The organism is Methylobacterium segetis, assembly GCF_004348265.1.
In the GTDB taxonomy this organism is placed as follows: domain Bacteria; phylum Pseudomonadota; class Alphaproteobacteria; order Rhizobiales; family Beijerinckiaceae; genus Methylobacterium; species Methylobacterium segetis.
In genome coordinates, this window is the sequence record NZ_SMNT01000033.1 from 1 (window position 1) to 50469 (window position 50469).

The following is a 50469-nucleotide window of genomic DNA, read 5'->3' on the forward strand; positions in this document are numbered from 1 at the left end:
GCCGGTCGGGAGCGATCGGCGGACGGTCACGATCGAGCCAGGCGAGATCGGTCGCGCGTCGCAGGCGGGCAAGGACGCACAGGCCAGGCGCGACGGCTGACGAAGCCGGCACCTGCGCTCGAACTCGGTTGGCCCGAACCGCGTACCGGCCCCGTATCGGAGGCACGCATGGCTCCCGCCCCCGCCCGGCAGGATTCCGACCCGCTCCTCATCGACCTTGCGCTGCAGGGCGGGGGCGCGCACGGCGCCTTCACCTGGGGCGTTCTCGATCGCTTGCTCGACGAGCGCCGGTTGGAGATCGAAGCGATCTCCGGCACCTCGGCCGGAGCCATGAACGCCGCGGTCCTGGCTCATGGCTACGGGAAGGACGGGCCGGCCGGAGCGAAGGCCGCGCTTGAAAACTTCTGGCGACAGGTCTCCGATGCCGCGAGGTTCAGCCCGTTCCGCCGCGGCCCGTTGGACGTCCTGCTGGGGCGCTGGAGCCTCGACCATTCGCCGCTCTTCGCCGCCATGGACATGATGGCGCGCGTCGTCTCGCCGTACGATCTCAATCCGGCCGGCGCCAATCCGCTTCGCGCGATCCTCGCGGACACGATCGATTTCGAAGGCCTGACCCGCAGCCCGATCAAGCTGTTCGTCACCGCGACGAACGTCCAGAGCGGCCGAGGACGCGTGTTCCGCAACGCCGACCTCACTCCCGACGTGCTGCTGGCCTCCGCCTGCCTGCCGACGCTGTTCCAAGCGGTCGTGATCGACGGCGACGCCTACTGGGACGGAGGTTATGCCGGCAACCCCACGATGACGCCGCTCATCCGCGATTGCGACTCCCAGGACACGATCCTGGTTCAGATCAATCCGATCGATCGGCCGGGACCGCCAACCTCGGCCCGGGAGATTACCAACCGCCTCAACGAGGTGTCGTTCAACGCCGTCCTGATGAAGGAACTCAGGATGATGGCGCTGCTCAAGCACGTGGCCAGCCCGAGCGACGACGAAGGCGCGCGATGGGCGCGGATGCGCATCCACCGGATCTCCAGCGCGATGATGCTGGAGCTCGGCTCCTCATCCAAGCTCAATGCCGAATGGCCGTTTCTCGTCCTGCTTCGCGACGAGGGGCGACGGGCAGCCGCCGATTTCCTGGGCCGTCATCACGTCGACCTCGGCCGGCGCTCGTCTCTCGACCTCGATGGCTTTCTCCACGGGATCTGATCGATGGGGCTGCTCGGCATCCTGGTCGGTCTCGGGCTGCTGGTGGGCCTGGCGTATCGCGGATGGAGCATCCTGCTCCTCGCGCCGGCGGCCTCGCTCGTCGCGGCGCTCTTCGCGGGAGAGCCGCTGCTCGCGCACTGGACGCAGACCTTCATGGGCGCGGCCGCCCGCTTCGTCGGGCAATACGTCCCGCTCTTCCTTCTCGGCGCCCTGTTCGGGAAGCTGATGGAGGATAGCGGCTCGGTGACGGCCGTAGCGAACGCGATCACCGCTGGGTTGGGGCCGAGTCGCACGATGCTCGCCGTGATCCTGGCTGGAGCGCTCGTCACCTATGGCGGGGTCAGCCTCTTCGTCGCGTTTTTCGTGCTGGCGCCGATGGCGCAGACGATGTTCCAGGCGTCCGGCATTCCACGGCGCCTGATGCCGGCAGCGATCGTCCTCGGCACGTCGACCTTCACGATGTCGGCGATGCCCGGGACGCCGTCGATCCAGAACGCGATCCCGATGCCGTTCTTCGGCACGACGCCCTTTGCCGCTCCCGGCCTGGGGCTGATCGCCTCGGCCGTCATGCTGGTCTTCGGACTCTGGTGGCTGATGCGAGAAGAGAGCGTGGCCCGCCGAGCCGGTGAAGCCTTCGGCGCGGGTACGCTCGCCTCCGCACGGGAGCTTGCCGCCGACGACACGTTGCGCGAGCGGGCCATCGTCGCCCGTGAGTTCGACCCGGCCGAGATCGGCCATGGCCGGCCTGCTTCCGAGCCTCACGTCCTCATCGCAGCGTTGCCCCTTGCCCTGGTGATCCTGGTCAACCTCACGCTGTCCCTGATCGTGCTGCCGCGCATGGATTTCTCCTATCTCGGCGATGCCAGCTGGGGCGGCACCTCCTTCGCGGCGGTTGCGGGCGTGTGGTCGGTGGCCGTGGCCCTCGCCAGCGCCTGCGCCGCCGTTGTCGCGCTCAACCGGACCCGGTTGCCGAGCTTGCGCGAGACGATGGATGCCGGCGCCAACGCGTCGGTGCTCCCGGTTCTCAGCGTGGCGAGCCTCGTCGGGTTCGGCGCGGTCGTGGCGGCGATGCCCGCGTTCGCTGTCGTCCGCGACGCCGTGCTCGGGATCGGCGGCGGTCCTCTGGTCTCGCTGGCGGCGTCGACCAACGTGCTGTCGGCCCTGACCGGCTCGGCCTCCGGCGGCCTCACCATCGCGCTCGACACCCTGGGCCCGACATATCTCGAACGGGCGACGGCGATCGGGCTGAGCCCCGACCTTCTTCATCGCGTCGCGGTCATCGGGGCCGGAACCCTCGACAGTCTGCCGCACAACGGCGCCGTGATCAGCCTGCTCTCGGTCTGCGGCGCGACCCATCGCGACAGCTATCGCGACATCGTCGTGGTCGGCATCGCCGGTCCGATCGCCGCGCTGCTGGTAGTGATCCTGCTCGGCTCGATGTTCGGCTCGTTTTGAGGGGCGCCATCACGCGGATGCCGTTGCGCAGGCCGCCTCAGATCAACACCTCGACGCCGGGGAACGGCGGCCTGTCTACCAGCGCCACTCGCACACTCGGCGTCCACGGCGCCACCAACAAACCCGGCGGCGGCGTCGGCGGCTGCGGCGACGACGGCGAGGATGCACGACCACGACCTGGGCCTCCTCGACGAGATTGTCGGGGATCGCTCGATCCGCGGCGGCGAGATCGGACGTGCCGGGTGACAACACCATGGCCTCCGTGGCCTTCGGCATGGCAACCAAGCCGACAGATGCAGCGAGGGCAGAGAGGATTCCGGACGACATTCCCTGGAGCACCGCGCGGCGATCGAGTTCTGTCATGGAGAACTCCCTTGCTTCGGATCGGGGCCTGCCTGACCTTCTCGAAAGCGCGAGCAACACGCGCTTCAGGACCGATGAAACCCACCCCGATCCGCCGCCTGTCAGAATTCGAGGGTTGCGTCAGGCGCGAAGGATGCGCCTCTCGGGGCGATTTGCGGCCAAACCCTGCGCCTGTGCCGGGGTGCCGTCAAGATGAAGCGGGCGCACTTGAGCGCAAGAGAACACACTGTACCATTACAGAGCGGCAGGATTGGGCCGGTATGTGATCAGAACCGCACTGATCTATTGCTCCCAACTTGCAAGGTTCGCCCACAATGTCGAGCGAAATCCCTGCCGGCCCCGCGCCTGTCATGAGGCCGGGGCGACGAGGGAGGCGGAGATGAAAGCTCCGATCGGAGCGCTTGCGATCCTCCTCGCCCTCAGCGGCGCTACCGCGGGAGGCAGACCTCCGCGCGCAGTTCGCCCGCGAGGGACAGCCTCGACCGCCTCTTCGTGCGGGAGCGCTCGCCCTCGATCGCGCCGAGGCGTCGATCGATGATCGTCACGCCGCGCCCCCTGAACGGGCTCCGGGAAGGGAAATCGGTTTCCAAAGCAGAGCCACTACGATCCGAGGCTGTCCTTATAGGGAATGCCGGCCTTCATGATCATGAGGACGTTCTTGCCAGGGTCTGCCAGGAGCGTGATGTCTGTGGTGGGATCGCCGTCCACGAGCAGCAGATCGGCGAGCGCGCCGTCCTCGACCACCCCGAGCTTGCCGGGGTAGGGGTTGCGCGGACCGGACAAGGCGAGGAGTCCGGCGTTGCCGCTGGTCGCCATGCGCAGGATCTCGGCATTGCCGTACCAGCGGGTCAGATGGGTCAACATGGTCCCCTGGCGCGCGCTCAGCGTGTCGGAGAACAGGAGATCCGACCCGAACGCCGTTCGAATGCCGTGCTTCCTCGCCAGCCGATACGCGTTGTCCGTGCCGGCGAAGACCTCCCGCATCTTGTCTCGACTCGGGCCGGTCAGCGGGATCGAGTCCTCCTCCCCGAGAAAGGGCTGGATGCTCAGCCAGACATCCTTCTCCGCCATGAGCGCGGCGGTCGCCTCATCCATCAGGTGGGCGTGTTCGATGCAGCGCGCGCCGGCCGCGATGGCCCGCTGGACGGTCCGCGGCGTGTAGGCGTGCACGGTCACGTAGGTGTTCCAATCCTCGGCAACCGCGACCGCCGCGCGCAACTCGTCCAGGCCGAACGTCGTCATGTCCAGCGGGCTGCGCGGAGTCGAGACGCCGCCGCCGCCCACGACCTTGATCTGCGAGGCACCCTGCAGGAGTTGCTCGCGCACGCGAAGCCGCAACTCGGCGGCGGCATCGGCAACCGCGGCGGCACCGGTGCTTTCCAGCGCGCTCACCGGCCCGCCGGGGCTCCTCGGCAGGTCGGACAACGGCCGCATGTCGCCGTGCCCACCGGTCGTGGTCAGCATGGCGCCTGACGGATAGATCCGCGGCCCCGTCGCGAGGCCCTGGTCGATCGCCTGCTGCAGCGGGAAGGCGGGACCGCCGAGGTCCCGGACGGTGGTGAAGCCCCGCATCAAGGTGCGCCGCGCTTCCGCTGCGGCGGCGAGGAAGACGTAGCCGAGGTCCGCCGTCAGCGCGGCTGCCAGCGGCAGGCCAGCGAACAGGCAGTGCCAATGGGCATCGATCAGGCCGGGCATGAGCACCCGATTGCCGCAATCGATCACGCGTGCACCGTCCGGGGCAGGGTGGTTGCCGCTTGCCAGGGCCCTGATCCGGCCGTCCTCGACGAGGACTTGGAGACCGTCCCGCAGCGTGTCCGAGCGGCCATCGAACACGCGTGCATTCGTGAACAGGGTCGGCGGTTGCGGCCGTGCCGGTGCCGGCTGTGCGAAGCCGGGTCCGGACAGGCCGGCCGCCGAGAGCATGGCGCCCATGCCGGTCACGAAGCCGCGACGCGACATGCCCGTGCCGATCCGCCGTGCGAGGGACCGGAACTCCGGCCGGTGGCAGAGGCAGCCGATGGGGCGGCCTGGAAGAACCTCGTCGCCCGACGTGCATGACAGCATGTCGACCTCGCGCTCTGCCCGGGGTGCCCGGCGCCGCGATGACGGAGGAGCGGTCGCGCCGCAGGACACGTCATCCAGGACGGACGATCAGGCGACGTCAAGCGGCCGCCTCGAAGTGAGCGGAACCCGACCCACGGCGCCGACGTCTGGAGGCGGTGTCGGACCACCGATCGACAGATCGCGCCTGCGTTGCCGCCACCCTGGCAGGTCGAGATGATCGAGGAACACCCAGCTCGCCTCCTCGGACGGGCGGCTGCCGGATCGAAGGGAGGATGCCCTGAAGGCATCGACACCGGCGCGCCTCACCCAACCGAGGGCGGCCCTGAAGGAAGCCCCTTCGGTCACCATCGTGATGCGGGCGCCGGTGACGGTATCGCGCATCTGCGCCACCGCCTGCAGGCGAGCACTCACCTCGAACATTTCGGGCAAGAGCGCCTGTCGTCGGGCAAAATCGGCCGCGCGACGGGTGTTCGCGCGGCTGAGTGGCGGCAGGATGCGTCGCGCCGGCACGGGACTTGATCCTGGCGACCACGCTTCTCAGGCGACGGGGCTGAGAGGTGGGATCGCTGGAGGCGTCCCCACAGAGAGCGGTCTCACTCTTCCACGAATGACCGCTTCTCGGACCGACGAGGGAAGGGCCGCGCTCCCGCAAATGCGGGGAAATCCCCCGTCTCGACGACGCGACTTGGCTCGCGACCCTTGTTTGAGCAAGGGGCCAGGTGCGCAGCTATCCCAGCTCGAAGGTTCCTATCCCGTAGGTCTGGGCAAGAGGGAGGTCGGGCCTCGTGCCGCGGTACATGCGAGCGGTCTCGAACACCGGGGATAGACCATGATCGGCTGCCAGTCCGATCGCGGCCCGGTTCGCCTCGGGTAGGTCGAGGAAGACGGGCTGACCCGCAGCGCGGGCTGCGAGCGCCTGGAAGAGCGCTTCGGCCTCGCGTCTTCCATGGGCGAATAGGGGTCCGATCTTGTGCCCGTTTCGGCAGGCTCGAATGACGCCGTAGCCCTTGATCGTTCCGTCCTCGACGAAGGCGATAGCGGTTCGCGTATCCGGCGTCAGCCAGCAGCGCAGGAAGGCCTCGCGCGGGGCGGGAAAGAACGGCCGGTCGTAGGCCAGGACAGCCTCGATCAGGCCCGGGCCGACGATCCGCAATCGCTCATCCCGTGGCGCTTCGACCTGAGGCATGCCGCCGAAGCGCACGTTGCGATGGGCGAGGACGAAACCGGATCGCGTGTAATTCGCCTGCTGCGCGACGACGCCGTCGAGTCCGACGACGCGGTCCTCGAGATAGGCCATGCCGGCCTGCCAAAGGGGGACGCCGAGGCCGCGCCCGCGCAGGTCCGATCGAACGATGTAGAGCCCTAGAAAGCCGAAGGTATCGCCGTAGCGGATTGCGGAGATGGCAGCGACGGGCTCGTTCCGAAGATCGCCGACCAGAAAACCGGTCGGGTCGGCAGCCCGGAAGCAGCCGGCATCCTTCAGGCCTGGGTTCCAGCCCTCTCCTGCAGCCCAGTCGATGGCTCGATCCAAGTCATGCCGGGTCATGACCCGGATCGTCAGCCCATCGGGGGCATCGTGTGTCATGTGCAGCCCCGTCTGCCCGCACCGAACGATCCATGCGTCAGGGGCTTCACGCAAGAGCGCATTCCCAGTTGGTTCGATGCGGCGCTCTGCGGGGAGGGGCGGGCGGGAGATGGCCGCATGCGGGATGGCTTTTGCGCAGCGCCAGTGCTTCGAAGCATGGTCCAAGCCGGAGCTGTTCCAGCGCTGGTGGGTACCCCAATCGTTCGGCCTCTCCCTGCTCTCCTACGAGGCCGATATTCGCACGGGCGGCGCATACCGTCTGTTGATGGGCCATTCGTCCTCCGAGCAGCCGATGGCGTTCTTCGGTCGATACATCGAGGTGACGCCACATTCGCGCCTCGTCTGGACCAATGACGAAGGGGGTGAGGGTGGGGCAATCACCACGGTGACCTTCGAGGAGACGAACGTCGCGACACGTGTCGTCGTGCACGAGCACTATTCCTCGAAGGAAGCGCTCGACGACGCCATGGCCTCCGGCAGCACAAGCGGGTGGGGCGAGCAATTCGAGCAGTTGGACGCGCTCATCGTCGCCCTGGACGCCAAGGCGTGAAGGCTCCTGGCGGAGCGGCGCCGAGGTTCAGCACGATCCACCGACGGTTTCCGGGCGGCCCGAACGAGCGCTTCGACCATCCTATGGGCGAAGGCTGGGCTGTACGGGCCGTTCCCCTGCGAGCGTCGACACCGGAGTGCCGCGGGAGGTTCATCTGTCGATGATCGGCATCGAGGCCGTGCGCTAGCCGCGCGCACCTCGCGCGACGAAGCTGGCCGCCAGTCGTTTCGGCGCGATCGCGCGCCACCGGCGCTCCAGGAACGGCATCAGCCGTGCCGCGTCCAGGGTGCCCAGCCGCGCCAGCACGATCGCGTAGCCGTCGTAGTGCGGCGTCGTGTGGAAGGTGTCCGGATCGGCGTCGATCAGCATCTCGCACTCCTCCGCCGGCACTTCAGGCAGCACCAAGCTATCGTCTTCCGGGCGCAGGCGCGTCAGAAGCTTGCCCCGGACTTTGAGGGCAGGCGTGCCATAGGAGGTCGAGACTTCCACCTCCGGCAATTCCCGGCCGAGCGCCACGACGTCGTCCCAGGTCATCCGACAATCTCCTCGCCAGGATCGCCACCGCTACGCTGTGACCTGCATCGACCGGAACGCCGGCCTGCTGCCGTGGGGCAACGACCTTCTCGGGCTTGAGAGCCACATCAAGGGGCGGACCCTTTCAAGGGATGTGAATGATCGTGCGGCGCGTTTCTGGAATGAGCCCTCTCGATCCCAAGCTCTGAGCAGAGGTGAAACGCAAGAAGAAGGCAGCGTTCCACGCCGACGGACAGAGAATGTTTGTGTGCGTTTTGCCAAAAATACATCGGCCGGCTTGTAAATTTCCGCATCACGGCCTACATCATAAACATCGAACTTCGGCCAGATATCCGGCCGTGCCGTCCCGATGGGCGCGCGTTCTGCATTTCTCCCCTTTTTCGACGACGATCGACTGAGCGCGTGCTTGCATGCGCTTGTCCTATCTTTTTGCTGACTCGATACACGGAAATACCTATGAATACCGGTACTGTGAAGTGGTTCAACGAGACCAAGGGCTTCGGCTTCATCCAGCCCGAGGATGGCAGCAAGGATGTGTTCGTTCACATCTCGGCCATCGAGCGCTCCGGCATGCAGAGCCTCGTCGAAGGCCAGAAGGTCTCCTACGAGATGGAGACGGACCGTCGCTCAGGGAAGCAGGCGGCCGGCAACCTGAAGGCTGCGTGAGCCCAACTCCCCTACGACATGCTGTGAAGCCGCTCCCTTCGGGGCGGCTTCTTCTGTTTCTCGCCATCTGCGCCCCGCCGCGATGCGCATAAGGATCGTACGTGGGTCAGTTCACAGCCAACCAGCTCGTTGATCGTCTCGTCGCCGCTTCGAAGGCGCGGCAGGCCACGGTCGCCCGATTCCGGGCCCGCCCCTCCGCCGATGACCCGATCGTTCTGGCGCGGCAGTCGGCGCGTCGAGCTGTCATCCAGGCCCGGGAGGTTCGGCTCAACGAGCGGGAGGCTGCGCGTCTCGCTGCCGAGGTTCAGCGCGCGGCTGAGGAGTTTGCTGAACGGGAGCGGCAGGACGCTCAGCATGCCCGTCAGGCTGCCGAGAAGGCGGAGCGGCAAGCCGCGCTCGCTGCCGAGCAGAAGGCGGCACGCGATGCGCGCTTTGCGGCCCGCAAGGCCAGAGCGCGACGTTAGAGCGGCCACGTTTCGTTGAGTGGCCCATTCAGGAGGTTTGAAGATGTCTCACAAGTTCAAGATCGGCCAGCGGGTGCGTCAGGCTCGGCGGTTCGGTTCCGCAGATAGCGGGAGCGCGACGAGCAGCACCTTCGAGATCATTCGGCTCATGCCGGAAGAGCGGACGGGCGAGCCGGCGTACCGGGTCAAATCAGCCACTGGCGAGCGCGCTGTGCTCGAAGGCGAACTCACCCTCGTCTCCTGAGCAAGAACCAGGAGAGCGCACCGGCATCGTGCCGTTCACTGGGTGACAGCCGCTGGTGGGACGCTGCGACCGGCGTGTGGCGGGACGCACGACGCGAGGCACTGCGCTGCTTGCCAGCCGTCGAGGAGATCGCTGCCGTCCAAATGACGAAGGTCGTGCGCGTGACCCCCTGACCGGGACCACGACACAGGCAGCAACGCGGACAGCATTCTCGCTGCCTTCTGCTGGCGCGGCCCCATGCGGCACGACCGGCTGCAGCATCGGTGCAGGCACCGGCCGCATCCCTCCGCTCCGTCCTTCCAAAACCGCGTCGATATTGTGCAATGCGGTCAGAAGCTTGCGGAAGGCTATAACATTTGACGCAATACGCTGGAAATTAATACGGATCAAAAAGCATTGATCGGGCTTGAACGAGAGCCCCAAAATGTGACTTAGGTGCAGTGCGGTAAGAGCATTGCTATGCTTCGTCAGCAAAGCATATGTGCTTATAATCTTATTGCAGTCGCTATGAATACATAACTTTTAGCCGAAGGAGCGATGATGGCGATCAATCAGGGCAAGCAGGCCGAGCAAACCGGCCAAGCCGCGGACGCTGCGAAGGCGAATGTCGACCAGACCGCTGAGCAGGGCCGGCAATTCGCCGATGCGGCACGCGACGGCGTGAACAAGCTGGCCAATCTGCAGGAGCAGGCCGCTCAGAATACCAAGCAGATCGTGCAGCGGAGTGTCGAGACGGCCTCGCAGCAGGCGCGTGAGGTCGCGGAGCGCTTCACGAAGACGCTGGGCTTCACGGGCGAGGACAGCGAGCGTCTGGCCCGCCAGTCGAAGCAGAACCTGGAAGCGGTCGCGCGCTGCGGCACGGTGCTGACCCAAGCCTTCCAGGATGCCTCGCGCAGCTGGTTCGGTCTGGCGCAGAGCCAGTGGCAGCGCAACCTCGAGGGGCTGAACAAGCTGACCCGTGCCAAGTCGGTCCAGGAATTCGCCGCGATCCAGAGCGAGTTGGCGCGCGAGAACCTGCAGCACATCGTTCAGGACAGCCGGGCGATCACCGAGACCTCCGCCCGCGCCGTCGAGGAGGCCAGCAAGGCTTTCGCCAGCGTCGCGCAGGCTCCGACGCTGGTTCGCTGAGGCGAGAAAAGCATCTGAACCCCGGGCAAGTGTCCGGCGTTCACTCCCTGTCAGAGGGGCGGTCGCTTCGGCCGCCCCTTCTCTTTTTCTCAGGCGCGTGTCTCCGGAACCGCGCAACGCGGAGCCTGCATGTACAACCCTTTTGCCGTCGCCCTGTTGGCCCTCGAGGCCCAGAAGGTCGTTGAGCTTCGGCTCGTGAAACTCGCCTGGGGCGGCTCGGAGGGCTGTGTCGAAGCCCAGCAGATGGTGAGCGAGAAGGTCAGCGCCTTCATCGAAGCATCCGGTACGCTGATGACGGGCGGCTCCTGCGAGACGGTGGTGGCGCGCTACCGCGAGCATGTCGCCGCGAACACCAAGCGGTTGACGGCCGCCTGACCCCGGCTCCGGCGGGGGCAGCGGCTCCTGCCTGCCCTCCCGCACGGGAGCTCCCTCAGAGGATAGAGAAGGATCGGTATGGCACGCTTCGTTGCGATTGAGAGAGGTACAGACCGCGTCTACGGCGACACGGCCCGTTTCGGCTCGGCCGGGAACGTGGTCTCGCCGGCAGACGCAGTCTGCCTGTTCGACCGCCACGCCGGCCGCGCTCCGCGCGGCTTCGGCTACGTCAAGCCCGACAGCGATTCCGCGCATTACGACGTCTACGAAATCCCGCCCTCCGCTCCCAGTCGAGCCCCAGCGAGTGATGCGGAGGCGCAGGCGCTGCTCCGCGAGCACGGCGCGTTGGTGACCTCGCTCGTCACCTACAATTCCTGACTGCGTCTGCTGCCGGTCTGGGGCTCCGCCCAAGCGACGACTGCTCGTCGACGAGGCCGGATTGCCCGGACGCATTGCACGCTTCGACAGCTGCATCCGGGGCATCCAGCCTTCGCTGGACTACCGGTCCGGTCGCAACCGGAACTCATCGTCGGACGAATTGACGGCGCCCGGTGCCCGACGGAAGGCTGCCGTACGTGGGCCGCGATCTCCGCGACGCGACCTGGCCTTCCGGCTGTTCATGGTCACGACCGTGCAGTCGCCTCCCAATTGGACCGGTCCAAAATATCGGTCAGGTCAAGCCGCTGACGAGCAGATCGTCAGGCTCGAACTCAGCCCTTCGAGCGGCGAGATAGCCAGGATCGAACCCTGCCAGATCACGCAGTCGCCTCACATCTGTGATGGTCAACTTCTGGCGTCCCAGAGACACGAGCTGGTGACCGCAGAGGGTCTGCAGGATCCGGCTGATGTGCACATGGGAGGTTGCCGCGGCGTCAGCCAGATCCGCCTGAGACAGGCTCAACTCACATCCGTCTTGTCCTGCGAGCCCGACCGCCTCAAGGCGGGCCTGCAACTCACACAGGAGGTGGGCCACGCGTTGCAGGGACGCCTGGCTGTCGTTCAAGAGCCATGCGCGGGCGCGGTTGAGCTCGTCCCGCATCAGCCACCGAAGGGCGCGTTTGATGCCGGGATAGCTGCTCAGCATGCACAGATCTGGTCGAGGCAGTTCGGCAACGCTGCATCTGGTAAGGGTGCCGACGCGCCAGGCCAGTTCGGAGGGGAAGCCCGCCGGCGGTCCGAAGAGATCTCCGGGGATGAGGAAAGCGGCAATCCGCCGTGTGCCGTCCGGCAGTGTTGCGTACCGGCAGGCGAGGCCGCGCATCATCAGACAAAGGACAGGCTCAGCCTGCTGGCCGATGATGGCCTGATGGGCTGCCAGCTCTTGCGTGCCGAACTCGAGTGACAGCAGCACTTTCTGCTCAAGGTCTGCCAGCGTGCCAGCCTGTTCGAGGCGGCGGATGAAGGCGTTAGCCAAGGCACGACCTCCCTCGACGCGCGTGGAGTGCATTGTTCTTCATTCCGCCCGTGCCCGAGGCGTCTCTGCCGTTGAGCGAGCCGGCTTCCGCCGGCTTTCCGGGGCGGTCTCGGCGTTCTGTTCGCCCTCCTGCGGCTGGGTGACCGAAGAGGCGGTCGCCCCGATGGCCGAGATGCTGCCGCCGAGCGGCACGCAGAGAAGCGCGATGCATTCGCCCAGGGGCCAGAGCAGGGTGATGGTCCCCACACCGCCCAGGACCGCGGCGAACATCAGGCGAAACATCCGAACTCGCCCGGCCACTCCCTCATGAGCGACGGCCTTGCGCGGAAACCGACCTTCCGCTCCCGCCTCTCGCGCTGGCCGTCACATCGCCCTGATCGCAGTTGCCGAGCGCATCGCGAGAAACCTTGAGGTGTGGCGCGTGTGCCGAGCCTCACCGTTCCTTCCGGCTTCCGCCGCTGCTTGCTCGCTCGGCCTCCGCCATCCTGCCCGGGCGCCCCAGGCCGCTCGCCTTGGCAATTTCAGAGCGTTGCTCGGCGTAAGCGGCCGCGACCATCGGGTAGTCGCTCGGCAGGCCGTAGCGCTGGCGGTAGCTGTAGGGATCGAGCCCATGCATCGCGAGGTGGCGCTTGAGCGTCTTGTAGGGCTTGCCGTCGATGAACGAGATCAGCGCGTCCGGGGTGATCGACCTGCGCACCTGCGAAGGTGTCGGCTTCTCCTCCTGTTTCGCAACGGTCGGCGCAGCCCCGCTGGCGAGGCCCGTCAACGCCGCCTGGACGCTGCTCAACAAAGGCGGAATTTCTGCTGCGGACACATGGTTGCGCGTTACATAGGCCGACACGATCTCGCCGGTCATTTCAATGAGATCAGCGTTCCGAAGGTGGGAATTTTGAAACACGATCTTCCTCTTTTTTGACTTTCATCTTCTTGTGCTGAGCGGCGCCAAGACTCCGCGCGACCCTGCGCCTGATCTCGTCCAACAGCATGCTCACGAGATGACGCAGCGATGCTCTCCCGTCTTCATCGCTGGCCAGACGAGACCCGATGGTAGGCCGGGTTGTCCGATCCAGGGGGCTCGGAGCACCGCCTTCACCACCTGCCCCAATGCCATCCAGCGCGTCAGCCGGTGCCGCAATCACCACTGCGCCATGACCGAGAGCGCTGAGGATGCGCTCCCCATTTTCATCCCGAACGTCCACACGGACCCGGCTCGCACCTGTCTTTTGTAGCTCGTGTGCGACCAGTTCACCGGCCGCCCGATGCGCAAGCGCACGGACCGCGTTCAAGTCGGGAAGCTCATATCCCTCGGTATCCCGGATCCTTTCGCCATCGTCGATGTCGAAGAAAAAGCGTGGCACGGGGCCTTCGTCCGGTTGCGAGGCGGTATGCACCCGCGGTTCAACTGCAGGGCTTATATGATGCTCACGACGCAACGGGATCGACTGAGCCGGCACAAACCATCGACTGCCAGGGCTGATGGGAGACTAAAATGCGGACCATCTTCACGACCGACCGAATTCATGTGCGCGATCGGTTCGCCCATTGGCATGACATCGCTCGGCAAGGCATCGTCGACCACGACGCCAAGCCGGCCTGCCGCAAATCATTCCAGGCGGAGCTTCACGTCGGCGCGATCGGCACAAACGGTGTCGCCTTTTTCAAGAGCTCGGACATGATCGTCTCGCGCACGAGGCGGCATATCGCGCGCGGCGCCACCGACGAGATCTTCGTCTGCCGTCAGTTCAGCGGACGATTGGTGCTGGATCAGGACGGCCATCAGGTCGGGCTAGAGCCCGGTGATGTCACGTTGCTCGACCCTGCTGTTCCCTACGCGGCCCATTTCTCGGGCGGCTCCGAACTGCTTGTGTTCAAGGTCGCGCGCAACGCTTTGGAAGGCCGCGTCGGGAGGGCGCGCGAGTTGACGGCGCGGGCCCTCCCGGCGAATGCCGAAGGCCGGTTAACGTCCGCGTATCTCAGCCTGCTACCCTTCCACGCGAACGGCCTCAGCGCGGCGGTAGGGGAATGCGTCGAGCCGCACATTCTGGACCTCATCGCCCTCTCGTTCAGCCGGGCACCCGGTGGGGGTGCGGCGCAGGGCTCCTCGGCGCGCTCGCTGGTCCGCACGAGGGTGCGCTCGGCGGTCGAGGCGAACCTCTGCGATCGAAGCTTCGGGGTTGCCGCCGCCGCACAAGCAGCGGGCGTCAGCGTCCGCTACGCCAACGCCGTGCTGGCGGATGACGGTACGTCGATCATGCAACTCCTTCAGACGCGGCGTCTGGAGCGTTGCCGCCAAGCGCTCGCAGATCCGGCGCAGGCGCACCGGACGGTGAGCGAGATCGCGTATGGCTGGGGGTTCTCGGACATGAGCCACTTCGGACGTCGATTCAGAGCCTTGTTCGGGATGCTGCCCAGCGAGTTCCGGCGTGGCGCGCAGGTGGCTACTTCCCAGGACCTGCAAGGTTAGCGCTTCAGCGCACGGCCTCAGACATGCAGGCTTGGACCACCCTTCTCGAAGCCTGAAACGGCCGGAGTACCAGTCCCGGAGCGACGCAGCGGATCAGCGGCGCTTCTCTCCAGCCAGTTCAAATTCGTCGATGTGGTAGTCCATCGCGGGTGCCAGTCGCGCAATATGCGGCTGCCATTGTGCTCTCAGCGCGAGATAAGTCTCAGCCCCTGCCTCACCCGGCATCGTCTCGACGCCGGCTGCCGAGAGCCGCCTGACAGCCGCTGCGAAGCGGGTGCGCCATGCCTCGCTCTCGGCGCTGTTCACCTCGGCCGGGGCCGGCAGATGTCCGGGCAGAAACGTCGTTTCGAGCGTGACGACGAGCAGCATGGCAACGCGCCAGATTGCATCGACCGCGGCGGTCTCCTTCAGCCATGCTGCCTGCCGGTCTGCAATCCCGCTGCGGATCAGTGACACTGCGTCGAGGGCGATGAAGGTCTGTGCCGAGACCGAATAGAAGGACTGCCGGAAGCGGAAGTAGAACAGCACGGGATAGAAGTGGTGCGCCTCCTTCATCTCGGCCATGGACCCCGCAACGTCGGCCAAGTGGGTGTAGCCTGACGTGAACTGCCCCTGCGGCCCCAGCCGAGCCAGGAGTTCGGCCGCATCCGCGGTTTCACCCGCCAAAAGATGGAGCTTCAGTCCCAGCGCGTTGCGCTGCCGAAGCGCGCTGTAGACCTGCATGACGTAGGTCAGGACCAACGACGTCGCCGACATTCCGACGAGCGAGTTCACCAGATAGAGGAGGCGGTAGGCGTCCGTGACCGGCTTGAAGTCGCTGGCCCCCACAATCGCCATGCTGCTGCCGCCGGCATAGAGGGCGGTCATGAAGTCAGCCGGGGTCTCGCCGGTGCTCGCTCGAACGGCCGTCCCGAGCGCGGGGTGGATGATCAGGCCGGCCCCGAGGGTCAGTCCCAGTGCCCAAAGCAGGACGAAGGCGATCAGGATGACCGGCCCGCAGAACGAGAGCACGACGTCCCGCTTCTGCCCGAACTGATCGGCGGCACGGCGGAAGATTGCCCATGTGAGATGGGCGACCCGGTCCGCGATCAGGCCCGTCCCGATGCGCGCGTAAAGGACCGTCAGGAAGATGTCGGCGAGGACGAAGCCCATGACGAGCGCGCCCAACGCCCGTTCGAGCACAGGCAGCATCAGACTAGCCAACCTTCCAGTCTCAGGCGTTGGTCAGCACGCGAAAACCTTGTCGGCGGCATGCTTATTGGCGTCCGCAGGCGCAGAAGTAGTCGCGCTTGCACGGGGCGCACGCGCCACAGTTGTTTGTGAATGGCTTGACGCGCTCACCTTTCACGAGAGAGCCGTTGATCGTCATCCGGGTAGGGCTTGATCTGGCTGTCGCGTGCCACCTCGGCAACCGAGATCGGTACATTCTCCGTCCAACGCGGAAAGTTGACGACGATGCGCCCTTCCGTCGAAACGGGCACCTCAGTCACTGGGCGGTCGAAGCTGGCGACCTGGCGCAATCGCGCTGGACCTTGAGGCGGCGCTACACTCTGCTGTGCCATGCATGTGGGGGTCAGGAGCGTTCCAAAGAACAGGGTCACTGTTGTGACCCTGATCATGCTCTCCTCCATCGCATCGCGATGTTCGTGCAGGATGCAGCTGCCACCTTGCAGCGTGAACGCGGCTCGAACGCAGCCGTATCGTCGATCGGTCAGTGAGGCCGTGCCTTCTCTTGCGGTGCACGTTGGGAGACCGCTGCGAGGGTTGGCACGGCCCGCATGTCCGGAGGCACTTGGAAGTCCTTGGCTGCGCCTCGCGCCGCCTGAGTGCCCTGCGGGAACCCTGTCCGATCCCGGTAGGAGCGTAGCCGGCCACGGGGACGGCTGTGGCGTGCGGTCACCCCCTGTGCGCTGATGATGTCGAGCAGCGTCACCCCCAGAACCGCTGCAAGAGCAATCCCGACGTTGTCGCGCTTCGGATTGTCATGCCGCATGGCCTTCATCAGGGTGGCGATGTCGAGCCCGTCTCCGACGACGCGACTCCACAATCCAACGTGCTTGTCTGGGGAGAGGGATAAGAGGCCGTGCCCGAGTTCACGGACGCCGAACGCTCGCACGAGCGCTTCTTTGCCCTCCATCCCGAGTGCACGGGTGATGCGCTCAGCCGCAATCAGCTCCGTCATGCCGAGCCCGATGCTGAACCAGCCGAGTGCTTTGGCCATGCGGTCAGCAGTCCCCAGCGAACTGGGACCCGAGTGGATGACTTTCGGATCGCCTTTGGACCGGGCAATGTTCGAGATGTAGTAAGCCATGTCTTCTGCCCCCGGGTCTTCAGGGTTTCAAAACCACCTTGATGCAGCTGTCCTGCTTATCGCGGAACACCTTGTACATCTCGGGTCCCTCATCGAGGCCCACGGTGTGAGTGATGACAAACGATGGGTCGATCTGCCCCTCTTGGACGCGGCGTAGAAGGTCATCGGTCCAACGGTTGACGTGCGTTTGGCCAGTCCGGATGGTCAGCCCCTTGTTCATCAACTGGCCCATCGGCATCTTGTCTACCAACCCGCCATACACACCTGGGATCGAAATCACCCCAGCCGGGCGGCAGACGTAGATCATCTCGCGAAGGACGTGCGGGCGGTCGCTTTCCGCTCCCAATATCTGCTTGGCGCGGTCGTAGACCGTATCGGGCTGCGAGGGTGAGACATGGGCTTCCAACCCGATGGCGTCGATGCACTTCTCCGGGCCCTCGCCGCCCGTGAGCTCGTTCAGACGCTCAACAACGCTCTCGTCATCGAAATTGATCGTGATGGCGCCGCCGGCTTCCGCCATTTCCAGGCGCTCCGGCAAATGATCGATGGCGACCACCTGCTTGGCGCCGAGCAGGACGGCGCTGCGGATGGCCATCTGACCAACGGGACCGCAGCCCCAGATCGCGACCGTATCGGTCGGTTGGATGTCGCACTGGACAGCGGCCTGCCATCCGGTTGGTAAGATGTCACCGAGGAAGAGGACCTTCTCATCTGGGATGCCATCCGGCACCTTGATGTGCGTCGCATCGGCAAAGGGAACGCGAAGATATTCGGCCTGCCCGCCAGGATAGCCGCCGGTCAGATGCGTGTAGCCGAATAGGCCAGCCGTCGCGTGGCCGAACACCTTGTCGGCGAGGTGCTTCTTGCGGTTCGTGGTCTGGCACACCGAGAAATTGCCGCGTTTGCACTGGTCGCACTCGCCGCAAATGATGGTGAACGGAACCACCACCCGCTCGCCGACCTTGAGCTTGTGCTTGGCCTCAGGCCCGACCTCGACGACCTCCCCCATCATCTCGTGCCCCATGACGTCACCGGGCAGCATCGCCGGGATGAAGTTATGGAACAGGTGCAGGTCCGAGCCGCAGATCGCACAACTGGTTACCTTGATGATGGCGTCGCGTGGCTGCTCGATTTCGGGGTCAGTAACGGTATCGCACCGGATGTCTTCTTTGCCGTGCCAAACCAAGGCTCGCATCGCATTCTTCTCCCATCAGCTGATGTGCGAGAGTCAACTTCGAAGCTGTACGGCGCGAAAGGGCTGGAGCCCCCGCGGGGACGTTGGTCGGGGTTGCAATGGTGCGAACCGGCCGAGCGCCGCCTCGTTCCTAAGGACAACGCCTTAGGAAGCCTCCTATGTGAGCAGGTTTCTCCGGTCCGGAACGGGCTTGCTCGCCTGTGGGCGGGATCCGCGTGAGACCTGGGGGCCGGCCCTGATCGCCCTGTGAGACGCGCAGTAACACCTCTGCGTCCACAGGGGTGGCCGCCCGGCCGCCGATAGCCGGCATGGCATCCCGATCCAGCCTCGGTGAGATGCCGGACGGGCAAGCTGCTCAGGAAGTTGCCTTAGGAGCCGCCCGAATTGTCGCCCGCAGCACCACACTCATGTCCCGGAGAACTCGAAGCGTCCGCAGGGCTTCACATGGCCAAATCCCAGGCTCCCTTCACTCCCGATGACCTTGGCGCCTGTGCTGCCACCGCAATGGCCGAGATCCGGATCGTCCTAAGCCGCCTGACGCCCGCCGAGCGCGCCGCCTTTTGGAATGCCGTGGATCTCCTCTACCGGGCACCTTCCGGATCTCCGATGAGCATGAAGGAATCTCGGCCGGTCCAGAACGGCGTTGCGCAGGGTCTCAAAGCCCTGCTTCCGCCACTTTGGAAACACGCTGGCGAGGCTGACGGTTGTACCAGCCTGCCGGAGCTGCAGGCCTGCGACGCCACGGGCTAGAACGACTTCCAAGCCCGTTGCAACCCACAGCCGCTACGACCAGACCTCGCTCGCGACCAGTGTGCATCCGGCGCCGCAAGCGCGTCCAACCGAGAGCGGGAAGAGGGTGCAAAGCGCGTGTCGCTGAACGCCTCGGCGGAGAAGCGCGTGGCCCAGTTGGTGGTTGTCCCGCTTGAGACAGCTTCCCTGCAGGGTGATCCGCTGGTCCGGGCGGGCATTGAACCTTGTAAACGGCAGCGGTGGCGCGCCCATCGGGAGTGGGCCGCGTCCCGCCTTTCCAAGTCAGTCATCGCGGTCGGGCGAGGGGAGGCGGCTGCGCCGGCCTGCCCCTGCGATGGCCTACCGGGGAGAGGACATCGAAGCCCGCGCATCGGAGGGCTCCTAAGGGATGGGCCGGATATACTCGCCCGTCGGCAAAGGGTGAATAGGGCACCCTCATAGGAGGAGGCCCGATAGTGACACTCGCCCCAATCGCCGCGATGGATCCCGCCATCTCGGGAGCCGCTCGCGTGCCACGGCACCTGGCTCCGGTACCGGAAGGGGGCGGCCCCGCCTGTACGCTGGCTCGGAAGCTCGATGGCTTTGCCCCACTCACGGTGCAGGATCGGGCGGCGCTCGTAGGCCTGACCGGCTACGTCCGATCGGTCGAGCGGCACGCCGTTCTCGTGGAGCAGGAATGCGTGGCCGAGCACGCGCTCATCGTCTTCGCCGGGTTCGCCAGCCGCTTCAAGCGCCGCTTGTCGGGCCGGCGCCAGATCTTGGCCTATCTCATCCCCGGTGATCTTTGTGACCGAGGCGCGCTCCACGGGTACCCGCTCGACCACGCCATCGAGGCTCTGACCGACTGCCGGATCGCCAAGGTCCCGCGCCCGGCGTATGTCGACCTGCTCGGCCGGCATCCCCGCATCGCGCTGGCGCTGCAGCGCGCAAGGCTTGCCGAAGAGGCGACGGCCCGCGAGTGGATCGCCAATATGGGCATGCGCTCGGGTCCTGAGCGCACCGCGCATCTCCTGTGCGAATTGCTGGAGCGCCTGGGCTCGATTGGCCAAGTCTCGGACGGTCAGTTTGATCTGCCGTTGACGCAGGGGGATCTGGCCGACACGCTCGGCCTGTCGAGCGTGCACGTGAACCGCGTGCTGCAAGTCCTGCGGCGCGACGGGCTGATCTCGCTGCGGGGAAGCTGCCTGCGAATACTCGAACCGTAGCGGCTGCGTCAGCTCGCGGAGTTCGAGGCCGGCTACCTTTAAGCGTTCGCCGGCTGTCTCCGGGGCCATTACGGCCTGCTTCCGTCGCGGGCGCCAAGCTGCGACCTAGAGCCATGACCGTTCATCTTAGCGACGGCCAAGTCGTTATCGTAGCCGGTGGCGGCGAGGCTGTTGCGGCACTCATCGACCGTGAAGCGAGCGAAGGTCTGCCGGAAGGTTTTCTACAGATCTGGAACCGTTCGTGGACGCGCGCCCTCGGACAGGCCGGGGATAAAACATGTGGCCGAATACCAAAGTTCGGCAACGATCCGAAAAATCCGTTGATTGGTCGTGCTCCGTACTATGGGTTGCCATTCTGCCATATACAGCCAGAGATTTCTGCCCTGCTCACGGATTGATCTGCACCCGAAGTGTCTTGATGCGCTTTGAGGGAAAGTAACGGGAGCGCCCAGACAGATAAGCGGGAGGCGGTCATGGCATTCAAGAGTTGGGCTATCCAACTACAGAACGCACAACCGAGCGAGATTGCTTCATCCCCATATGAGATGGCAGTAGTGGATCGCGATTGGTGGGACGGGACGTCTATCCGGTCGTACTACGCCTCAGAAGTCAAACTTATGGAAACACCCGCGAACGGCGTCGGCCATCGTGAAATACTCTCATATATGAGCGTCGGACAAGCATCAAACTACCGTGATTATTGGAATCCATCTTGGAATTCGGCGCCCCCGCCTTGGCTCGACAGTTATGATCCTAATTGGGCTGGAAGTTTTTCCGTGCATTATTGGGAACAAGGATGGAAAAACATCCTTTTCGGCAGTCCAGCTGCATATCTTGACCGTATCATAAAGGCAGGTTTCGACGGAGTTTTCCTCGACAACGTGAGTATATTCCATCAGTACGACAATTATGCGTTTGCAGACGGGTCAACCAAAACCTCTGCAGAGCGCATGATTGATCTTGTCGCTGAGATCTCTGCATATGCGAAGAAGATAAATCCTGCTTTCCACATTTATAGCAACGGCGGCGAGGATCTTGTCCCGAAAGCCCAATTTTTGAACGCTATTGATGGCATTAATAAGGAAAGCTTATATTATGGCGTGCCCGGGCTGGGCATTCATAACGATCCGGCCATGGTAAGTTACAGCGAAGGTTTGCTCAAAACAGCAAAATCAGCAGGCAAAACCGTCTTAAATATCGAGTATCTTGGGCAGGAGTCCAGTATCACTGATGTAATCGGCCAGGATGCAAAGAATAGCTTCTTACCATATTTTACTCCGCAGCAAAGCCTCGACACGTTGGATTTCACCGGCACTGCTGCTGCCAACACGCTGAGGGGCACAGCAGGCGCTAATCATCTGTTTGGCTTGGCGGGGAACGACAAACTCTCGGGCGGCGGCGGAAACGATTGGCTGTTTGGGGAAACGGGGAACGATTGGATGGATGGAGGTCCAGGCAACGATCACCTCAATGGTGGGCCAGGCGCCGATATATTTCATTTTGGACCTGCTCCAGTGGGCAAAGACATCATTGAAGATTTCAACCCGCGTCAGAATGGTGAGTACATCGAGCTGGCAAAATCCCTCGCATCATGGACAAAAAGCTATACTGCGCTCAAGTCTCATATTAGCGAGAACGCTGCACACGATGCCATTATCGACCTTGGCGGAGGCAACACGGTCACTTTGCTCGGCGTGCACAAGGCTGATCTCAACTCGGGTGATTTCCTTTTCGTTTGAGTGGACGCGCAAGAGGTATGCGATGTTGAGCCCGCCCCTGCCGGGATCGCAACCGGCATCAGACGGGTTTTCGAGCAGGTCCCGCGCCGCTTGAGACGGGTTTGCGGGCGGGGCGTTGACGGCTGTAGGAGCTTGCGCCTGCCTTCGCCGCTGTCTGTGAACCTGCGCGAGCGTGTCTTTGCTGCGGTGGCAGCAACTGGCCTCCTGCCATCGCGCCGCAGCCCGCTTCGGGGTCAGCGTGTCGAGCGCAAGCCCCTGGGCGGAGCGCTCCGCCACGAGGGCCAACGCGTCACCAAGCCGATGGGCTGCGATCACAGCTTGCAGCGGATCAAGCCGCATGCCGGCCTGATCCTGGCGATCTCCCAGCAGGAGCCGCGTCTCTTCCTGCCCGAGCTCGACCCGGACCGGCTGGTGTTCCTTGACGAGACGGCCGCAGACACCAACCTGGCGCGCCGCCACGGCTGGGCTCCGTGCGGCGAGCGCTGCTGGCTCGCAGCGCCGCATGGCCACGACAAAACCACCTCCGTCACAGCCGTTCTGCGCACCAGCGGGCTGTGTGCCACCGCGCTTCTTGACGGCCCTACCAACGGCAGGCGCTTCCGCAGCTTCGTCACCGAGACCCTGATCCCGGTGCTGCAGCCTGGCGACCTCGTCGTCATGGACGACCTGCCGGCCCACAAGATCGCGGGCGTACAGGACGCGATCGAGGCCGCGGGAGCCAGGCTCATGGACCTGCCGTCCGACAGCCCTGATCTCCACCCGATCAGGCGCACCCCCAGCCGACCTGTCGGTTGGGGACCCCTCAGCGGGTCTTCGCAAAACTTAAGGCGCTGCTGCGCAGCGCGGCAACTCGCATCATCCCGGATCTCTGGGCGGCGATCCGACGGGCTTTCACCTGCGTCACCCCGCAGGAGTGCCGCAACGACCGCGGCGCAGCCGGATAAGAAGACGATTCGGCCGTCGCGATGTGATCGGGAACAGCTTTAGTCGCCGTCCTGGAGGGCGGGCCGCACCCCAGCTTCGGTCGCGATGAGAACGGCCTCGGGCAAGGTGTGGGCTCCGAGCGCTTCCATCACCCGGGCGCGGTAGATCTCCACCGTGCGCGGACTCAGGCCCAGCGTGCGGGCGATGCTCTTGTTGGTGCCGCCCCCGAGCAACCCCTCCAGCACCGAACGCTCGCGTGCCGACAGAGCGGCGATCCGATCACGGGACTCATCGCGCGCGTGTGTCCGCTCCGCTGCGTCGCGGATTTCGGCCAGCGCTGTCTTGACCGCGAACAGCAGCACCTCCGGTGTCCAGGGGGCTTCGAGGAAATCGACCGCTCCCGCCTTCATGGCGCGTACCCCGAAGCCGAGGTCGCCCGCGCTCGCACCGACCGCCACCACGGGCAGGTGTGAGCGCGAGGGTTTCAGCTCACTCGCGACTCCCAAGCTGCCGCCCTCCTCCAGGTCGAGCACGACGCAGCCGGGCATCAGCGAGTTCGCCATCTTGAGGAAGGCCTGACCGCTCACAAACGTCTGAACCTCGTACCCGGCGGCCTGCAGGGCAGCAACGAGGCCGCGCCGGGCGTCATCTCCGACCGCGACCACGTAGGCGCGCAGGCCGGTGTCGATGGTGACGTCCTGCGCAATCCCACCCACCAGTCGAGCGTGCCCGTCGACCGCTGGGATCGGGAAGAAGGTGTCCCGGATGCGGCGCACGGCGCGGTCCGAGCCACGCAGGATGCGGTACTTCAGGACCAGCGTCTCGCCACGACCGACCCGCTCCAGCGCTCGCGCCGCGCCGTCTTGGTCCTCCGGGTGGACGCTTGCGAGCCAACTCGCGACATCCGGCATATCCTCGGTGGGCATGCCCCAAACCTGCGCGAAGGCCGGGCTGAGATAATCGAGCTGCCCGCTCTCCAAGTTGGCGAGCCAGAGCACGTTCGCCGAATGCGCGGCGAACCGCCGGAAGCGCTCTTCGCTCTCGCGCAGGGCCACCTCGGCGCGCTTCTCCCGATCGACGTCCTGCACCACCATGATGGCCTGCCGAATACTGCCACTCTGCTCCCGCACCGGAATGGCGCTGACTCGCATCCAGCGCTCGTTGCCGTCCTCGGTCCGGTGCAGGAAGCTGACGTCCTGCACGATCTCGCCCCGCGTCGCCCGCGCGAAGGGGTACTCGTATGGGCTGAGGATCCGGCCCTCGGTGTCGAAGCCGGTCCACTGAGGCTGCACGTCCGGATCGATGGAGGGAGCCCTGCCGCCTGGAAGAAACTGCCGGCAAAGCGGATTGGTGAGCAGTGCTCTTCCATCGGCCCCGAACAGGCCGGCTGCGAAAGGGAGATGCTCGATCAGTGCGCCAAAGCGCGCGTGCTGCGCCTCGATCTCGCGCAAGGCGGATCGGAGCCGCTCCTCGGTGCGGACCCGCGCGGTGGTTTCGTACACATGGCAGAGCACGCCTTGCACGCTGCCGCCTTCATCCCGGACCGGCGAGTAGGCGAAGGTCCAGAGGGTCTCCTCCTGAGACCCATGGCGATCCACCGTAACGGTATAATCCTCCAAGTAACTCGCCTCTCCCCGGAGCGCGCGCTCCGCCACCGGCCCGATCTGGTCCCAGGCCTCGCCCCAGACCTCGCGAAAGGGACGCCCGAGCGCCTCTGGCTTGATGCCGAGGATGGGCCGGTACGCGTCGTTGTAGAAGCTGATGAGGTCAGGTCCCCAGGCGAGGTAAGTCGGAAACGCCGAGTTGAGCATGCTGCCCAATGTGTGCCGCAACGCGTGTGACCACGCCTCGATGGGGCCGAGCGGCGTGGGTCTCCAGTCCTGCTCTCGAATGCGGATGGACATATGACCACCACCCGTGAGGAAATTCCCGGATTCCACGGTCTCCTCCGTCCGGGCTCGTGTCGAAGTGGCGGCCAGCGGGTCTGAGAGACGGCTTGAAGGCTCTGCACTCATCGGAGAGTTCGAAGCCGCGCCCGCAGACTCTCGTCCTGGGCGCACCGCTGAAATGCCGGAACCGGAACTTGTCGTCCCAACGGCCGTCCCGCCACCAGTCTCGGCAGCGCCGCGTCGCGGATGGCGGCTCGGTCAGCCGGGTGCAGGAAGGCCGAGATCGGGGTGGCCGGGATGCCGTCGTCAGGTTGGAGTCCGACCGTCTTGCGCCCGGCCGCGTTCAGGAAGTCCGATCTGCGATGTGTGTCGGCGATGCCGATGAATCCCTGCTGATGGGCAGACGACGGCCGCGAACAGAGGATCGAGCGGTCGCGCCATCGCAGCCCCTGTGCCGCTCCGCAGGCTCGCTGGTCCCAGCGCGCGCTGGGCAGCGTGTCATCAGGCTCGGGCGATATGTCCTGGCGCACCCTCGGCTCGGCCTTCTTCAGTGGCGGCACTCTGCCAAGCTGGAGAGGCGCAGGAGGTTCGAGGCTTGGACCGGTGGCCACCATTGTTGGCCAGCCCGGTAAATTCGATCCGCAGGGAGCGCAACCAACTATGTTAGTTGATTGCGTTCAAATTAAACGGGGTCGATCGAAAGTAGATCGCTCCGCTCTCTCATAGGGTACGAAGCAAACAAATCGCGAATTGACCTCTGAAGCTCTTTCTTCAAATCGGAGATGTGGCATTCATTTCTCACGCAGCTTCGGACGTCCCGTCACGAACAAAGCGTGGAAGCGAGGCAACACGGTTCTTCTGCGGATTGCAACCGAGCTTGCGACAGGTCCCCAAATCCGCCGAAGCGGCGGGCTCGCCTCGAAGGCAACAGCTCACGATGGCCCGCGCGGGTGGCGAAGGCGCCCAAAGCTCTGTCGTGAGCGTATGCGGCCGGGCGGACTGACGAACGGCGCAACTGGGCTCCCGTAGAACCCATCCGTGCGCACCGGGGTTGATTTGCGACCTCCCCAGCTTCGGAGCCTCACAATGCCCAGTCATAAGGTTCTGATTGTTGCGACCTCTCATGCCGAGTTGGGCTCCAGCGGTCACCGGACGGGTGTTTGGCTGGAGGAACTTGCCACACCCTACTACGCGCTCCTTGACGGAGGCGCCGACATAACGCTGGTCTCCATAAGGGGTGGAGAGATTCCGTTTGATCCGCGCAGCCTGCCGGCGGAGGCGGGCGGTGGGCCCGGTGAGGAACCGGCCGAGCGGCAGGAAACACCAGCCTCGGTAGGCCGCTTCCTCGCTGACGCGCAGGCGCTGCAAGTCTCCCGAAACTCGCCTGCCCTTGGCAGCGTGAACCCGGCCGCCTTCGATGCTGTGTTCCTGCCCGGCGGCCACGGGCCGATGTGGGATGCGGCCACCGACGACACGCTCGCGCAGGTCATCGGATCGATGTTCGAGGGCGGCAAAGTGGTCGCAGCCGTCTGTCACGGGCCAGCGGGCCTCGTTCGCGCTCAGCGTGCGGATGGGCGCTCGATCGTGGAGGGCCGCCAAGTGAGTGCCTTCACCAACACGGAAGAGGATGCGGTCGGGCTGACAAACGTCGTGCCCTTCCTTCTGGAGGATCGGCTGAAGGAACTCGGAGCCCGCTTCGAGCGCGGTCCCGACTGGCAGTCCTTTTCGGTTCAGGACGGCAACCTCATCACAGGTCAGAACCCGCAATCGTCTGAACAAGTGTCCCGGCATGTGCTGAATGCGTTGGGGCGCAAGCTCCCTGTGGCTTGATCAGATCCACAGTCGCGGCCGAGCTTCATCCTCACGGATGGCTACCGCATTCATTCTATTGCCCGCCGGGCGCGCGATCTTGGTTCGCCACGAGTTCACGTTTTGAATCCGATTGCGGGCAGCGACAAGCGGCAGGTCGGGACCATAAAGGACGCCCAGCCCGCGAACATCCGCTTCGAAGACATCGGCTGAATCGGCTGAATGGCAGGAATGGGTGCATTTCAGCCGTTCATGCAGATTGTTTCGTGAGCAAGCTTTGCCAAAAAAGGCTCGACCGCTTCCGTGATCGACCAAAATTCAGGTTTTCACTCGATCACTTGATCGGCACTGATCATCAGAGCCGGCGGAACGCTGATCCGCAGGTCGGCTGCAGCCTTCAGGTTGATGAACAGCTCTACCTTGGTGACGAGCTGAACCGGCAGGTCAGCGGCCTTCTCGCCCTTCAGGATCCGCCCGACATAGATGCCGGCGTTGCGGTGCGACTGCGCGAAGTCACCGCCGTAGCTGATGAGACCGCCCGCCAGGGGAAAATCGCGGGACTGCGTGATGGCTGGAATGCGGTGGCGCAGCGCGAGATCCGCCAGGGTGCTGCTGCGGTTGGCGAAGTACGGATCGGAGGTAAAGACGAGACCCCCCACCTGCGCCCGCGGCAGGTCTGTGAAGACCGCTCTCAACTCTTCCTCGGTGCTTGCCTGAAAAATCTGAAGCTGAACCCCGATCGTGTCCGCGGCAGCCTGGAGGTTGCGCAGCTGCGAGTTTGCGGTCGGGCTGGTCGGGTTGGCGACAACCGCGACGATGCCAGCATCCGGCAGGATTTCATGCAGGAATTCCAGTCGCTTGCGTGAGACCTCGACGCTGAGGCTCGATACGCCGGTGAGATTCCCGCCCGGCCGCGACAAGCTGTCGACGACGCCGAGCGCGACGGGATCGCCTCCCATCTCGAACACGATCGGGATCGTCGTCGTGGCGGATTGTGCCGCGAGGGCCACGGGCGCACCTCCCGGTGCTGCCAGAACCGAAACTTGCTGCTGGACGAGTTCCGCCGCGAGCGCGGACAGCCGGTCGTAACGCCCCTCGGCCCACCGGAACGCGATCACGACGTTGCGGTCCTCATTGAACCCGGCCTCGGCCAGCCCCTGGCGGAACGCTGCGAGACGGCTGGCATAGATCTGAGGCGACTCAAGGCCGAGATATCCGACGACCGGAATCGCCGGCTGTCGTGCCCAGACCGGAAGGGCGGACACGGCCCCGAACACAAGGATGATCTCACGCCGCCTCATGGGATCCCCATCGTCCGATCAGGATCTCGACGTCGAGCGAGCCTTCAGGCGCACAACCGACACGCAGCCGACGATGGCGCTTTCCCGCAGCGGGATGCCCACCGCATGCATCCGCAGCATAGCGGTCGTGGGGCAGGTTAACACTCCGATCCGGCAACGGCAGCACTTCGGCTTGTGGGCTTCCTCCGCGCGGCGCAGGCCGATCGAGGCGGAGCAGGTACGGCCCGTCGATCCCACGCTTGCGTGACTCAGCCTCCGGACGGGAAAGCTCGCGCGTCCGCCACAAGGTCCGTCCGCGAACGCTGCACTGACGAGGTGCTCCGCCCATGGCATAGTCGGCGCACGCTTTCGGGCCGCTGGGAGGTCATCCCATGGAGCGGTGTGCAACTCTCCCGGGGAGACGCAGGCGTGACACGCGTGCCATCAGCAGCGGCAGGCGGGCCTCGTTCTCCCGATCATGACGGACTCTCCCGGGCGGGCCGGCGCGTCCGGTTTTCGCCAGTCCCTCCTGCGCAAGTATTTCCTCGCGCTGTTCGCGGCTGCCGTGATGCCGCTCCTCGGGAGCGGGGGCATGGAGGCGTGGTTCGGCTATCAAGACCAGCGCGAACGCCTGGACGAGCTGCTGGGCGTTGAGGCGCGCGCCGCCGCGTCTCGGATCCAGAGTTTCGTCGACGGTATCGGCGACCAGCTCGGTTGGATGGTCCAGCTTCCCTGGAGCGCGGGCGCTGAAGAGAGGCAACGGTTGGATGCCTTGCGGCTCCTGCGTCAGGTTCCGGCCATCGTGAGCCTCACGCTCGTCGACGGCGCTGGCAGGGAACAGCTGCGCATCTCGCGCATCGGCCTCAACCAAGTGGGCAGCCTCGTAGACCGATCCGCCGATCCGGCGGTTGCGGGAGCTCGCATGGTCCGCATCTGGTACGGGCCGGTGACCTATTTTCGCGACTCGGAGCCCTTCATGAGGATCGCGGTCGCCGGCAATCGCGCTGTCGTCGGCGTCGCGGTCGCGGAGATCAATCTCAAGCTCATTTGGGACGTGATCTCGGCCATCCATGTAGGCCGCACCGGACATGCGTTTGTTCTGGATGCAGAGGGCCGGCTCATCGCGCATCCCGACATCAGCCTCGTTCTCCGGGGCGGAGACGCGGCCGCAGCGCGCCCGCTGCGGATGCTCCGCGACGCGATCCGGGCCGAGGGCCGATCGGCGATCGGTCGTGACACGGCGGGAGCTTCGGTCGTCGCTGCCATGGCCGTGGTTCCGGGCGTCGACTGGACCGTCATCGTGCATCAGCCCCTGCTCGAAGCGTTTGGGCCGATAGACAAGGCGCTCCGGCGAACCGGCGCCCTGCTCCTTCTCGGCAGCGCGTTCGCCGGCATCCTCGCCTTCTGGCTGGCACGTCGGATGACAGGTCCGATACGGCAGATCGAGTACGGCACGGAGCAGATCGGCGCGGGGCATTTCGACCATCGCATCCCGGTCTCCTCGGCGGACGAACTCGGCCGGCTGGCCCAGCGCTTCAACGCCATGGCGGGCGAACTCGCCCTCTCGCAGGAGCGGCAGGAGCGCATCTCCCGCCTTCGGCGCTTCCTCGCGCCGCAGGTCGCAGAACTCGTCGACCGAACGGGAGACGACAGCCTCCTCGAGGGGCGGCGCGTGGAGGTGGCGGTGATCTTCTGCGATCTGCGCGGGTTCACGCCGTTCTCGGCGAAAGCGGCTCCCGACGAGGTTATGCACGTCCTCGCTGCGTATTTCGAGGCGCTGGGTCGCGTGATCACCGAGCACGGTGCCACCCTCACACAATTCACCGGCGACGGGCTGATGGTTCTCCTCAATGCGCCCGTTACCTGCCCGGAGGCCGGCCCGACCGCGATGCGACTGGCAATCGATATGCAAGACGCTGTGCAGAGCCTCGTCGCCGAATGGCGTCACCGAGGCTACGCCATCGGCTTCGGGGTCGGTGCGACGATGGGACCGGCGACGGTCGGGCAGATCGGGTATGAGAACCGGCTCGACTACACGGCGATCGGCCCGGTGGTCAATCTGGCCGCGCGCCTCTGCGCTGCAGCCGAAGACGGGCAGATCCTGATCGATGCAACGCTGGCCGATCAGGTCCGAGGACCCTTCGATGCCGCCCCCCTCGGGCTGCGTGTTCTCAAAGGATTCGACGCTGGTATCGAGATCTACAGCATCGTTCGTCCTGTCCCGAACGCCGCCGCATAGCGGTGCCGCGTCAGTCACGAAGAGTGTCCATCGGTCGGTTTCGCGGACCCTTTCGTCGGAACGGCAATGGACTGAAAGTTATCTCAGCTTGGCAGGCAGCCGATGAGCGTGAGGGACTTAATGATTTCGGCTGAAGCACCATGGCGTATGATTTTCAGCACCGATTGATATCGGACTAATATCCTGACTGTACTGCTTGTATTAATGGTTTTTATTTGGCTTGTTTGCTGTCTAAGGTCTGATTCTGTCGGTGAATATATTCGATCGAAATTTTAATCTAGATTTTTCAAAAGACGAACTTGCGCAATGGCGAAATGATTTCTCTTGGACGCTGTGGTGAGGAGATTGCGCATCCGATTGCGCGCATACTATGCGCACCAGCGGGCATATTGCGCTTCTCGTGGCAGGAGGATGCCGGCGGCGTCCTTCCTCCCTAGTCCTCGCTTCGAAAATCAGTCGGCTCGATTTTGGAGCTACCCCTGCACCCCGCCGCCAAGAAGGCGAACCTCAGAGCGATTTCAGCGGATCCTTCTCCAAGCGAGGCCGTGCACGAGCACGACGTTGCGTGCCCTGGGTGGCTCCTGGCTCGGTGAACTGCCGGGCGCTGGCGCAGGCGACGCAGGCCTTCGCGCGGCGCTTCGGCGAGCCCAGACGGGGCGGCATCGTCCTGATGAACTCGCTCGTGGCGTTCCAGGGGTGCCGCGGGCGGCGAACGACGCCGCCGGCATGCCCCTACGTGCAAACCCTCGCCCGAGGGCCTCCACGCCGAGTTGCGGCCACGCAGGGGATGTCCTGTCCTCGGCGCCCGGCCCCATTCTGACCGGTTTCGGACGGCGAGCGGCGATGCGGATGGGCTCCGGCGCGATGCCGGACGCGATCGCGGCCAGCAGCCAGAACGCGCTGGGGCGGCGACCGAGGGTGCGGCCGGGCTTCCTCGCAAAGGCGCTAGAGGGCGCCCTGAATCCGGTGCCCCGGCCGGGCCGCGTACGCATGATGGGCCGGATCATGGCCGGGATGACCGCCCGATGAGCATCCTCGCCCCGGAAGCCACCCGCGCCGGGCCGCCCCGGCTGTTGCCGGGAGGAGTCGGTCGCCGCGTTCAGCGATCAGACGCGTGCGCCTAACCTCTCGCTGGGCGGGCCTGCAGGATTGCCGCCCGCACGAAGGGGCGTGTCAAGGAAGGGCCGGCATTGCGGTTCACGAGGTCGTTGGCACCGGGATGCCTTCGAACCGCTTTGCTGAGGCTCAGCCGGTAGCCTTCCTTGAACACGAATGGCGGGGTCATCCGATCCGCCAGGAAGGCGTCGACGGCCGCCTCCACCTCCGCATCGCCGATGAGCTTGAGTCCGCACAGGGCTGCAGTCGTCAGAGTTTCCGTCATAACGGCAGCTTGGGCCAACCCGGTGCCTACGGCAACGTGGCAATCAGCCCTCGCAGGCAAGAGCCAGCCTCCGAAGGCGCGCCGAGACAGGAAGAAGTGGTGGGTCCCGGAGCCGAAGCTCCGGGTTCTGTTTCTACGGTTACCCTACCGCAAGATGCTTACGCCGCGAGGCGGGCATCCATGACAACGTTATCGTTGGCATTTAGAGTTTTGGTCAGGTACCTGAACCAGGGGTCTCCTGCGTCAGGCCGGTCGAGTCCTTACCGAAAGTCGCATCGTCTCTCGCCGAAGCGAGATAGAACTCGCGGTCCTTTTACCGTCCAGTCGATCCTATTTCGCCCCCAACAAAAGCACATCGCGATGTGCTCATGGTGGAGGCGCCGGGTACCGCCCCCGGGTCCTGAAACGTTATTACGAACCGGTCATCAACCTCGCGAGCTACCTACCCCATCGCAGGGGCAAAATCCAGCCGCCTATCGTTCCTCCAGCAGGTCGGCATCGCGCTCCCGGGGCGTTTACCGGGCTTCCGGGCTGTATCGTCGAGCCTGTCCCTGGCAGCGATGCGGCCCGCACATGCAGCGGCCGCGAGGGCGTACAGGCTGGACGGACACTCGGATTCAAGAATTCATGTCGGCTGGTCAGATTGCCCGAGCCGCGCCACCCACTATCCGCGAACGCGGCTCAAACATGAGGCTCTTTGGTGCATCCATCAGAAACGAGAAGAGAGATATCGGCAAGAACATCGGTGTTTTCCGGCCTAGCACCCGGCCGCGAGTGCGGCGACTGCGTGGCATGCTGCGAGGCCTTGGAAATCGATTGGGACGATCTGAAGAAGGAGGCCGGCGTCTTGTGTAAGCATAATACCGGGCGCGGCTGTAGCATTCACGGAGACCGCCCGAGCGGGTGCAGAACGTGGTTTTGCTTGTGGCGACGGATAGGAGAGCTGCCGGATGCAATGCGGCCGGACAGATCCGGCCTTATCATTTCAGTTGCTTGGCACAAACCGCCTCGCGAGGCCTTCGGAGAGCTTTGTATTATGATCCACTGTGTTGCCGATCCAGCGGCATTGCAGAGCTCTCTCGCAGAAGCGACGATTAGCATGTTTTCCAGGGAGGGCTCTCTGCCGGTTTATGCCGCTTTCGGCAGGCAGAGGACACTTGTTTCTCAGCAACGATCGTGAGGATATGATCGACCGGATTGCGTGCAGCAAGCGAGGCGCCCAGACGTCGATTGCCGACGGGAGAGTGCATGGCACAGGTAGCTGAGTTCGGCGCCTCACTTCAGAGATCGTCCCTCGCCTTCAGGTGCTCGGCGAGGGCATTGTGGATCACGCTAGAGCGTCCGGATGAGGCGATGGAGTGCCCGAGTAGAGCTTGGGTGTCCGCGGGCATCCGCTGTGCCCCTTGCGATGGCCAAGTGTCAGGCGTCGATCACTCGCGTAAGCGCCGTACACGACCACCGCTCCGTGGCATGCCGGGCACCGCCTGGGTACCATCCGGTAGGTGCTGTGCGCCTCGGCAAGAGTTGCGGCCTTCCAGACGCCATCTGCCTTCACCTCGCACACGGTAGGGACTTTGGCTTTCATGCCGGCCTCATGCCAACCTAGTTCGGCGCAACCAAGGCGCTTATCGCTCAGGTTTGCTTCCGCGGCCGCACCGGAACCCCGTCGGTCTCCTCGGTGCAGAGGACGCTCGCACACGGTGGCCTGAACGGAATGCGCTACAAGCCGTCAGACTAAGCAACGGCCTGGTTTGCCCATGCTTATAACCGGGCGAGAACCTCTTCGGTCTGAACAATCACAAAATCTCCATCCGATGTCTGGGCAAGTGGGCGCCAATCAGCTTGGATGTTTTCCGTCGATCGACCAGCGGATAGAGCAAGGGGATGGCCGGGAGCATCAGGTAGGTGACCCCGGTCACCACGTTAGAAGGACGCTTGACTGCCTGCGGCCAACAAGCCTCAGGGCATGGTAGGATAAGACCGGACGCGCGTCCGCCCCTCGACAGCACCGGCTGGTGACAGACCCGCTCCAGACGTCGAACCGGTCGGCCCGCTGCCTTCCGCGACAGTCGGTGCGGTCCAGCCTTCCGATCGCCAGGTTTGAGCCCGCTCATGCACATCCACCGAGCCGTGCTGCTCCAGGATATCCATGACCGCAACAGAGCGAGCGTCATCGGCCCGGACGGTGACGAGGGTGCCACCCCGCCGCACACCCTCCGAATAGGTGTGAGCGTCGGCCTCATTGACGCCGGCTCCGGTCAGACCACCGATGAGGCCGCCGGCAGCTGCACCGATGCCTGCGCCCGTCAGGGTTGTGACGAGCCAACCGGCTGCCACCACAGGCCCAACGCCGGGGATGGCCATGAGACCAAGTCCGGTCAGAAGGCCCAGTGCACCTCCCGCCAGCGTACCGAGTGTTGCCCCAGTTCCCGCACCGGTCTCGGCGCCTTGCTTGGCCTCGTGACGATCTTCATCACTGCGACGGGTCAGGCCTGAATGGCGATCTCCCTCATTGTTGGCGACGATGCTGATGTCGGAGTGCGGGACGCCTGCTGCTTCGAGCTTTGTGACAGCGGCGCTCGCATCATCGTAGCGATCGAAGAGAGCAGTAATGGTTTGCTGAGCCAAGGCGGCCTCCTGTGTTCTCGTTTTTGGGTCTGTGCTCGGCGTCTAGCGTCACTGCGCTGCGACGTTGCCCTTGAAGTCCACGCCGATCTTGACGGACTTGCCATCGAGCATCGCCGTGCCGCGCCAGATGCCCTTGTCGTCTTTCTTGAGGTCTTTCACGTCCTTGTAGCCCGCGTCCTCAAGGCGCTTTCGGGTCTGCGCCTCGGTGAAGCTGTTGGAGCCCTCTTCGAGCTTGGCGCTGGACGCGGCGCCGGTGGTGGCGGGGTTCTTCGCATCCGGCCTGTCGGTGTTCGGACGTGTGACGGCCTGCTGGCCACCGGACTTCTCGCTAGTCTCGGCGCCGGATGCGGGTTTGCCCGTCACAGTCGTCTGCGCAAGCGCTGGGCTGACGCTGAGCATGGTCAGCATCGCGAGAGTGGTGAGTGTCTGGCGCATAGGCTCCCTCCAAGAGTAGTCGCCCCCTCAATGCGGGGTGCTGAGAAACCGTTCCAAAAAGTTATACGCAGACTACCAAGACCTAGCGTGACGTTCGCTGTGCCGGATGGAGTAGTAGCTCGGTCCGTCAAGGGCTTGGATTAAGCAATGCGCCTCAGCGTGCACGCGCATTTTGGCTGAGGAACTTTGCTGGGCGTCTGCGGCGACACATCTGTTCCTGCAGCACCCTTCAAGAAAATGCGCGTTAGTGCGGAGCTTCCGGCCACTGCATCGCGTTGATCGAGGCCTTCCCCACCGCCTTGCGAGAAAAGCCATGCCACTGGACGTTCGCTCAGAACTTAGGCGACCGGTCACGCTGGCGCTTGCGGCTCTTGCCGGGCTGCTTCTCCTCACCACGATCGTTTTAGCCGTCGTTCGTTCTCAGGACCGGCGCCAGCATCAGGATGAGGTCGCGGGTCTTCTCGGCGTTCAGGCGGCCATTCAGGCCGACTTTGATCGTCTGAAATCGCTGGCCGGTACGGCGACGGAGGTGCAGACCCGCATCGTCACCGGGGAGCGGCACATCCAAGACGCCAGCCAAACTCTCGCACTGACCCGCGCCCAGATATCCAGCCTAGAGGAGCGCCGGGCAGAGGCCGAGCGCAAGGCTGTGGAGATCGAACAGGTAACGGCAGCGCAGAGCCAGCGGCTCTCCGCCTTGGAGACGCAGGGGCAACAGGCGGAGCAAAGCCTGAAAGCCCTCCAAGCCGCTGCAGCCCTCGCGGAACAGACAGCGAGCACCCACACGCAAGACCTTGCGGCGAGTGGGCGCCGCCTTGAGGAAGCCCGTCAGCAGGAAGCCAAGCTGCGCAAAGACATTGCGACGCTCACGCAAGAGGCGAGCACCAAGGGTTCTGCGATTTCGGAAGCCGAACAGCGCCAGCGGCAGGCTCGCTCTGAGATGGAAGCGGCACAGCGGGATCTCACCGGAGCCCAAGCGGCAGCCGAGCGGCTGTCGCAGCAGCGGACTGAGCTTCAGCAAGCCATCACCCTGCTGACAGCCAACCGGGAAAGACTGACCGGTGAGAGCAAACAGGCTGAGCAGCAGACCCAGCAGGCGCGGGACCAGCTCGGAGAGGTTCGCCAGCAGGAGGCGAAGCTGCGCAACGATCTCACGACCCTAGGTCAGGATTTGGCAGCGCGAACTGCTGACCTGAAGCAGCGCGAGCAGCAAATCCAGCAGGCCCAGGACAGGCTCGCATCGGCGCAGAAGGAGGTCGCTGCTGTGCAGGCAGAGCGCGACCGTCTTGCTGCTGAACGGGGTCAGACCGGGGAGACCATCAAGAAGCTGAGCGGTGACCGCCAGCGCCAAGCGTCTGAGCTGGAAGCACTCCAGAAGCGGCAGGCAGAGGCACAGGCTCAGCTCGCAACACTCACTGAGAATATGGCTGCACGGAACAAAGAATTGGCAACCGTTGAGGAGCGCCTGAAGTCCACCCGCCAGGAACTCGCGGATGCGCAGAGCAAGCTTGCTGAAACCCGCCAGCAGCTCTCGGATCAGCCCGCCTCATCGCAGCCTGCCCAACGGGGACCGGCAGCACCCGAGCCGAAGCCGGCCGAGTTGCTGAAGTAGGCGCGAGAGACTTGGAGAACTGGGCGGGTGGCCGTGCTGTGGGTTTACCACAAGGCCAACAAGGAGGATCAGCAGCAGGTCGGCTCTCGCGGCTAGCGGGGCCGGGGGCAGGCTCAGTAATCTGGAGCTATGGCCGCGAGCGGAGCGAGGCTGGTATGGGCGCAGAGCGCTCTGGATGCTGGTGCCGCAGGGACTATCAAACTGAGAACGTCCTCCGCGTAGAGCCGTTCTCATCTCGGATGACGAGCTTCCAGTTGTCTCCCATCTCATCGATTTCTCCGCTGGCCCGCATCTCTCGCAAACCCTCCAGCGCCTCGACGATGGCTTCATTCAGATCGGCAGCCAGCACGCCCTCAGTGTCGAATAGAGTAGTTCGACCATCCGTTAGATCGAAATAGAACCTCCGTACCATCGATCATCTGGTCTCCGGCCTCCGCGATACGAATCGGAAACCCAGGCGATGGAGTTGGTCGAAGGGCGCCATGTGTCGTCAACCAGCCCATCGGTTGATGCACGCTGGCCAGCATGACTCTTCAGGGTTAAGTGTGGTATTGGTTTCACTGTACGGTCCGGTGAGGCAGCCATCTTGGCTTCGGAGCGAATGGCCTAGGTTCATCGAGGCGTCAGCTTGGAGTTCTGGACGATGGGCTATGCGAGTGTGCCAGCGGGCGAAGATCAGCCATCAGACAGCTCCCTCAGAAAGGCCGAGGTCCGAACCCACGTTCGATACGTGGTGCGGAAGCTGGTTGTTTGGTTGTCGAGTCAAGGTCGGAAGGCCTCGAACTGTGCCCCCGAGGTTCCCAGTCAGGAGGGGACCTAAGCAAACCATCCTTGCCGGCACGGTTCAGGAGCACCGGTAGAGTGATGTTCGCGTGAGGGGCGGCCGACTGGTGGAAACAGGCGATCGCGAGGCCAGTCTCGACTATCTCTGGCAGGGCAAGATACCCAACTTGAAGGCGCTTGATCCCCTGACGGCATGCAGCGGTGCGCAGCACCACTTAACCGATCTTCTCGACCTCCGCCGGAGCGGTATTCGGACTGGGAGATGCTCCGGAGCATTCTTCATGTTCCCTATCGTGGTGCGAATTGGCCGGAGAGCCGGCGACGAGCAGCGGCTAGATGTTCGGTGCGACTCACCGCGCGGTGTGAGGTGACAGCGTACGGACAGGCAACGCGCGAGAACTCCGGCGTTCGGAGATAGCCGTAGGATTTGTGGTGGTTCGGCTCGCCGTCAGGCCGGAGGTAGCCATTCACGACCCGCCGGTCGCCGACGAGCACGCCGGTGTCGCTCGGCGTGTAGTCCGCGTCCAGCGCACCCATGAGGGCAACGACGTCCTCGCCGTCGGCAAGGTTCGTCCAGGCTGCGACATTGTTCGGCACCCGCAGAGTTCCGTGCTCGGCCTGAAACTTGAGCTTGACCTTGGCGAGGCCCAGAGGGGCAGCGGCCGTGACGAGATGCTCGACCCGCAGCGAGGGATCCTCGCGCTCGAGCAGCCGCAGGACGTCGTAAGCGATGACCGAACCCATCGAGTGCGCGACGAGCAGAATGCGGTGGTGCCTGTATCTCTTCAGTCGCTCAATCAGGCGGTCGCGGACCTTTTGAGCGAAGGTTTGTTCAGCGTGGTAGTGCCAGAGATCATCGAAACGGTGTTCCAGAATCAGGTCGTCCACGAGCGTGACGCCTGTCGCCTCCTCGAGCCGGTCGATGCCCGCGTACACCGGGGCCAGCACATCCTTCGCGGTGGTCGTGGGCGACTCCTCACCTGTGGGTAGTGGCCCGGCACCCTCATAGGGGCGATACGGTTCCCGGTTTTCATCCTCCGACAGCGGCATGTCATACCGGAGGTCGGCCCAGTACACGAACTCGAAGAGGAATTCCGGCCCGTCCAGTCCCTCGTTGCGATTCAACCCCTCGGCGATGGCTGCCTTCCACCACCGTGTCTTCTCGTCGGCTGGCGGCTTGTTGGCTAAGCCATGGATGCCGATCATGACGCAACCGCGCTCCATAACCTTCGGATGAACCTCGTGGTGTTGGCCGGCCCTCTACTTTGCCAAGGCCGCCGAGACAGATGCAGTAACGTCGATACGTGGGTTTGGATGCGCCGCTCCCATCGCTCACGCCCACCTCCCTCCGCGAGAGGGATCATGTAGGGCCAAGCTGCCCATTGGCTCCCCCAACGTCCTCCTCGGTGGGCAGTTCGCAGCGATTATGGATGTCCGTGGCTGCCATGGCGGCATGACCCATCGCGACCACCACCTGATCAAGCCCGCGCACGACGCCGCCAGCCGCGTAGAGGCCCTGCACCGTCGTGCGGTTGTGCTCGTCGACGATGAGGGCACCTGTCCCGTCGTGCTTGGCGCCCAAGCCAAGAGCCAGTTCGGAACGAAGCTTCAGCCCGAGGGCTGAGTAGAGAACCTCGAACCGGTGTTCCTCGCCGCTTGCTGTGCGCAGCACGGTGATCTTGCCGTCCTCGATATCAAGGCTGTCGACCGGCTCGTGAACGACCTGGATGCCGTGCTTCTCGACACGCTCACGCTCGCCCGCATCGAGGTCCATGCCTTGGCCCAGCGTCAGCAGCGTCACGTCGCGCGAGTAGGTGCGGGCCACGAACACCGCCTCACCTAGGCCTCTGTCGCCATGACCAATCACCGCGATGCGCTTGCCGCGTGCCTCATAGCCATCGCAGATCGGGCAGTAGCGAACGAGCCCGCGTCGGATCGCGTCGGGCAGGTCGGGCAGATCCGGCTCCACGTCGTCCGCACCCGTCGCGAGCAGCACCCGGCGTGCTCGCACCTCACGTGAGATGCTGTCTCCCGTTCCCTCCTTGAAGCTTGCGGCGAAGCCGCCCTCGACCCTGCGCAACGCCGTGACGGTGCCGCTCACGATCCGGGCGTCGTATCGCGCGATGTGCTCGTGTTGGCGGGCGAGGATCTCCTTCCCGGAGATGCCATCGGCAAAGACCGGGATGTTGTGGCTGGTCGGTATCCAGGACGCGCGGGAGTCACCTGCATCCACCACGAGGAAGCGGCGCCCGAAACGAGCCAGGTAGAGCGCAGCTGTCAGCCCGGCCGGGCCACCTCCGACGATCACGCAGTCGAGCGGCTCGTCCACTTCGTTCAACCACGCCTTTGTCATCATCCCACCCGCTCCAAAGGACCTGCCTGGAAATGCCAAACCTCACCAGCGCTGGTTGCATCAACCTGCGGCGCAGAGCCCCTGTCTGGAACTTCGACTTGCAGCGGCCGGTTCACGCTTTCCGTCCGCCCCGTCACGGCGAGAGTCCAGCGAACGTGCCTGCCTCCAGTTCTGCGTTGCGGTTCCTCGTGGCTGAGAGTGAACCACCCGAGGCACGCGAGAGCCGCCGCGAGAGCGTCGGCCGCTCCTCGGGAGAGACCTACCTTGATACGCTGTTGAGCCTTGCACCGGGTGTGGAGTGCCATCGGATCAAGCCGGCCGATGCCGGTGCCGGACTTCCTGCCGGAGCGTCGCTGGAGGGCTACGACGGCGTGTTCCTGACCGGATCACCGCTCCACCTCTACAAAGAGACGCCGGAGACGCGGCGTACAGTCGAGTTCATGCGTGCGGTGTTCGCCTCCGGGACGCCGTCCTTCGGCTCGTGTGCGGGTCTTCAGGTCGCCGCCGTTGCGGCCGGAGGTACGGTGCGTCCCAACTTGCGCGGCTATGAGGCCGGATTCGCCCGCCGCATCACGCTGACCGAGCAGGGGCGCGGCCATCCGCTCCTGGTGGGACGGCCTGCCGCGTACGACGCGCCCGCGGTCCACACGGACGAGGTCGAGACGCTGCCGGAGGGAGCGGTGCTGCTGGCCGGCAACCGGGTCACAGCGGTGCAAGCGGCTGAGATCCGCTTTGATGCGGGTGTGTTCTGGGGCGTTCAGTACCATCCAGAACTCGGGCTCGATGAGGTCGCGGGAGCCCTGCGCCGGCAGGCGGACAGCTTGCTCGATGCGGGGCTTGCCCGGAGCCAAGGCGAGGTTGAGGCTTACGCTGGCCAAGTCGATGCGCTGCATCGTGAACCGCGCAGGCGCGACCTGGCGTGGCAGCTCGGCCTTGACGAGCAGGTCACGGACGCGGCCAAGCGGCTGACGGAGCTGCGCAACTTCATCGGGGCCTTAAGCAGAGAGCGAGGGGCCTAGCGGCGCTGAGGTACGGAAGCAGCGTGTCCGGCGAGGATGCGGGCATAACCCACAACGGACGCCTTCCCTCTGTTTCTGGGAGGTTCTCATCCATGAGCGCTGCGGGCTTGCTCCAACGCCTGCAGCAACTCGGCAAGCCGGGGGTCGAGCGGCTCGTCCAACACGGGCTCGTACATCTCTCGCATTCGCCGACCAAGGCGCTCGCGTGTCGATGCATCAAGGATGGGCGCATCCTCACCGAGGCGGCCCCGCTCCTTCCCCTCATCGTAGGTCATTAGTTCTTCCGCCCGCTCGTCTCGTAAGGGCCGATCTCCGCCTGACGCGCCCGCGCGCATTGGCTGGTGCGCGATGAGGACCGCAAGGACATTCAGCGGGGCAGCAGCGCACACCCCGCGCAGGAATGAGCGGTCGGTCCAGACACTGGACCGGCCGCCACTACGTCAGTCGTAGGGGTCGAAATCTGGACCGAAGCCCACGGGGCGCGGTCCGAACCGGCGCGGTCCGTAGAGTCCGTCGCGCTCGACGACGACCTCGCGCACCACGGGACGGGGCCGGTAGACCATGGGACGCTCCACCACGACTTCGCGGACGACCGGGCGCGGGCGGTACACCACCGGCCGTTCCACGACCACCTCTCGCACCACCCGGCGCGGCGGGGCAATAACCCGGCGCTCTACGATGGTTCGGCGTGTCACCACAGTCTCCGGCGCCTCGTAGCCATCGTAGCCGTATCCGCCGGCGCGGGCAGCGGTGGCAGGCAGAAGCGCCCCTGCTCCGAGCGCGAGGGCTCCAAAGGCAGCAAGTGCTGTTTTCTTCATCGTGTCACTCACCGTCAGGGATCAACAGAGCCGCGCAGGGCGGCGCTCACTAACGCCGAAAGGCGGCGTTTGGCTGAGGCTGCGTCGTCTTGCGCAGGCAAATGTGTCGCGGGCAGGCAGTTGCTCAGCCGGTTGCAACCTGTGAAGCAGAGCAGTCCTCTCTCGCGAGGCCCGCAAACGTCCATTCCCAGCCGCCCACCCATCGTCGAAGTCGGCTCCGCCTACGGTCGGTTCCTGACGCATCCCGCACGTATGATCTGACTTGGGACGACGTCCGCTTCGGAGATGTCGCCGAAGGTCGCTGAATGGCCGAGATGGGCGCAATGCCGAATGGCTTACTTTGGCCGACTACGGAACAGCGGCTTTCGGGTGAGCCATTGGGCTGAGTGGACGTTGTACTCCGGCTAGTATTAACTTTGAGCGGACTCTCGCGATGCGGGGAGCGTACGTCTCAGTGATTTTATTCTTCTGACATCGAGATCTTGATTTGATCTCTTATCTCTACGGCCCGGTCCACCGGTATGCGGAAGTCGCGGGAAGCGTCAGTCGCAGCCCGTGCGAGCCCGCTGTAGACGCGATCCTGCCGGAGTGGCATCCCGGTCTCCGGCGACGCCACTGGTGAGCGACCTTGCCGAAGAACTCGACGAACTTCTCGATGATGATGAGGTCGAGTTCACCCGGGAGCCGAAGCACATAGGCGAGGGGCAGCCCTCCTGCGGAGATGCGCTGGCGTCATGCAGGTCTTGGGCCTCCAGGCCGCTCAGGTCAGCGGACCCAACGGGGCCAGCCGATCCAGAAGAACCTGGCGTTCCTGCAACACCCGTAATCCTCTTCGGACCGTGCGAGCCAACAGGATCAGTTTGACCTGCTGAACCAGCAGAGCCGATAAAACCCTGGGTGCTGGACGGTCCTTGATCTCCCCGATCTCCATTAGGCTCCTGCGGAGCTGCCACACCAGCGGCGCCAGTCGAGTCCCGAGAACCTGCCGCGCCAGTTGGCCCTTGTGGTCTCGGTGCGCAGGGTTCGCCTGATAGGCCCGGTGAACCCGCTGCACCTGGCATTCCTGCCTATCCAAGAGGGCGCGCAGGTCTGCTGTCTCTCTGATATCCGGCAACTCCTGCATCGTCTCTCCAACCCTACTGCCGCGTAGCACCCAGAGCCAACGTTGCCTCGGGGCCGTTGTTCACCTGATGAGCAAGCATGACGAAGAACGCCTGCCTCAGCTGGGCCGGGCGGATTGAAGGTGAAGATGCGGGCCGCAATAGGCCTGAGGGGGCGAGAGCCTGAACGGCCTGGCTGTGAGCCGTTCCAGAACATGAGAAGCCCCGCAAGCCGTTTGGTCACAGGGACAAGCGTCACCTTGGCTCATTCACCGGAGCACTGGCAAGCAATTCCAAGATCCTCTCCAAGCTCCGGAAGCTATGCTCAACCTTTCTGAACGGTGGGCGGCGCTACAAGGGGTGCGGATGCCCGAGCAGTTCCGCATCCCAGCGCTGCGCCCAACCGCCAGACGGTCCGTAGCATCGCCGAGATGTTGAACGGCTACGCGAAGGCCGTTGGCCTCGATGTCTCGACCTCTGGGACGCACTCGCTCCAGGCCGGCTACATCACGGCGCCCATCTCGCCCGGATCATGGATCAGTCGGGACACCGCGCCCCGCGGATGGTGCTCGGCTACATTCGCCGGGCGAACGCCTTCAAGGATCACTCCTGAGCGGGTTTCTGTAGGTCAGCCGAGCTGCTCTAGGACGATCTTACGCAATTCTTCGCGGGTGAGACCGCACGGCTGCGGGTTCCAAACAGGATTGGATATAGCCGGCTTGGTGCCAGCGAAGAAGCGCGACTGTACTGCCGTGGGCTTCAGTTCAGTGGTGATGTGCATGCGAAATCCATAGGCCGCTACGACAGAAGCCGTCGGTCGGCGTGCGTGTTCAGGAGTGTCGCGGCTAGAAGCGTGCGACAGGTGCGCTGCGGATAGGGCAGCGATCAAACTGTGAAAAATACGGGAAACCGGGCTCGGCGCTCGATCAGGAGCATGAGAGCGGGCCGAATGGATCTGGTCCGATACGCCTCATTTAAACAAGCAATGTGGTCCTGTGAAGGCCCGCGCGTCTGCCGGTCATGCTTTCCCCAAGGCAGCGGCTCTGCCGCGGGGCTCGTGGACGGGCAGAAGTTCTTCAGTGGCAGACGCGGTAGGCCCTGCGCCCCACGACCAGTGGCGGGGCTGCCAGCTCTGAAGCTCTGCAGACGTCAGGGCGTCGGAGGTGGGCTGTGCGTCGGTATATTCCGACAGCATGTCTTCGATTTCTGCCGGGCCAATCATATCCGCTCCTCGGCGGTCATGTTGCACCGCACAATGCAAACGGGCGCGTTGGTCTGATGGTTCCTTTCCTGCGTCAGCGTGGAAGCCGAGGGGGCTAGAGCCTTTCCCCTGGCTGTTGAAAGCCAGGGTGGTGAGAGGAGCCGTTCCTTCAGGGCTTGCCGCGTTCAATGTATGTTTCAAGTGTGGTCTCGGCAGCGAAGGGGCAGGGTGGGCATAACCGCACTCTCGCCGGCGCGGAGCAGCGGCACTTCCTCGACCGGACCAAGGGCTGCTGAAAGGAGTGTATCCGCGTCCTGTCCCGTACCTCGATCCACTCGCCCGTCGACGTGGCCGCGAGCGGTATTGTGGACACCATCGACGGATTGGCCAAGGCCATCACAGGCGATCGCAAGCACGTCAATTTGAGGATGCCGACCACGTCCGGCTGGTACCTGACGCCACCCCCGAAGGCCGAAGAGTAGAAGGTCTTCGGCCCTCAAGCGCATCCAGACGGTGGGCGCAGCTCGGTCGCGATAAACACAGGTTTGCCGGGACATCACCGGCGCGCAGGGGCACACCGAGCCGAAACCTTCGGTAGCTTCTATCGCCGAGGTCGCAAACACCCTCTGCAGCCGCGCGACCTGAGACATGAAACCGGAGGATCTGCCAGCCGCCATCCGGCCGCAGCACCCAGTGCCCAAGAGGGAGGTCGGGCGCGCCGCCTTCTCAGCCTCGAATCAGAGCCATGATGTCGGCTCGGAGCAGGTGCAGAACCTGCTTTCCGCAAGTCCTACCGGAACCTGAGCTAGTCGAGGGCCTGTTCGAAGTGAGGGGATCCTGCGTCTGCAAGAGCGCGGTCGACCGCCTCAATCGCTGTGAGCACGCGGGTAAGATCCTCTGCCATTGAGACTGGTGCCAGATCAATACTTCCGAGCCGCTTTGTGATGGCGTCTCGCTGTCTCACAAGAGCTGAGCGCGCCCGTTTCATGTCTAGAACTGCATCTTTGTTCATGGGCGGGTGCTTCTTCTTCGAAACGGCAATCTCAGCATGCTTTCGTCCAGATCGCGAGTGTGCGCGAGCAGCCTTGAGAGCGCTTATCGTTTGTTCGTCGATGTAAGTTCCCGAATTCTAGCAAGTCGCGGCTTCACGGCTGTATGATCAGCTTCGCTCTGCTTCAGAGATCGAGCGATGTCACGGTCATCGCGCTCAACAGCGTCCTTCGCCTGTAAGTGTACGATCACGGACCCTGAATTCGCCAAGAAATTTTCATGAGCTGAGACTGCCGCGCGAGCGAACTGGAGTGCGTCGTCCTCGCTGAGGCCGGCCATTTTGCCCGTGGATTGATTAGCTTTCGCGACGGCTCGGATCATCCCGTCCGTCATGGTTGCCTCGTCGTCAGCGCTTCTGGGATGCGCCAGTGTGCGAGCCTTCATCGCTTCATCCGCCGAAGCACTTCGCCGCTTCGTATTACCTGAAAAAGATCGTCTCCCAGCCAGTCCACCCCTGCACCGTTGAGAAGCGAATATCGACGTTGGTCCTTCAGGACGTGCGATCCACTCAGCCCGCCACTTCGCGTGAAGGTCTGCCACGCGATAATCATGTGAAGGGTGCCGTCTTCCGCTTGAGCTTCGAAACGCTCTAGTTCGTGATCCATTGGTCATCTCGCCTGCAAAAGCCGCCGCAATCCGGAACGCGCACGACGCTCCTCGAGAGCGTGCCAGGCCCATGCATCCGAATGCCCTGAAAGAGCGGGCAGACCTGTCTGCCTCCCGCGCGGTGATCGGCCGTGGCCGAACGCCTTTTTGAGCTGCCATGACACTCACAGGCGGAAGCAAGGATTCCCTCCCTCATCCGTGCGCACCTCAATGCCCCCGCATGCTCAGGGACCGGGGCTTGAGACTGGCGACTCGAATCGTGAGCCTGACCGATCGAATGGCTTCGATGGTTCGGCGCGGAGCGCCCGTTTCCAGAGCTTGCGTCTCAAGATCCGTGAGCTGGTCGATCAATCGTCCTTGCTCAATCGCACCCGGCTCACCCGTGATGCGGGCTATCAAGCTGATCAGCCGGTGCATCATGGGGCAGAGACAGGGCGGCTGAGAGCTCGCCATCGCAGCGCTCCACATTGGTGGAGAGGCTGACGGGGATCGCCAGTGGACCGTGACCACCAACATCAACGTGCCGGAGGTCAGGTTGCTCCCATCTTTACCTCATCTGTTCGCCTCATGAAGACGCTCGCTACAGGCGTCAGCGTGGCTGCTAGTTGATGATGAAGGGCGGACAAATGCATGCGCCGCGCCGTCGAGCTACCGGGGCGATCGCCGTGTGTCGTGACGCCACCTCAGGCGGAGGATTGGTCCAGAAACGTTAGCTTCAGGCGGATCAGCCAACTGGCTGCGCACGTTTATGGTCCCTGAAGGATCGAGCTCGCCCGCCCTGACACGATCAGGAATGGTTTCGTGCCTCGGAGCCATGTTCGGCGATTACGCCGCACCTGAACAAGGCTGCGGCGCATGTTGCGGGCGGCCTAGTGCAAGGCGCCATCCGCGGCGAGGACGTGCGCGATCTCCACGTAAACTCGGTTCTCGGCGCCCCAGGCATCAGGGTCCGTCCTTACCTTCGGGAGAATCAGCGTCGAGGCCCGCTCGTAGAGCCGCACCGCATTTCTGGATGCGGCTGGCCGCGGTCTTGAGGACGTCATCGATCTCGACCTGCAGGCGCTCGCGTTTGTCGAGATCTCGGCTGAAGCGGGCCGGGACGTTGTTCACCTCGAAGGCCAGCGCGCCGGCGAGCTGGTCCATGGCGAAGATAGCATCGACGAGCGGAACGAGTTTGCGCTCGTCGCGAGAGCGAGCCTCAAGTCCTCCCGTTGGGCCTTGATCTCCTTGAGGCGGTCGGTGCCGTTCGCGTCGCCCTTGGTAACCGTCCGGATTTTGCTTTGATGCGGCACTCTAGGAAGGCTTGAACGCTCTCCGGCAGCACCCACTCGCCATGCGCCTGACGGAGTGAAACACCCGCTCCTGCAAGCTGCTGGATCCGGCGCTTCGGGATCCCGAGCACCTCAGCCAGATCGGCTTTTGAGATCTCTATCCGAGCCCCCTGAAGCGAAACCGAAACGCAAAAGTCGAAAACCGAAAAATGCGTGAAACCGGTGCAATCACGGAACGGCTGTTCACGACGGTATCGCGCCCTCAAGAATTGGGCCGCCCGCCCGAGCAAAATAAGGTGCAGTTCAGAGGGGCACTCATGGTCTCGGTGGGCTCGTTCCTGGTGATCCTCGCGTCTGCGGCTATAGGACGGTCAGAGTCACTGAATTTTATAGGTGAGGACTTCCTCAATCGGCCGAAGCCGGAACTTCCTACCCGCCGGAAGTGACCTCAGCGGTACGTCAGCCGCTAACTTGGACAGCGACGGACATGTCCAGGAAGGCGTCGGCGGGCCCGATGAAACTGCCCACTACCGGCATGGCTTGGCGGATGTCGCGCGCCACGGCGACCGGAATGAGGTTTGCGCCGCCCACGCTGCAGTTCGTCGGATCGAAGGTGACCCAGCCTGCGCTGGGCAGGAAGACCTCGCCCCAGGCATGGGTGGATCCGGCATCGGCCGACCCGAGCAGTGCGCGCGTGGGGTCATGGAGATAGCCCGAGACGACCCTTGCACCGAAGCCGAGACTACGTACCGCCTCAACGAAGAGCGTGGCAAGATCCCGGCAGGAGCCCAAACCGGACGACAAGGTTTGGCCCGGCGACTGCGTGCCCTCGTCTTCCCGGGCCTGGTAGGTGATGCCGCCGCCCACACCGGCATTGATGTCCTTGAGGAGCGAGAGGGTGTCGGTCGGGTAGCCAGCCACGAAGCCCTGGGCCCAGTTCTGCAGGCGCTCTCCATGGGGGTACTGCTGCACGGTGAGTGCTCCGAGGTCCGTCCACTCGTCGTCAGAGTACCGGAAGGGGACCGAGATGGCCGAGGCGGCGATGTTGAAGACGGGATAGGTGAGCGCCAAAATCTCGACGTGAGCGACGCTGTCGATGACGAGCATGTCGGACGATGCTCCGAAGGTGACTATCGCGACCGCGTTCCCAGCAACGTCGTTGGCCCAGCTCACTGCCGCATCCGGGGTCACTCGGATGTCACTCGAAAGGAGCCTCAGGTCCCGCGCTTCCCTCGGGCGTAGCATCAGCCGGTGTGGCCCCAGCCCGACGGGCTGCCTGTAGCGGTAGGTCGTCCGGTGGTGGATGCGCAGGTCGACCAAGGGACGCTCCTCAGGAACCACTTCGGTCCGATTCATCCGGAAAGGCAGTCAGTGTTGGTGCGCTCCGACGACCTAAACGTGGAACATGAAGAACCGCGGCATCTCGCGGCTCGCATTGTCACCCGATGACAGGCCGGCGACGTAGATCCGTGCTGGATCGATGCTGAACTCACCCATAACTTCACGCGTCAAGCCAGCGAGAATGAACGGTTCGCCTCGGACGCGTGTCTGGTGCTCGTGCCTGAACCAGTCCCAGCTCTTGACGACGTGGGCCGATTTTGGAGGTAACGGACCGTATCCGTTTACGTTGCATCGCAATACAAAACGCCCATCAGGTACGCGTTTCCGGGCAAAGCCATGGGCTGCGAGCTTCTGCTCGGCTACGAAGCGCCTCACTTGGACGTGTATGTTGGCGTGCTTCCCGGACAAGGTCTCGCTCTGCTCGCCCGAAGTGATGATCTCGGCCGTTCTCAGGCTGCCTGGATCAGCCGCACCTGCGAGAACCCGACCAGCTTACGGGCGTCCTCGTCCCAGAGTGCCAGCCCGAGACAACGTACGCTGTCCCTCAGCGTCAGTCGGCCCACCTGTCCGAGCACCGCGTGGCCGTCCATGCATTCCTGGAGCCGGTAGTTCGGGATGCGGCTGTTCAGGTGGTGGACGTGATGCAGGCCCACGTTCCCGGTAAACCATTGCAGGACGCGCGGCAGGACATAGTACGAGCTGCCGCCGAGCGCCGCGCGATGGAAGTCCCAGGCCTCCGCCTCCTCCCACACCGTCTCCTCGTACTGATGCTGGACGTAGAACAGCCAGCCACCGATCCAGGCGGCCACGCTGATCACGGGCAGGAACACCCAGAGCACCGGCCCAATCCCGCCAGTCGCGAAAGCCAGCGCCGCCATCACGGCGACCAGGGAGATGTCGAGGGCCAGTACGTCTCGCCAAGCCATGCGCCACGGCAGGCCGACACCGAAAGGCATGCGCTGCAGGACGAGGAAGTTGAGCGGGGACCCGAGCACGATCAGGATGAGCGGGTTGCGATAGAGGCGATAGCGGAGCCGGCCCAGGCGCGACAGGGCGAGGTACTCGCGCACGGTCAAGGTATGGACATCTCCCGTACCGCGGCGGCTCAGGTCACCGGTGGAGGCATGGTGCAGGGCATGCGCCCGCCTCCAGCTGTCGTAGGGTGTCACCGTCAGGATGCTCAGAGCACGCCCGAGCCAATCGTTGGCGGCGCGGGACGGCAGGAACGAGCCGTGCCCGCAATCGTGCTGGATGATGAACAGCCGGACCAGGAGGCCGCCTACCGGCACGGCCAGCGGCAGCACAAAAAGCCCGTAGCCGTTCGCGGCTACGAAGAGCATGAAGGAGCAGAGCGCCAGATACGGCAGCAAGGTGTTCGTGACCTGCCACTGGGCAAGCCTACGAACAGGCTCACGATAAGCCGCGCAGTGGCGGGCTACTTCGCGCGCGGCCGCTGCGGCGTGCCCGCGGTCTGCCCCATCAACATGCTGACCGCTCATCGGATTGTCGTCATGGCAAGGCGGTGTCACCGTCCGGTTTCTCGAAATCAGCGTCTTCATCCTACTTCATCGAGGTGTTTGAGCAGGGCCGCCGGATCCTCGTAGACACGCACGGCGCCGGACCGCTCCATCTCGTCCGCACCATAGCCACCCGCCAGCAGGCCGACACGAAGCCCGCGGCAGCGACGCGCCGCCAGCATGTCCCAGATACAGTCTCCCACGATCACGGCCGTCTCGGTCGACTTGCCGAGCTTGCCTGCGGCAGCGAGGAAGAAATCGGGATCGACGTTCAGGGCTGCCAAGGGCACTTGGGTGTCTCCATACGGCCGCTCGTGGCGATGGCCCAGGGGATGTCGGTCTCGGTGAGATTGGCCAGGAGTGTGCGCCGGGCAGTGGACGGAGCTGCGACAACAACCGTCCACACGCTTCAGAATGCATGCGACTTAGGCGCGCGATGCGCACCTCGCTGATTGCCTGTCCTGTTTCCCGCGGAAGCTGGTTCAGTGAAGAGACCGCCGCTTATGCCGCTCTTGCGGTGGATCCGCCACACGGACGAAGGGATCTCCCGGGTTAAGCGCTTGGCTCCAAGCAGGTACGTGCTGATAGACGTCGTCGACGAGCGTGCCGTTGAAATCGAACAGCACGCAGGTCTCGACACGCATTGATCCCTTCCTCACGCAGCCGCGGCGCGCGCGTGCTTCGAGGCAAGCTCCACAGCCGCGACGACCTGTTCGGGCGCGAGGTGATGGATCATGTGCCCCATGCCCGGGACGACGATGAGCTCGCTGTTCGCGATCTCGCCGTGCAGCCGCTCCGACTGGCGTCCCACATCCGCAATCTGATCATCCGCACCCGTGACGATCACGACGGGCAGCTTCAGCTCACGGTAGTGCTCCTGAAGCTCGATCGTGACCGGCGTCATCATCGCGGCATCCTCGGCAGAGGCCCGCAGCTGTGAGGGACGCAACATCAGCTCCTTCGGGAACTCTCTGTCGAAGCGGTCCGGCACTGAGGCCGGCGCGAACATGGCCTTGATCAGGCCGGGCAAGAGGAGCCGGGAGATGACGGGTGAGATCGTGTAGCGCATCGCGTCGCCCAGCACGGGAATGGCCGGTGGCGAGAACAGGATCACGTCGGCGCGTAAGGTCGGATAGTAGTAGCCTGAGGCTAACACGAGACCGCGCACGAGCTGCGGGGCTTGCAGCGCGAGGGCGACCGCGACCAGGCTGCCCCAGGAATGCCCGAGCACCACGGCTTGCGAGACACCGAGCTGGTGCAGCGCCTTCTGGAACAGCGTCGCATGCGCGCGCGGTGTCCAGAGCGCCCGAGGTCGCTCACTGTAGCCGTAGCCGGGGCGGTCGATGATGATGACACGATAGCGCTCGGCAAGTTCATCGACGATGCCGCTGACCAAGTAATCCTGGATCATCGTTCCGTTGCCGTGAATGAGCAGCAGGGGCTCGCCTTGCCCGCGCTCGACGTAATGCAGGCGCACGCCATCGACCGTCAGGAAGCT

47 protein-coding genes, 1 other RNA gene and 2 pseudogenes are annotated in these 50469 nt (G+C 64.4%); 19 read left to right on the forward strand and 31 right to left on the reverse strand.

The window, feature by feature from the left end; translation table 11 throughout:
- Nucleotides 1-168 precede the first annotated feature (168 nt).
- Together E1J50_RS10605 and E1J50_RS10610 are read left to right on the forward strand one after the other, a co-directional pair.
- Entirely contained in the window at nt 169-1209 is a 1041-nt protein-coding gene (locus E1J50_RS10605; protein ID WP_132253277.1) for a patatin-like phospholipase family protein, read from the forward strand.
- Nucleotides 1210-1212: 3 nt separating this feature from the next.
- Nucleotides 1213-2664 carry a GntP family permease gene (locus E1J50_RS10610; protein WP_132253279.1) on the forward strand — a complete coding sequence of 484 codons (1452 nt, stop codon included), beginning with the start codon at nt 1213-1215 and terminating at the stop codon, nt 2662-2664.
- Between the two features lie 75 nt (nt 2665-2739).
- Here E1J50_RS10610 and E1J50_RS10615 read toward each other — a convergent pair whose 3' ends face one another.
- The 4 genes from E1J50_RS10615 to E1J50_RS10630 all read right to left on the reverse strand — a co-directional run bounded on the left by E1J50_RS10615 (nt 2740) and on the right by E1J50_RS10630 (nt 6676).
- Nucleotides 2740-3027 (reverse strand): hypothetical protein, encoded by a 288-nt coding sequence (locus tag E1J50_RS10615; RefSeq protein WP_132253281.1) that lies wholly within the window; start codon nt 3025-3027, stop codon nt 2740-2742.
- 600 nt (nt 3028-3627) lie between these two features.
- Entirely contained in the window at nt 3628-4959 is a 1332-nt protein-coding gene (locus E1J50_RS10620) for a metal-dependent hydrolase family protein (protein WP_245516517.1), read from the reverse strand.
- Nucleotides 4960-5178: 219 nt separating this feature from the next.
- A complete protein-coding gene (locus E1J50_RS10625) occupies nt 5179-5601 on the reverse strand; it encodes a hypothetical protein (protein ID WP_132253286.1) in 423 nt (140 codons plus the stop codon).
- 217 nt (nt 5602-5818) lie between these two features.
- On the reverse strand, nt 5819-6676 hold the full coding sequence (locus E1J50_RS10630) for a GNAT family N-acetyltransferase (RefSeq protein WP_132253369.1): 858 nt from the start codon (nt 6674-6676) through the stop codon (nt 5819-5821).
- A 124-nt stretch (nt 6677-6800) separates the two neighbouring features.
- On the opposite strand from E1J50_RS10630, the gene E1J50_RS10635 reads away from it, so the two are divergent.
- A complete protein-coding gene (locus E1J50_RS10635; protein WP_245516518.1) occupies nt 6801-7226 on the forward strand; it encodes an SRPBCC domain-containing protein in 426 nt (141 codons plus the stop codon).
- Between the two features lie 183 nt (nt 7227-7409).
- Here E1J50_RS10635 and E1J50_RS10640 read toward each other — a convergent pair whose 3' ends face one another.
- Entirely contained in the window at nt 7410-7760 is a 351-nt protein-coding gene (locus tag E1J50_RS10640) for an MmcQ/YjbR family DNA-binding protein (protein WP_132253290.1), read from the reverse strand.
- Nucleotides 7761-8216: 456 nt separating this feature from the next.
- Here E1J50_RS10640 and E1J50_RS10645 point away from each other — a divergent pair, with 456 nt between their 5' ends.
- The 6 genes from E1J50_RS10645 to E1J50_RS10670 all read left to right on the forward strand — a co-directional run bounded on the left by E1J50_RS10645 (nt 8217) and on the right by E1J50_RS10670 (nt 11015).
- Nucleotides 8217-8426 carry a cold-shock protein gene (locus E1J50_RS10645; RefSeq protein WP_132253292.1) on the forward strand — a complete coding sequence of 70 codons (210 nt, stop codon included), beginning with the start codon at nt 8217-8219 and terminating at the stop codon, nt 8424-8426.
- Between the two features lie 101 nt (nt 8427-8527).
- Nucleotides 8528-8890 carry a DUF6481 family protein gene (locus E1J50_RS28035; RefSeq protein ID WP_132253294.1) on the forward strand — a complete coding sequence of 121 codons (363 nt, stop codon included), beginning with the start codon at nt 8528-8530 and terminating at the stop codon, nt 8888-8890.
- A 43-nt stretch (nt 8891-8933) separates the two neighbouring features.
- Nucleotides 8934-9134: a hypothetical protein gene (locus tag E1J50_RS10655; protein ID WP_132253296.1), complete on the forward strand. Its 201-nt coding sequence runs from the start codon at nt 8934-8936 to the stop codon at nt 9132-9134.
- Between the two features lie 537 nt (nt 9135-9671).
- On the forward strand, nt 9672-10262 hold the full coding sequence (locus E1J50_RS10660; protein WP_245516519.1) for a phasin family protein: 591 nt from the start codon (nt 9672-9674) through the stop codon (nt 10260-10262).
- A gap of 129 nt (nt 10263-10391) precedes the next feature.
- A complete protein-coding gene (locus E1J50_RS10665; protein ID WP_132253299.1) occupies nt 10392-10637 on the forward strand; it encodes a hypothetical protein in 246 nt (81 codons plus the stop codon).
- A 78-nt stretch (nt 10638-10715) separates the two neighbouring features.
- Entirely contained in the window at nt 10716-11015 is a 300-nt protein-coding gene (locus E1J50_RS10670) for an RNA-binding protein (RefSeq protein WP_132253302.1), read from the forward strand.
- Between the two features lie 292 nt (nt 11016-11307).
- On the opposite strand, the gene E1J50_RS10675 is transcribed toward E1J50_RS10670, so the two are convergent.
- The 4 genes from E1J50_RS10675 to E1J50_RS10690 all read right to left on the reverse strand — a co-directional run bounded on the left by E1J50_RS10675 (nt 11308) and on the right by E1J50_RS10690 (nt 13409).
- A complete protein-coding gene (locus E1J50_RS10675) occupies nt 11308-12051 on the reverse strand; it encodes a Crp/Fnr family transcriptional regulator (protein WP_165937829.1) in 744 nt (247 codons plus the stop codon).
- Between the two features lie 39 nt (nt 12052-12090).
- Nucleotides 12091-12333: a hypothetical protein gene (locus E1J50_RS10680; protein WP_132253307.1), complete on the reverse strand. Its 243-nt coding sequence runs from the start codon at nt 12331-12333 to the stop codon at nt 12091-12093.
- A gap of 151 nt (nt 12334-12484) precedes the next feature.
- Nucleotides 12485-12907, reverse strand: a complete 423-nt coding sequence (locus E1J50_RS10685) for a Ros/MucR family transcriptional regulator (protein ID WP_132253310.1) — start codon at nt 12905-12907, stop codon at nt 12485-12487.
- A 10-nt stretch (nt 12908-12917) separates the two neighbouring features.
- Nucleotides 12918-13409 (reverse strand): DUF6894 family protein, encoded by a 492-nt coding sequence (locus tag E1J50_RS10690; RefSeq protein WP_132253312.1) that lies wholly within the window; start codon nt 13407-13409, stop codon nt 12918-12920.
- Nucleotides 13410-13540: 131 nt separating this feature from the next.
- Here E1J50_RS10690 and E1J50_RS10695 point away from each other — a divergent pair, with 131 nt between their 5' ends.
- Nucleotides 13541-14515: an AraC-like ligand-binding domain-containing protein gene (locus E1J50_RS10695; protein WP_132253314.1), complete on the forward strand. Its 975-nt coding sequence runs from the start codon at nt 13541-13543 to the stop codon at nt 14513-14515.
- Nucleotides 14516-14608: 93 nt separating this feature from the next.
- Here E1J50_RS10695 and E1J50_RS10700 read toward each other — a convergent pair whose 3' ends face one another.
- The 4 genes from E1J50_RS10700 to E1J50_RS10715 all read right to left on the reverse strand — a co-directional run bounded on the left by E1J50_RS10700 (nt 14609) and on the right by E1J50_RS10715 (nt 18021).
- On the reverse strand, nt 14609-15706 hold the full coding sequence (locus E1J50_RS10700) for a two pore domain potassium channel family protein (protein WP_132253316.1): 1098 nt from the start codon (nt 15704-15706) through the stop codon (nt 14609-14611).
- 146 nt (nt 15707-15852) lie between these two features.
- Nucleotides 15853-16134 carry a hypothetical protein gene (locus E1J50_RS10705; protein WP_132253319.1) on the reverse strand — a complete coding sequence of 94 codons (282 nt, stop codon included), beginning with the start codon at nt 16132-16134 and terminating at the stop codon, nt 15853-15855.
- A gap of 92 nt (nt 16135-16226) precedes the next feature.
- Complete coding sequence (locus E1J50_RS10710; protein ID WP_132253322.1) at nt 16227-16826, reverse strand: hypothetical protein; 600 nt, start codon at nt 16824-16826, stop codon at nt 16227-16229.
- Between the two features lie 19 nt (nt 16827-16845).
- Nucleotides 16846-18021, reverse strand: a complete 1176-nt coding sequence (locus E1J50_RS10715; RefSeq protein WP_132253324.1) for a zinc-dependent alcohol dehydrogenase — start codon at nt 18019-18021, stop codon at nt 16846-16848.
- A 444-nt stretch (nt 18022-18465) separates the two neighbouring features.
- On the opposite strand from E1J50_RS10715, the gene E1J50_RS10720 reads away from it, so the two are divergent.
- The 5 genes and pseudogenes from E1J50_RS10720 (at nt 18466) to E1J50_RS10740 (ending at nt 22659) form a co-directional block, all read left to right on the forward strand.
- A complete protein-coding gene (locus E1J50_RS10720) occupies nt 18466-18771 on the forward strand; it encodes a hypothetical protein (protein ID WP_132253326.1) in 306 nt (101 codons plus the stop codon).
- A 509-nt stretch (nt 18772-19280) separates the two neighbouring features.
- A complete protein-coding gene (locus tag E1J50_RS10725) occupies nt 19281-19976 on the forward strand; it encodes a Crp/Fnr family transcriptional regulator (RefSeq protein WP_245516520.1) in 696 nt (231 codons plus the stop codon).
- A 113-nt stretch (nt 19977-20089) separates the two neighbouring features.
- Nucleotides 20090-20374 carry a hypothetical protein gene (locus E1J50_RS10730; protein ID WP_132253331.1) on the forward strand — a complete coding sequence of 95 codons (285 nt, stop codon included), beginning with the start codon at nt 20090-20092 and terminating at the stop codon, nt 20372-20374.
- A gap of 27 nt (nt 20375-20401) precedes the next feature.
- A complete protein-coding gene (locus E1J50_RS28040) occupies nt 20402-21715 on the forward strand; it encodes an MJ1477/TM1410 family putative glycoside hydrolase (RefSeq protein ID WP_281024556.1) in 1314 nt (437 codons plus the stop codon).
- A gap of 138 nt (nt 21716-21853) precedes the next feature.
- A pseudogene (locus E1J50_RS10740) lies at nt 21854-22659 on the forward strand (transposase).
- Nucleotides 22660-22698: 39 nt separating this feature from the next.
- On the opposite strand, the gene E1J50_RS10745 reads toward E1J50_RS10740, so the two are convergent.
- The gene (locus E1J50_RS10745) at nt 22699-24543 is read right to left on the reverse strand and encodes a PAS domain S-box protein (protein WP_132253336.1); all 1845 of its coding nucleotides are present in this window, start codon (nt 24541-24543) and stop codon (nt 22699-22701) included.
- A gap of 1071 nt (nt 24544-25614) precedes the next feature.
- On the opposite strand from E1J50_RS10745, the gene E1J50_RS10750 reads away from it, so the two are divergent.
- Nucleotides 25615-26358, forward strand: a complete 744-nt coding sequence (locus tag E1J50_RS10750) for a type 1 glutamine amidotransferase domain-containing protein (RefSeq protein ID WP_132253338.1) — start codon at nt 25615-25617, stop codon at nt 26356-26358.
- A 305-nt stretch (nt 26359-26663) separates the two neighbouring features.
- Here E1J50_RS10750 and E1J50_RS10755 read toward each other — a convergent pair whose 3' ends face one another.
- Nucleotides 26664-27638, reverse strand: coding sequence for an ABC transporter substrate-binding protein (locus E1J50_RS10755; protein ID WP_132253340.1), 975 nt, complete (start codon nt 27636-27638; stop codon nt 26664-26666).
- A gap of 457 nt (nt 27639-28095) precedes the next feature.
- On the opposite strand from E1J50_RS10755, the gene E1J50_RS10760 reads away from it, so the two are divergent.
- Complete coding sequence (locus tag E1J50_RS10760; protein ID WP_132253342.1) at nt 28096-29856, forward strand: HAMP domain-containing protein; 1761 nt, start codon at nt 28096-28098, stop codon at nt 29854-29856.
- Nucleotides 29857-30976: 1120 nt separating this feature from the next.
- Here the strand turns inward: E1J50_RS10760 and E1J50_RS10765 are convergent.
- From E1J50_RS10765 to E1J50_RS10785, 4 genes are all read right to left on the reverse strand, one after another.
- Nucleotides 30977-31237 (reverse strand): hypothetical protein, encoded by a 261-nt coding sequence (locus tag E1J50_RS10765; protein ID WP_132253344.1) that lies wholly within the window; start codon nt 31235-31237, stop codon nt 30977-30979.
- A 305-nt stretch (nt 31238-31542) separates the two neighbouring features.
- Nucleotides 31543-31658: a transfer-messenger RNA gene (ssrA, locus tag E1J50_RS28525) on the reverse strand.
- A 1538-nt stretch (nt 31659-33196) separates the two neighbouring features.
- Complete coding sequence (locus tag E1J50_RS10780) at nt 33197-33865, reverse strand: general stress protein (protein ID WP_245516521.1); 669 nt, start codon at nt 33863-33865, stop codon at nt 33197-33199.
- A gap of 48 nt (nt 33866-33913) precedes the next feature.
- Nucleotides 33914-34300 (reverse strand): PepSY domain-containing protein, encoded by a 387-nt coding sequence (locus tag E1J50_RS10785; RefSeq protein ID WP_132253348.1) that lies wholly within the window; start codon nt 34298-34300, stop codon nt 33914-33916.
- Between the two features lie 313 nt (nt 34301-34613).
- Here E1J50_RS10785 and E1J50_RS10790 point away from each other — a divergent pair, with 313 nt between their 5' ends.
- On the forward strand, nt 34614-35912 hold the full coding sequence (locus E1J50_RS10790) for a coiled-coil domain-containing protein (protein ID WP_132253350.1): 1299 nt from the start codon (nt 34614-34616) through the stop codon (nt 35910-35912).
- A 196-nt stretch (nt 35913-36108) separates the two neighbouring features.
- On the opposite strand, the gene E1J50_RS10795 is transcribed toward E1J50_RS10790, so the two are convergent.
- The 3 genes from E1J50_RS10795 to E1J50_RS10805 form a co-directional block, all read right to left on the reverse strand.
- On the reverse strand, nt 36109-36324 hold the full coding sequence (locus tag E1J50_RS10795) for a DUF6894 family protein (RefSeq protein ID WP_132253352.1): 216 nt from the start codon (nt 36322-36324) through the stop codon (nt 36109-36111).
- A gap of 659 nt (nt 36325-36983) precedes the next feature.
- A complete protein-coding gene (locus E1J50_RS10800; protein WP_245516522.1) occupies nt 36984-37901 on the reverse strand; it encodes a lipase family protein in 918 nt (305 codons plus the stop codon).
- Between the two features lie 154 nt (nt 37902-38055).
- Nucleotides 38056-39048 carry an NAD(P)/FAD-dependent oxidoreductase gene (locus E1J50_RS10805; RefSeq protein ID WP_132253373.1) on the reverse strand — a complete coding sequence of 331 codons (993 nt, stop codon included), beginning with the start codon at nt 39046-39048 and terminating at the stop codon, nt 38056-38058.
- 155 nt (nt 39049-39203) lie between these two features.
- On the opposite strand from E1J50_RS10805, the gene E1J50_RS10810 reads away from it, so the two are divergent.
- Nucleotides 39204-40067 (forward strand): type 1 glutamine amidotransferase, encoded by an 864-nt coding sequence (locus tag E1J50_RS10810; protein ID WP_207919184.1) that lies wholly within the window; start codon nt 39204-39206, stop codon nt 40065-40067.
- Nucleotides 40068-40507: 440 nt separating this feature from the next.
- Here E1J50_RS10810 and E1J50_RS10820 read toward each other — a convergent pair whose 3' ends face one another.
- The 9 genes and pseudogenes from E1J50_RS10820 to E1J50_RS10875 form a co-directional block, all read right to left on the reverse strand.
- Nucleotides 40508-40762: a hypothetical protein gene (locus E1J50_RS10820; protein ID WP_245516523.1), complete on the reverse strand. Its 255-nt coding sequence runs from the start codon at nt 40760-40762 to the stop codon at nt 40508-40510.
- A gap of 883 nt (nt 40763-41645) precedes the next feature.
- Nucleotides 41646-42008, reverse strand: coding sequence for a hypothetical protein (locus E1J50_RS10825; protein WP_132253358.1), 363 nt, complete (start codon nt 42006-42008; stop codon nt 41646-41648).
- 605 nt (nt 42009-42613) lie between these two features.
- Nucleotides 42614-42766, reverse strand: coding sequence for a hypothetical protein (locus tag E1J50_RS27235; RefSeq protein ID WP_165937828.1), 153 nt, complete (start codon nt 42764-42766; stop codon nt 42614-42616).
- A gap of 1850 nt (nt 42767-44616) precedes the next feature.
- A complete protein-coding gene (locus E1J50_RS10840; protein WP_132253362.1) occupies nt 44617-44841 on the reverse strand; it encodes a hypothetical protein in 225 nt (74 codons plus the stop codon).
- A gap of 943 nt (nt 44842-45784) precedes the next feature.
- A complete protein-coding gene (locus E1J50_RS10850; RefSeq protein ID WP_132253365.1) occupies nt 45785-45985 on the reverse strand; it encodes a hypothetical protein in 201 nt (66 codons plus the stop codon).
- A gap of 587 nt (nt 45986-46572) precedes the next feature.
- Nucleotides 46573-47433, reverse strand: a complete 861-nt coding sequence (locus tag E1J50_RS10855; RefSeq protein ID WP_132253367.1) for a transglutaminase family protein — start codon at nt 47431-47433, stop codon at nt 46573-46575.
- Nucleotides 47434-47903: 470 nt separating this feature from the next.
- Entirely contained in the window at nt 47904-49013 is a 1110-nt protein-coding gene (locus E1J50_RS10865) for a fatty acid desaturase (protein WP_245516524.1), read from the reverse strand.
- A pseudogene (locus E1J50_RS10870) lies at nt 49010-49615 on the reverse strand (HAD family hydrolase). The gene E1J50_RS10865 and the pseudogene E1J50_RS10870 overlap by 4 nt, the downstream one beginning before the upstream one ends.
- A gap of 11 nt (nt 49616-49626) precedes the next feature.
- Nucleotides 49627-50469 (reverse strand): alpha/beta fold hydrolase (locus E1J50_RS10875; protein WP_245516525.1); only part of this gene is annotated, 843 nt, incomplete at its 5' end.

What these genes read in the sequence shown, in the direction of transcription:
- E1J50_RS10755 (WP_132253340.1), bottom strand. Translation starts at nt 27,638, where the DNA reads ATGAGGCGGCGTGAGATCATCCTTGTGTTCGGGGCCGTGTCCGCCCTT.
- E1J50_RS10765 (WP_132253344.1), bottom strand. Translation starts at nt 31,237, where the DNA reads ATGACGGAAACTCTGACGACTGCAGCCCTGTGCGGACTCAAGCTCATC.
- E1J50_RS10825 (WP_132253358.1), bottom strand. Translation starts at nt 42,008, where the DNA reads ATGCAGGAGTTGCCGGATATCAGAGAGACAGCAGACCTGCGCGCCCTC.
- E1J50_RS10840 (WP_132253362.1), bottom strand. Translation starts at nt 44,841, where the DNA reads ATGGATCACGAACTAGAGCGTTTCGAAGCTCAAGCGGAAGACGGCACC.
- E1J50_RS10610 (WP_132253279.1), top strand. Translation starts at nt 1,213, where the DNA reads ATGGGGCTGCTCGGCATCCTGGTCGGTCTCGGGCTGCTGGTGGGCCTG.
- E1J50_RS10660 (WP_245516519.1), top strand. Translation starts at nt 9,672, where the DNA reads ATGATGGCGATCAATCAGGGCAAGCAGGCCGAGCAAACCGGCCAAGCC.
- E1J50_RS10645 (WP_132253292.1), top strand. Translation starts at nt 8,217, where the DNA reads ATGAATACCGGTACTGTGAAGTGGTTCAACGAGACCAAGGGCTTCGGC.
- E1J50_RS10730 (WP_132253331.1), top strand. Translation starts at nt 20,090, where the DNA reads ATGACCGTTCATCTTAGCGACGGCCAAGTCGTTATCGTAGCCGGTGGC.
- E1J50_RS10665 (WP_132253299.1), top strand. Translation starts at nt 10,392, where the DNA reads ATGTACAACCCTTTTGCCGTCGCCCTGTTGGCCCTCGAGGCCCAGAAG.
- E1J50_RS10605 (WP_132253277.1), top strand. Translation starts at nt 169, where the DNA reads ATGGCTCCCGCCCCCGCCCGGCAGGATTCCGACCCGCTCCTCATCGAC.
- E1J50_RS10865 (WP_245516524.1), bottom strand. Translation starts at nt 49,013, where the DNA reads ATGAAGACGCTGATTTCGAGAAACCGGACGGTGACACCGCCTTGCCAT.
- E1J50_RS10715 (WP_132253324.1), bottom strand. Translation starts at nt 18,021, where the DNA reads ATGCGAGCCTTGGTTTGGCACGGCAAAGAAGACATCCGGTGCGATACC.
- E1J50_RS10850 (WP_132253365.1), bottom strand. Translation starts at nt 45,985, where the DNA reads ATGGACCAGCTCGCCGGCGCGCTGGCCTTCGAGGTGAACAACGTCCCG.
- E1J50_RS10680 (WP_132253307.1), bottom strand. Translation starts at nt 12,333, where the DNA reads ATGTTTCGCCTGATGTTCGCCGCGGTCCTGGGCGGTGTGGGGACCATC.
- E1J50_RS27235 (WP_165937828.1), bottom strand. Translation starts at nt 42,766, where the DNA reads ATGCACATCACCACTGAACTGAAGCCCACGGCAGTACAGTCGCGCTTC.
- E1J50_RS10635 (WP_245516518.1), top strand. Translation starts at nt 6,801, where the DNA reads ATGGCTTTTGCGCAGCGCCAGTGCTTCGAAGCATGGTCCAAGCCGGAG.
- E1J50_RS10760 (WP_132253342.1), top strand. Translation starts at nt 28,096, where the DNA reads ATGACGGACTCTCCCGGGCGGGCCGGCGCGTCCGGTTTTCGCCAGTCC.
- E1J50_RS10800 (WP_245516522.1), bottom strand. Translation starts at nt 37,901, where the DNA reads ATGATCGGCATCCATGGCTTAGCCAACAAGCCGCCAGCCGACGAGAAG.
- E1J50_RS10710 (WP_132253322.1), bottom strand. Translation starts at nt 16,826, where the DNA reads ATGGCTTACTACATCTCGAACATTGCCCGGTCCAAAGGCGATCCGAAA.
- E1J50_RS10705 (WP_132253319.1), bottom strand. Translation starts at nt 16,134, where the DNA reads ATGATCAGGGTCACAACAGTGACCCTGTTCTTTGGAACGCTCCTGACC.
- E1J50_RS10790 (WP_132253350.1), top strand. Translation starts at nt 34,614, where the DNA reads ATGCCACTGGACGTTCGCTCAGAACTTAGGCGACCGGTCACGCTGGCG.
- E1J50_RS10720 (WP_132253326.1), top strand. Translation starts at nt 18,466, where the DNA reads ATGGCCAAATCCCAGGCTCCCTTCACTCCCGATGACCTTGGCGCCTGT.
- E1J50_RS10615 (WP_132253281.1), bottom strand. Translation starts at nt 3,027, where the DNA reads ATGACAGAACTCGATCGCCGCGCGGTGCTCCAGGGAATGTCGTCCGGA.
- E1J50_RS10670 (WP_132253302.1), top strand. Translation starts at nt 10,716, where the DNA reads ATGGCACGCTTCGTTGCGATTGAGAGAGGTACAGACCGCGTCTACGGC.
- E1J50_RS10630 (WP_132253369.1), bottom strand. Translation starts at nt 6,676, where the DNA reads ATGACACACGATGCCCCCGATGGGCTGACGATCCGGGTCATGACCCGG.
- E1J50_RS10700 (WP_132253316.1), bottom strand. Translation starts at nt 15,706, where the DNA reads ATGCTGCCTGTGCTCGAACGGGCGTTGGGCGCGCTCGTCATGGGCTTC.
- E1J50_RS10695 (WP_132253314.1), top strand. Translation starts at nt 13,541, where the DNA reads ATGCGGACCATCTTCACGACCGACCGAATTCATGTGCGCGATCGGTTC.
- E1J50_RS10620 (WP_245516517.1), bottom strand. Translation starts at nt 4,959, where the DNA reads ATGGGCGCCATGCTCTCGGCGGCCGGCCTGTCCGGACCCGGCTTCGCA.
- E1J50_RS10745 (WP_132253336.1), bottom strand. Translation starts at nt 24,543, where the DNA reads ATGTCCATCCGCATTCGAGAGCAGGACTGGAGACCCACGCCGCTCGGC.
- E1J50_RS10805 (WP_132253373.1), bottom strand. Translation starts at nt 39,048, where the DNA reads ATGACAAAGGCGTGGTTGAACGAAGTGGACGAGCCGCTCGACTGCGTG.
- E1J50_RS10655 (WP_132253296.1), top strand. Translation starts at nt 8,934, where the DNA reads ATGTCTCACAAGTTCAAGATCGGCCAGCGGGTGCGTCAGGCTCGGCGG.
- E1J50_RS10785 (WP_132253348.1), bottom strand. Translation starts at nt 34,300, where the DNA reads ATGCGCCAGACACTCACCACTCTCGCGATGCTGACCATGCTCAGCGTC.
- E1J50_RS10640 (WP_132253290.1), bottom strand. Translation starts at nt 7,760, where the DNA reads ATGACCTGGGACGACGTCGTGGCGCTCGGCCGGGAATTGCCGGAGGTG.
- E1J50_RS10685 (WP_132253310.1), bottom strand. Translation starts at nt 12,907, where the DNA reads ATGACCGGCGAGATCGTGTCGGCCTATGTAACGCGCAACCATGTGTCC.
- E1J50_RS10750 (WP_132253338.1), top strand. Translation starts at nt 25,615, where the DNA reads ATGCCCAGTCATAAGGTTCTGATTGTTGCGACCTCTCATGCCGAGTTG.
- E1J50_RS10795 (WP_132253352.1), bottom strand. Translation starts at nt 36,324, where the DNA reads ATGGTACGGAGGTTCTATTTCGATCTAACGGATGGTCGAACTACTCTA.